Raw genomic sequence first — 57,671 nt, 5'->3', positions numbered from 1 at the left:
GGCTGAGCGTGGAATTCCCTTTAGGTAGTAAGCGGCTTGTGACCTAAATTCCCTTGGCCCCATCTTTTCGCCCTTAACCTTCACTAAGCGGTGTAAGTGTTCCTTAGCCACAGTAATCTTTTCGGCTGGACTTGGTTCCGCAATAATTTCCCCATTTTCTAAGTAGTTAACCGTTTGTTTTACAATCCACGGGTTACCTAAAGCAGCCCGACCAATCATAACCGCATCTGCCCCGACTTCATCAAGCATTTTCTTAGCTTCTTCAGGGGTGGTGACATCACCATTACCAATGAACGGAATCTCAGTTAGGCTGTTAGCCACCTTGTGGAGTAAGTCCCAGTCGGCATGGCCACTGTAAAGTTGCTTTCTAGTCCGACCATGCATTGCTAAGGCGGCCGCACCGCCTTCTTGAGCTGCCAGCGCGTTTTCTACCGCCAAGATATGGTCTTCATCCCAACCGGTCCGCATCTTAACCGTAACCGGCTTATCGATGCTAGAAGTTACAGCCTTAACCATTTCGTAGACCTTATCAGGGTCTAATAGCCAGTGAGCCCCGGCATCAGTCTTAGTTACCTTAGGCACAGGACAACCCATGTTGATGTCGATAATGTCTGTGCTGGTATTTTCTGCCACAAATTTAGCGGCTTCCACTAAGGTTTCCTTGCTGCCCCCAAAAATTTGAACACTGACCGGGTGTTCAGTTGGATCAACAAATAACATCCCCAGAGTCTTTTTATTTCTAAATTGAATCCCCTTATCGGAAATCATTTCACATACCACTAAGCCAGCGCCAAATTCCTTACAAATCAACCGGAACGCAACGTTGGTTACCCCTGCCATTGGTGCAACTACTACCTGGTTAGGGATAACAATGTCACCTATCTTCCATTCCATTTTCATTTTCACCTCATACTAAATATTACTAAGTCTGACTTTTGCTTACTCGTTGCATGATACCATTTTTTTCTGAAAATGAAAACCGTTATGCCCGGGCTTCTTTCATAATTCGCTTCAAGTCGGCTTCGCTGTAATCATACTCAGCCCCACAAAAATGGCAAACTGCTTGGGCCCCATGGTCCTTAGCAATCATGTCGTCAATATCCGCTTGGGGCAAGCTAGCCAAAGCTTCCGCAAATCGTTCCTTAGAACAGTCACACTTAAAGGCTACGGGTTGTCTTTCTAAAAATTCAACTTCGGTATCAGGGAAAATGGTTTCTAAAATCGCTTCTGGCGTCTTACCTTGCCGCATCATTTCAGAAACTAGCGGAAGCTTTGCTAAGCGTTGTTCAAGCTTAGTTAAAATTTCATCACTTGCCCCTGGAAGGACTTGAATCATAAACCCACCTGCGGTCTCGATACTGTTATCGTCATTAACAAAAACAGACAAGCCGACTGCCGAAGGAATTTGTTCTGACTTAGCCAGGTAATAAGTAAAGTCTTCACCCAATTCCCCTGAAATCAAAGGAACTTGGCCGGTGAAAGGTTCCTTTAAGCCTAGATCCTTAGTCACAGCTAAGAACCCCTCCGTTCCAACCGCACCCTTAACGTCAATTTTATGGTTAGGATTTAAAGGCAAGTGGACATGTGGGTGTTGCAGGTAGCCTTTGACTTCCCCCTTTGAATTAGCATCAATCACGATTCCGCCCACCGGCCCATTGCCGTTAATTTTGACGGTCATCTTTTCGTCGCCTTTCATTGAGGCGGTGGCTAAAAGCAACGTTCCCACCAAACTTCTCCCTAAGGCAGCAGAAGCGGCACTCCAAGTGTCATGTCTTTTTTGGGCTTCGCGCACAACTTCGGTTGCATCAACCGCATAGGCCCGCAATGCCCCTTTATATACTAATGATTTCACCATGTAATCTGTCATTTAGATCTTCCTTTCCAAAAAAAGTGAGACGAGAAAATCGCAATCAACGGACTGCCTTTTTCTGTCCCACTTAGTAGCTCTTATTTTTGTTTATCCTCTGAATCCGACTCGCTAGTCTTTGACTTAGGATAGTAAACCGTCGTCTTAAGACTGTCGTCTTCAGCAGCCTTTTCACTTGGATAAAGCTCAGCTGTATCCTTTGTGTCTTTATCGGCTAAAGCTTGTTTCTTCAAAGCTTCTTTTCGCTCTAAGGCTTCCTTAGATTCTTCGAAGGTCGCAGCCTTTTCACTTGGAAATTCATCACTTGCTTTGACCGGCATCTTACCAGTCTTGTACAAACTCAAGATTTGCTTTTCATCAAGTGTTTCGTATTCTAACAAGGCTTGTGCAATAATCTTGTGTTCTTTTCTATGTGCTTCGATGATTTCCTTAGCCTTTTGCATCCCTTCTTCAGAAATCCGCTTAACCTCTTGGTCAATCAGATTTGAAGTTTGCCCTGAGTAAGGGGCGGCTCCACCCATTTCACCAGGCATGATGTTGGCACTACCTTCATATTGAACCGGTCCTAACTTAGAACTCATCCCATATTGGGTAACCATTGCCCGGGCTAACTGAGTGGCTTGTTGGAAGTCGTTAGAAGCCCCGGAAGACTTTTGCCCGAAGATAATTTCTTCTGCAGCACGGCCCCCCATCAGCCCAGCAATTTGATCTTCCATGTTCTTCTTAGAAAGAAGCATTTGGTCTTCTTTTGGCAGCATAATTGCGTAACCACCAGCACGACCCCGCGGAACAATCGTTACCTTGTGAACAACCCGGGCATCGTTTAAGACTAAGCCAACGATGGTGTGCCCAGCTTCGTGGTAAGCAACCGTTTCGCGTTCTTGCTTAGAGATGACCCGATCGCGCTTAGCTGGCCCAGCAATTACCCGGTCTTCAGCTTCGTCGATATCAGACGCGTCAATTTTCTTCTTGTCACGCCGAGCTGCTAGTAAGGCCGCTTCGTTAAGCAAGTTTTCCAAGTCAGCCCCCACAAAACCAGGCGTTTGCTTGGCAATCATCTTCAAATCAACGTCGCCAGCTAACGGCTTATTTCTAGCGTGGACCTTCAAGATTGCTTCTCTGCCCTTAACGTCAGGACGACCAACTAAAATCTTACGGTCAAACCGGCCCGGCCGAAGCAAGGCTGGGTCCAAGACATCAGACCGGTTAGTAGCAGCCATAACGATGACTCCTTCATCGCCTTCGAACCCGTCCATTTCAACCAGCATTTGGTTTAAGGTTTGTTCACGTTCATCGTGACCGCCCCCCATACCGTTACCACGCCGGCGACCAACGGCATCAATTTCATCGATAAAGATGATTGATGGCGCGTTTTTCTTAGCATTTTCAAACAAGTCACGAACCCGGCTGGCCCCGACCCCGACGAACATTTCAACAAAGTCGGACCCAGAAATTGAGAAGAACGGTACCCCAGCTTCACCGGCTACGGCCTTAGCGAGCAAGGTTTTACCAGTTCCGGGAGGGCCTTCAAGTAAGACCCCGGATGGAATCCGTGCCCCCAAAGCTAAGAATTTCCGTGGATCACGTAAGAATTCAACGACTTCCACTAACTCTTGCTTTTCTTCTTCGGCACCAGCAACGTCAGAGAAGCGAACCTTGTTATTCTTCTTGTCGACCGGCTTAGCCTTCGACTTACCAAAGTTCATCACCCGACCATTGCCACCGCCTTGACCAGCTTGGCCCATCATAATATAGAAGAAGATTACGATAAAGACCAAGGGCAACAGTGAAATTAGCAGTTGAATCCACACGCTACTGGATTCTTCTTCTTTGGTGTTATTTTTAACGTTATTCTTGGCAGCATAATTTTCAATCGTCTTAATGACAGTATCATTCGTTAAAACATTTGTTGTGAAGGTAGTCACCTTAGCACTTGGAGCAGATAAGCCTGCTAACCCGGCTGGTGCCTTAGCCTTCTTAGCTTTGCGATAGGTACCTGTGATTTTGTAGGTACTGCCAGAAGGTTGAATCGTGAAATCCTTAACGTTATCTTTGCGCAGCTCAGTTACGAACTGACTCGATTGAATTTGTTGGGAATTAGTGCTTTCCTTACTACCAAAGAAGTAGTAAAGCATCCCCATAAATCCAAGGAAAATCACGATGTAAAATAGACTATTTCTTAATAGCCCATTTTTCTTATTGTTCATAAGTTTCCTCCTAACCTAATAGTTACTGTAAGTAATCATAGCATATTTGACTTTTATTAACCAATAATTAGCCAGCTTCTTAATCATTATTTTCATAAACTGCTGGTTTTAAAATGCCCACGTATGGTAGGTTACGGTACTTACCCATGTAATCAAGGCCATACCCCACTACGAATTCATTTGGAACTTCAAAACCAACGTAATCAGGACTAACCCCTTTTACCCGGCGTTCTGGTTTATCAAGTAAAGTACAAATCTTAACAGAAGCAGCATTACGGTGTTCTAATAGGTCAACCAATCTTTCCAAAGTCCGCCCAGTATCAATAATGTCTTCAATAATCAAAACGTGACGGTCTTTAACAGATGTATCTAGGTCCTTAATAATTTTAACTTCACCTGATGACTCAGTCGCATCACCGTAACTAGAAACATCCATGAAATCCAATTCACAGTAGGTCTTAATTTCACGGGCAATGTCTGCCATAAATAAAATGGCTCCCTTTAAAACACAAATTACGATGGGATTTTTACCTTCGTAATCCTTCGTGATTTCTTGCCCCAACTTTTCTGCGACAGCCTTGATGTCTTCTTGGCTATATAACACTTCTTTGATATCGTTATTCATAATGCATCCTCTTTCTGAATTAACTTCTATGTACTACTATGTATTGAATTTTAGCATTTACAGCGCCCCGTGACAAATCAGATTTTTTTAAACCTAAAACCCAATAAACATTTTGGCCCTGATCAGCCACCAACCAGCTGGTCTTTCTTTGGGCTAGCGGTACTTTGTTATCAATCATTATTTTCTTAACTTTTTGGCGACCATGTGTAGTCACCAATTTATCCCCACTAAGCCGGTGCCGTAAAACTAGGCCACCCGCGGGTAGTTCGCTTAGCTCTAGGCAATCATCCCCGGATCTAGCCTGGTAATCTTCAAAGCTAACTAACCCCACCTTTCCTGCTGCCCCGAGGTCAATCCACTCATTAAGCTCCAAGTTATAACTCACCGCACGCGCTTGACTTTTGGGGCAAACACTTTCAAAACCAAACCGCTCATAACTTTTTAGGAGGTAATACTCCTTATTCAACTTAAGTTTTAAATTAGGCTTTCGGTCATCGAGTAAGCCGGCCCGCAACTCTTCTGGCAACTGGGTCCTTAGCTCGACTCCTTGCTCCATTAGCAAGTGCTGTAAGCATAGCACTTGTAACTTGGGCGAGTAAGTTTGAAAGACCTTTAGGTTATAACTACCATCGGCTGCTTTCATCTTGGCAATATTAGTGGCCGCTAGTTCATCCCCCAATGCCAGCAAATCGCTTAGCTGGGTCCGATAAGCTGCGATGTGGTCTAGGACTTGCGGGTTTTCCGCCTTCAACAAGGGCAAGAGGTGGTGGCGGATTCGATTGCGTTGGTAGTCATCGCTAGCGTTAGTCTCGTCTTCAAAGTAGGTCAAATTATTAGCCTGCGCATAGTCTGCCAGTTCCTGCTTGGTAAATCCTAGTAGCGGGCGAACTAATTCTTTTCCCGCCCCAAAGTTACGCTGAGGCGCGATTGCAGTTAACTGCGCTAGTTGTCCACCCCTAATCAGCTTCATCAAAAAGGTTTCCGCCTGGTCGTCTGCATGATGGGCGGTCAGTAAGGTCGTTAGCTGCTCGGTTGCCATCACCCGCTTAAAAAAGTCATAGCGCATCTTTCTAGCAGCAGCCTCTACCCCCTTAGCCGGGTGCGCGGCTAGGGGCCAAGTGTACATTCTTAAAGGAAGTTGGCTTTTATGACAATAGTCCTTAATAAAGGCCGTTTCAACTTTGCTTGCCGGGCGTAACTGGTGGTCCACGTAAGCCACATATATTTGCAGGTTAAACCGTCTTTGACTTTTGAGCAATAAATCTAGCAAGACCATCGAATCACAACCGGTAGAGACCGCCACCAGTACCTTTTTCCCAGCCAAGCCTAATTTAGCTAGTTGAGCTTGAAATTTTCTTAACATCATCATCATCCTAATCAAAAAGGAACCAGATTACTCCAGTTCCCCTTTCAATTCTATTTAACTACGGCGGCCACCACGACCACCACGTTTACCTTCGGTATTACGTTTTAAAGAAGTAAGGCGATCTTCACTTTCCTTTAAGAAGCCAGCTAATAAGGAGTCAAAATCTTTTTTCTTACCATCATTATTACGTTTGGAATTGTTAAATGAGTGCCGCTTGTCATCGCGATTTCGATTATGTTCATGGTGGAAGCGGCCATTGTTATTATCGCCTTCATGCTTCTTATAAGGCTTATGTTCCTTTGCACTTGGTTTTTTAGCCATTGCTTTTCTAATTGATAAAGCAATCTTACCATCATCACCAACTGAAAGAATCTTAACTTGTACCTCATCACCCACGGCTAAAACATCATGAATGTCTTTTACAAAACCGTCAGAAACCTCACTAATATGAACTAATCCGGTTTGTTTATCTCCTAGATCAACAAATGCTCCAAAATTAGTAATCCCAGAGATTTTTCCAGTAACCTTAGTTCCTACTTCTACTGACATAAAAAAGTTTTTCCTCCTCAAAATTGTCTACAAAAACAGTATAACACGACCAATTAAAGAATTATACTAAGAACTACCGTTAGCCTAAATTTTTTAGTCCTTAGCATCATCGGGTAAGATGTAAATCGTTTCACCATCTTTGGAGTAAAAATATTGAGACCGAATAATCTTTTGCACGTAGTCAGTATCCTTTAACTGCTCCACTTCTCGCTTGAGCCGGTCGTTTTTAGCCTGCGTCCGCTTGAGTTCGCGCTTAGCCACTACCGTTTCTTGCTTAAGCGCCTTAATTTGCAGGTAGGCTTGGGCCACCCTAATTACGCCATAAGTAAATAGCAGCCCCATTGTCGCCATGCAGATAAGATGCAAAAGGCTACGTTGCTGTTGCCGCTTTTGACGCTTGGCTTGCAACCGGGCTTCTTTTTGCTTAGCTTGAAAATATTCATTATTTAAAACTCTAATCTGCTTTCTTTTGGGCTCCATTTTACTTATCCCTCATCTCATTATTTACAGACGATAATCTTCTTTATATTCCTCGCTGACTAATTCATACATGCTGGCAGCTTCATTTTTCTTAGTTGTTTCCTTTAACTCTAGTACCTTAATCTTGCTGGTTTTGTTTCCAAATTTAATGGTCAATACATCACCTACACTGACAGTGCTTGAAGATTTAGCCACCTTATCATTAATCAAAATTCGACCTTGATCTGCAATTTCTTTAGCCACTGTCCGCCGCTTAATCACCCGCGACACTTTCAAAAACTTGTCTAGTCTCATTTTAACTTAAACCCTTTCTATTTGTAAATTTATTAGTCAAACGTAACAATTTCTTTCCCCCAGGAATTGCCAGCCATTCACGAATACTAAATAACCTCAACCACAAGGCTAGTCCAATAAAAACGAGCACCCCAATCCCAACGCTAATCAAAGCTACTAACAACAAGGCCAACCGCCCACCAGGAAGTAAGAAGGTACCAACCTTAGCCACCACAGCGGCAACTCCTCCCATAATCCCAGTTACAAGCCCTAGTTTTAAGAGGTAATTATCACCACTTAACAGCCCCTTTAAGAGGGAAGGCAGGCTGCCAGCAATTAACGCTTGAGCAACTATTAACGCAAGGACGGTCGCTATACTTGCTCCCGCAATCCCCAGGCGCTCAATTAAATAACTGTTGATTAAAGCTTTTACCACAATTGCGGCCAGCAAGGCTATTACCGTCATTTGATATTGGTTTAAACTCTGTAATAGCGAATTATAGTTACTAATTAGGGTCATCATAAAAACACTTACCACGTAAATACTGATTGTTTTACTTAAGCTAGCATCCCCAAATAAAACCGTGTTAATCTCAGGCATCAAAGCAATCAACCCCACCGTAGCCGCCGCTCCCAAGCCAACACTGATTCTTAATAGCGCCTTGGCTGTCTTGCGAAATTCATTTAAATGCCGCTTTTGCAAGGCTTCGGTCAGCGAGGGCAGTAAGGTCGATGAAAAACTGACGGCAACCACAATTCCTAGTTGAACTAAGGGTTGCGAGCGATCGTAGGTTCCCTTAATTTCCTTGGCTAACTCTGAGCTAAAACCCTTGACTTCTAAGGCCTGTTTAACGGTAAATGAATCTACCAACTGTAATAACACCATCAACGAAGCAAAAAGACAGATAATCAACCCTTCGCTTAGCAGACGTCTGATTAAAGTCTGCATGCTTAGCTTACTAGTAGCAAATGGTTGACTTAAAAAGGAACCTAAGTAAAATTTGCTAAAGCTTAAGCTAGCACAAAGGGCCCCGATAGTGGCACCTGCCATCGCCCAGGCCCCCATCTCATAGTAGGTCCAGCCCCGCTTGGTAAACAGGTAGGCGGCTAACAAAATCACCGCCACCCGGACTAACTGCTCACTAACTTGGGAGATGGCCGTAGGAACCATATTAAAGGTCCCTTGATAATAGCCCCTTCCTACCGCCAAAAGCGGCATGAATAAAAACATGAAGCTGACGCTTTTAATCAGCAACTCTAACTGCCCATCCCCCATCGAATTGGCAATTAACCTGCTAGTCAGTTGGAGAAAAATAAATATTCCCCCAGCAAAAAAACTCAAGATAACAAAGAGGCGGCGGGCTAAATTAACTTTGGCTAGCTGCCCTTCTTGCTCTGCAATTAACTTAGAGATAAAGACCGGAAACCCACTTAAGGCAAAGGTCATTCCAATCCCATATAAGGGGTAGACTTGTTGGTAAACATAAAAACCCGTATTGCCAACAATATTTTCAAAGGGTACCCGGTAAAAGGCACTCAGAATCTTCGCGATTAACGAAGCCAGTGATAAAATCAACGCCCCCTTTAAGAGGGTTTTGGTCGCATTTTTTGTCTGCATTCCTTATCCTTTCTTAGCCTGTAATTCTTTTCCTAATAGCTGGGCCAACTCCTTTAGCTGACTTAACTCTTGGGCGGTATCCACCGTTGGTTGTAAGACCCACTCGATTTGCACTTGCTCTTTTTTAGGCACTAACTTTGTCACCAGCTTAGTTTGAGCTAGCACCTTCAAGAGGGCTTGAGCCGGTACTTGCTTTACGAATTTTTCTGCTAAGAGCACGGTCACTTTATTGCCTATCTGCTTGATTTTTTCAATTAAGGCTAAATCGGCATACATCTTTAAAAGGCCAATCTCTAGGAGGTTAGCTACTTCTTGTGGATAATCCCCGAAACGGTCAATTAAATCAGTCTGAACCTCCCGGTACTGCTCGAGATTTTCAAACTGGCCAATGCGTTTATAGATTTCAATCTTTTGGCGGGCATCTTCAATATACTCTGTTGGCAGGTAGGCCTCGATTTCTAGGTTAATTTCAGCATCGGTTTTAGCCTGCACCTTTTTCCCCTGCTTCTTAGCAATCGCCGTATTTAACATTTGAGTATAAAGGTCATAACCGACTGAGTCAATAAAGCCATGTTGTTGCTTACCTAAAATATTACCGGCACCACGAATGGCTAAGTCTCGCATCGCAATCTTAAAACCTGAACCAAGCTCCGTGAAATCTTTAATAGCCTCTAGTCTTTTTTCACCGGTTTCGGTCAAAACCTTATCCGGTTGGTACATAAAGTAAGCATAAGCAATCCTGTTAGACCGTCCCACGCGCCCGCGTAACTGGTATAGCTGAGCCAGCCCCATCTTGTCTGCATTTTCAACAAATAAGGTATTGGCATTAGGAATATCAACCCCGGTTTCAATGATGGTCGTAGTTACTAAAACATCATATTCACCCGCAATAAAGTCCATTAACACCCGCTCTAGTTGACTCTCAGTCATTTGGCCGTGAATGTAGGCCACCCGGGCATCTGCAACTAGCGCCCGGATTTCATTAGCCACACTTTCAATATCTTCTACCCGGTTATGAAGGTAAAAGACCTGGCCCCCCCGGGCTAATTCGCGTTTGATGCCGTCGATAATTACCCCAAAATTTTGTTCCAAGACGTAGGTTTGAATTGGGTAACGGTTGAGCGGCGCTGTTTCTATCACGGATAAGTCCCGCACGCCTAACATCGATAAGTTTAAGGTCCGTGGGATTGGCGTTGCCGTTAGGGTCAAGACGTCCACGCTAGCCTTGAGTTCCTTTAAGCGCTCCTTGTGTTTAACCCCAAAGCGTTGTTCTTCGTCGATAATCAGCAGGCCTAAATCGGCAAACTTCACGTCCTTTGATAAGAGCCGGTGGGTGCCGACAATAATATCAATTAATCCTAGCCGCAAGTCCTGGAGGGTTTGCTTAACTTCGGTTGGGCTACTAAAACGTGATAAAATGCCAACGCTAACAGGAAAACCATCAAAGCGGTTAAGAATCGTTTCATAGTGCTGTTGGACTAAGACCGTTGTCGGCGCTAAAAAGGCGACCTGCTTACCATCTTGAATCGCCTTAAAAGCAGCCCGTAAGGCGACCTCCGTTTTGCCAAAGCCTACGTCCCCAATTAGTAACCGGTCCATCGGCTTAGTCATTTCCATGTCACGTTTTATTTCTTGGCTACTGCGGAGCTGGTCGGGAGTTTCCGTATACGGAAAGGCATCTTCAAATTCCTTTTGGTAACTGTCATCCTTACTAAAGGCATAGCCTTGCTCAGATTCACGCTTAGCATATAGTTCTACCAACTCATCCGCAATGTCTTCAATCTTTCTTGCCACCCGATTCTTAGTTTTGCGCCACTTATCAGAAGTTAAACTAGCAATTTGCGGTTGCTTAGCCTCCGAGGAAACGTACTTTTGAATCCGGTCAATTTGGCTAACGGGGATAAATAATTTGGCATCATCCTTATAAAGCAAGGTCATGTAATCCTGGTGGCGGCCACTAACTTCAATGGTCTCCATTCCCAAATACTTACCAATCCCGTGATTAACGTGTACGACGTAATCACCAACTTTGAGGTCCGTGTAACTCTTTAAGCGTTGTTCATTAGACATGGTCTGCCGGCGAGCTTGGTGACGATTAACCTTGGCAAATAACTCATGTTCGGTCAAAACGATTAGGTTAGCTTCTGTCAGCTCAAAGCCCGACCTAAAGCCACCTAAAACCAGTTGCAAGTTACCCTTTTGAAGCTGACTGGGCTCACTAAGTAAGACCTGGATATCGAAGTCTGTCAACGTTTGTTCAACCTTGTGCAAACGCTCATTACTCGTGACCAAAATTACCACCGTTTGTTTTTGCTTACGCCAGCGCTCACTTTCCGTTTTCAAAAGCGGCATCTGGCCAAAGAATTGTTGGACCGCCCGACTCTTTATGGCGAGCTTATTACTAAAGCGTAAGCCCCCCATCCCCTTAGCAAATGGCGCTAAGAAGATGCTGCCCGTCCGCTGATTGTTCTTTAATAGCTCGGCGCTATCAAAGCCTAGCTGCAAGTTGGGCAACAGTTCACCGCTTGCTAACTTTGTAACTTGCCAATTTTGGTCATCGTTAATTAGTTTTTGGTTCTTGTCTACAATGCGACTGTAATCATCAACAATCACTAGCCCGGCTAAGCTTAGGTAATCTAAGAGGGTAACCGCCTCGGGGTAAAGGTAAGCGCCCCAGGGTAAGTCTGTTTCCGTCAAAGCCCCGGCCTGCCAGGCAGTGGCTTTTTGAGCAACCGTTGCTTGAAGGGCCTGCCGTTGCTTAGCATCACTTAGTTCCGGACCTAGCTTTTCAAAATCCGCCGCCAATTTAACTCCGGCAGCCTTTAGGTCATCTTTAGCCACCAAGAAGTCACTAGCTGGCGCCAGGCTAACTTCCTCTAGGTTAGCAATACTTCTTTGGCTCGCTACATCAAAGGTTCGCAGCGAATCTATCTCCGTGTCAAAAAAATCAATGCGGACTGCCTCTAACCCAGCAACCGGGTAAACGTCGACAATTTCACCCCGAATGGCAAAGTCCCCCGGCCGTTCCACTAATTTTTGGCGCCGGTAGCCCATGGCCGTCAACTTTTGCCCCAAGGCATCTAAGTCAAGTTGGCTTCCCACCGTTAATTTCAATTGCAAACTCCGCCAATAATCGACTGCAGGTAGCTTTCGTCTTAAGCCACTGACAGAAGTCAAAATCAGCTTGGCTTGTCCACTAGCCAGGGCGTTTAGAGCTTGAACCCGTTGACTTTTAAATTCAGGGGAGCTGGTTGCCATTTCAGCCGCTAATACCTCTTCAACCGGAAAAGTGTATAAAGTTCCTGGCTCCACCTGGTTTTTAAGGTCATCTTCTAGTTCCTGCATTCTGTACAGGTCGCTAGTTACTATTAACAACGGTCGCTTTAGCTCTTGAAAAAGCGTCTGCAAAAATAGCGTCTTGGCTGAACCAACCAGGCCTGTCACTAAATTACGGCGCTTATTTTCATTTAACTGCTTTAACCAGTCTGTAACCTTGGTTTCTTCAAGAAGAATTTCACTTAAGTCCATTACTGCCCCCTATTTATGGTTATACTTGTTCATAGTCTTCATAAAGTCGTCGCTAGCTAACCAATAGTCTAAGGCTGCCACCACCTCATTGGCGGTTACATCGATTGTTTGTCTTTGTTCAGCAGTAAACTTAGACAAAACCCAGTCAACTACAGCCATTTTTTGCGGATGGCCAATCCCCACCCGGACCCGCTTAAATTCTTGCGTGCGTAAGTGGTGAATTAAACTCTTGATTCCGTTATGGCCCCCAGCGGAACCCTTTTGGCGCAAGCGTAACTTGCCAACCTCTAGGTCCATATCATCATGGATGACTGCGATGTCTTCGCTAGCAATATTATAATAAGTTGCTAACGGCCCCACCGCCCGGCCGGATTCATTCATGTAAGTAGTAGGTTTAACTAACAGAACTTTTTCACCATTAATAAAAACACTGGCGATTAGAGCATTAAAATCTTCCTTATCAAAGCTAACTTGGTGTTCTTTGGCAAACTGATCTAAAACCATAAACCCTACATTGTGACGTGTTTCATCATATTTTCTTCCAATATTCCCTAGTCCGACAATCATTTTCATATTTTTAAATATCCTTTCATGTCCCATTTAACTTAAGCATGGCAAATTAGAGGATAAGGTAAGCTACCTAATCCTCTTTAACTAACAGCGCCATCTCAACGCTAGTATTTTTCCATTAGTATACCATACTTTCTGAAAAAAACTTTCTTTTAGTTTGTGACTAATTCCTCATTTAGCGGATAAAAGATTAGAAAGTAAGGGTTTTCATAGATGTAAAATTAGTGAAAACTCATACAACATTTTTAAAAAGCATGGTATAATATATTTGTATCAATAAGTTTCTTATGAAAGGATGAGTGACTGTGTCAAAAACACAAAATCATCAAAAAGTTATTTTAGTCGGCGATGGCGCTGTTGGTTCTAGCTATGCATACGCAATGGCTTTACAAGGGATTGCCGAAGAATTCGGTATCGTGGATGTTGTTAAGGATCGCACAGAAGGTGACGCATTAGACTTAGCTGATGCTACTGCTTTAACATATCCAAAGAAGATTTACTCAGCTGAATACTCAGACTGCAAGGATGCAGACTTAGTTGTTATCACAGCTGGTGCCCCACAAAAGCCAGGCGAAACTCGTCTTGACCTTGTTAACAAGAACTTGAAGATCCTTTCTTCAATCGTTAAGCCAATCGTTGAATCTGGTTTCGACGGCATCTTCTTAGTTGCTGCTAACCCAGTTGATATCTTGACTTACGCTACTTGGAAGTTATCTGGCTTCCCTAAGAACAAGGTTATCGGTTCTGGTACTTCCCTAGATACTTCACGTTTACGTGTTGCTTTAGGTGAATTAGTTGGTATCCGCGACCCACGTTCAGTTCACGCTTACATCATGGGTGAACACGGTGACTCAGAATTTGCTGCTTACTCAGCTGCAACTATCGGTGGTCTTCCTGTCTTAGATTGGGCAGAAAAGAACGGTGTTACTAAGGAACAATTAGCTAAACTTGAAGATGACGTTCGTAACAAAGCTTACACTATCATCAACAAGAAAGGCGCTACTTTCTACGGTGTTGCTACAGCCTTAGCTCGTATCTCTCGCGCTATCTTACGTGACGAAGATGCTGTTTTACCTGTATCAGCATACATGGAAGGTCAATACGGCTTAAATGACATCTACATTGGTACTCCTGCCGTTGTTAACGGCTCCGGTCTTGCTTCAATCTTAGAAGTTCCTCTTAACGAAGAAGAACACGCTAAGATGACCGCTTCTGCTAAGACTTTGAAAGAAGTTCTTACAAACGGTTTGAAGACTTTAGAAGAAGGTAAGTAATTTAACTTCTTTTCCCCCTGCGGAATTTCCGTGGGGGGTTTTTCTTTACCCGCGAAAATGCTAAAATGAATTAAGAATTACTTAGAAAATATTTAGCTTAGGAGTTATTGCTATGTTACTTAAAACCTTGGTTAAACCCAAACAAGTCTTAACAACAGTTCGCGAGGATGTTACTTTGGCTGAGGCGCTTGAAACCTTAGAAACCTCCGGCTACCGCTGTGTACCGGTCCTTGATACCACCGGCAAAATTTTCCGGGGTAACATCTATAAGATGCACATTTACCGCCATAAATCACGTGGCGGTGACATGAACTTACCCGTCACTCATTTATTAAAAAATGCCACTAAGTTCATCACTGTTAACTCAGCTTTCTTTAATGTCTTCTTCTCCATCCGCGACCTACCTTTCATCGCGGTTCTTGATGAAAACAACTACTTCTACGGGATTTTAACCCATAACCACCTCTTAGAAATGCTTTCCCAATCTTGGAACTTCAACGTTGGTAGTTACGTCTTAACGGTTGTTTCTGCTGGAGAACGGGGAGATCTCGTTGACATGGCTAAGGTTATCACTAAGTATACCTCTATTGCCAGCTGCATTACCTTGGACGTTCAACAAGGCGAGCTAGTGCACCGAACTTTATTTACCCTCCCTGCCGATGTTAGCCACGAAAAATTGGAACGAATTGTTGCTAGTTTAGAACGGAAGAATTTCCGCGTTTCTGAAATCGAAGATTTGCAAGCATAATTTTTTCAAAAAAGCTCTTGACAAAATGAGTTTTTGATTGTAAATTACTGAGTATAGATTAAATATTAAAGAACGCAATGAGAAAGAAGAGTAACTTTTAAAGGCCTCAAGCGAATTCCGGTTGGTGTGAGGGAATAGGTGCTTTAAAAGCGAAAATCCCTTTCGAGCGCTGTACCCAACAATTATTAGTAGGTACACTGGGAACACCCATTATCGTGTTAGCGTATCGCCCCACTAAGGCTGGGGCCGCACGTGAAAGGCAATTGCAGCGATGTAATTGTAAAACCAAGGTGGTACCGCGCACTGGCGCCCTTGAACTAGAGCATTCTAGTTTGAGGGCGCCTTTTTCTTTTCCACACAATCCCGGGACGTGTGGGAGCTGATATTTATTCTGTAATACTAAGATTAAAATTTAAGGTGGGTTTTTAATCATGCTTAATAAGTTGAAAGAGAAGAAATTAACTAAAAAAGATTATTTCGTCGTCAGTTCCTTGCTATTTGGGCTCTTCTTTGGGGCCGGAAACCTAATTTTTCCCCTCCACTTGGGCCAACTAGCCGGCCATAACTGGGGCCCAGCTGTTTTAGGCTTCCTGGTTACCGGGGTCTTATTACCATTACTATCCGTTCTTGCAATTTCTATCACCCGCTCAGAAGGTGTGTATGATATCGGTCGTCCCTTAGGACCTGCGTTTGCCTTAGTCTTTATGGTTTTAATTCACGCAACTATCGGTCCTTTCTTCGGTACCCCTAGAACTGCTACTGTTTCCTTTGCGGTTGGTTTAGCGCCCTTATTACCCGCAGGTTCTACTAAGGTGGCATTATTTGTTTTCTCAGCTTGCTTCTTTCTAGTAGCCTACTTATTCTCACGTAAAGAAAACAAGATTGTTTCTAACGTCGGTAAACTTTTGAACCCAGTCTTCTTGGCATTGTTAGCTTTGGTTTTCTTCGTGGCCTTCTTACATCCACTTGGTTCTTTAAGTACTGCTACTCCTACTAAGGAATACTTAGGCCGAACTTCTTTCATCCATGGTTTTCTAGAAGGCTATAACACCATGGACGCCTTAGCCGGCTTAGCCTTTGGGGTGACCGTCGTTACCGCTATCCGTTCTATGGGAGTTAAGCGCGAAACTAAGGTAGCTGCCGTTACCGCTAAAGCTGGGGTCTTTGGTATGGGGGCCGTTGCTTTGATTTACTTACTCCTAACTTTACTCGGGGTACAATCATTAGGTAAATTCAAGCTTTCCGCCGATGGTGGGGTAGCCTTTTCACAAATCGTTAATCAATATGCCGGTGTCGCTGGTCAAGCTATCTTAGCCGCCTTAATCACCGTTACTTGTTTAACAACTGCTATCGGGTTAGTAGCCGCCTTTGCCCAAGACTTCCACAAACACTTCCCAAAGGTTAGCTACCACACTTGGTTAGTCTTATCATGTGCTTCCTCATTCTTCTTTGCTAACTTCGGCTTAGAAACAATTCTAGCTTGGTCATTACCATTCTTGATGTTCCTTTACCCATTAGCAATGGTCTTAATCTTACTATCCGTTTTCTCACCACTCTTTAAACGCGATAGTTACGTTTACTTCTTCGTAGTTTTATTTACAGTAGTCCCTGCTTTCTTTGACATGGTAGCCACTTTCCCAGCCGTTATCAGCCAAAGCAATTTTGGTAAAGCAGTCTACGCCTTCCAACACCACTACTTACCTCTAGCTGATTACAGCCTTTCCTGGTTAGTTCCTGCCTTGGTCGGCCTAGCCCTTGGGTTAGCTGTTCACTTCTACAAGGAAGTCTTTGTCAAAACGCAAGCTAGTGAAATGGACTAACAATTGGATTAGTAAAAAATCTTTACAGCTTGGCCTTACTTGCCAGCTGCAAAGCTTTTTTGCTGTTTAACCAATCTCTTCGACCCGGTCTAAATTTTTCCAGCCATAACGCCAGATAGAAATAATTACCGAGGCTAGCGTCACTAGCTCGTCAAAAATTCCGGCCCACGACCCCACTAGGAAGTCGTAACCAATCTTTAGGGGGGAATTAATCGCTAATCCAACTAACCTAATCTTTTGAGAATTATAAGTATATTCTCCGATGGTAGTGGCGATGTTAGCGACTATTGGTAAAAGTGACCACCAGTTACTCCAAGTCAAGTACAGGGTCACCAGTTGCAAACAGCAAATTACCCCACACATTTGCCGGCTGTGTAAAAACCGACTCCGACTGCTTAAACAATAGGAGCGGACCACGTTTAAAATGTAACTTGTTCCCCCGGTCAAAGCCCCTAGTAAAAACATATGAGTCATATAACAGAGATAAGATGCTAACTGCATCCGAAAAAGGTTGCGGTTATTGCGACATTGGTAGGATAAAAAGAAGATAATCGTCCCTAAAAAGCAAACCGCTTAAACTAAAATAAAATGTACCACAACAACTACTCCTAAGCTAACTTTCTAGATTTTAATTATACCCCAACAACCAAAAGCAAATCTTTGGGTATTCCCCCTTCAAATTATGACTACCTTGCAAACAAAAAGGTTACCAAGTAGCGCCCGATAACCTTAATTATTTATGTATCGCAATCAGGCCAAAGCTAATTCTTAAGGCCTCATTGACTTTTTTCATTGTTTCTTGATCTGTATGTGCGATTTTTTCTCGTAACCGTTGCTTATCTATCGTTCTTACTTGTTCCAATAGGATGACAGAATCCTTTTCTAAGCCATTTTTTTGCGCCTTTAGCCCCACGTGCGTCGGCATTTTTGGTTTGGAAATCCTGGAAGTAATTGCAGAGACAATCACCGTTGGGCTGAAATGGTTGCCGATATTATTTTGAATAATCAATACCGGTCTCATCCCGCCTTGTTCTGATCCTACTACTGGCGATAGGTCAGCAAAAAAAATATCACCACGCTTGACCTCAGCTACCATTAGATTCCTCTTTTCTATTACCTTACTAATTCGTCTAATTCATCACAATCACAACTTAAAAATTCAGTACAAATTTCTTGGTTTAACTTGGCCATTTCACCATAACCTGTGATTAGTAAGTCCAATTTTTCATAACGTGACTCAATATATTTCAAGGCCTTATCATCTAGCGACTGCGCACTAATCCCATAGAATTCACAGTATTCTGATAGCTTAGTATCGTCAAATAGCCGTCTGCTTTGTACCTGCTCCATCATAAGCGCCCCTTTACTTTCCTACTATTACAATAAATATACCATATTAAGTCATTTTTGTAAGCCCTAGCTTTACTCGCGATAAATCCTAGGAAGACGCTCACCCAAGCAACAGGTAATTTCGTAGTGAATAGTGTGGGCATAGTCGGCCACGTCTTGGGCAGTAATTTCTTCAGACCCGTCTTTCCCAATCAAAGTTACCTTCGTTCCTAAGGCTAAGTTAGCAGGTAATTTGACCATGAATTGGTCCATGCAAACCCGGCCCACGATGGGACAGTATTGACCTGCGATTAAAACCGCAAAGCCCTGCATCCGTCTTAACCAACCATCGGCGTATCCCAAAGGCACCGTGCCAATCCATTCATCTTCACTAGCAGTATAGGTCGAACCATAGCCAATCGATTCACCCTTGGCTACCTGTTTAACGTGGACCAACTCACTAACCAAGCTTAGTGCTGGCTTTAAAGGCCGGGGTAATTCTAGCTCACGGCCAGACGGATTTAAACCGTACATACTAATACCATAACGAATTACGTTGCCACCGCAATCATGATGCCATAAGGCTGCAGCCGAATTGGCGACGTGGACATAGGGTGGAAGTTGCTCCAAGCTACCAGTAAGTTCCTTAAATTTAGCTAACTGCTGGTGATAATAGCTGGTATCTTTGCTATCAGCCTGAGCAAAGTGGGTGAAAATCCCCTCAAAAACAAAGGCTTGGGGGTTGGCATTTAGATAAGCGACCGCCTCCTTTAGGGTGGCTACATCTTTAAAACCAATCCGCCCCATCCCGGTATCAAGTGCGAGGTGGACCCTTAATTTAAGCTTAGCCTTAAGTAATTCGGGTTGGGCAGCTTGTAAAAAGTCCAGGCTGCTAACGGCTACGGACAAATTATAACTAGCCATATAAGTAGCCTCACTAGCCGGATTGACCCCCAAAATCAAGATTGGTTCCTGCTCAAAACCAGCTTGGCGCAAGGCCACCCCCTCATCAATTACGGCCACACAAAAGCCATCTGCCCCGGCTTGACTGGCCGCCTGAGCTACCTCAACCAACCCGTGCCCGTAAGCATTAGCCTTAACCACGGCAAATAATTTTTGGTCTGCTTCTAATTGTCGCTTTTCTTGAGCAACATTTTCCTTAATTGCACCTAAGTCAACAATGACCTTTGTATTGCGGTGTTTTCCCACAACCATCTTTCCATCTTCTCTCATCAAAGTCTATTTAAAGTAGCTTTTCAAGCGTTCAAAGCCCCCAAGTTTTTCAAGGATTACGCTCGTAACCACCACTTCATTATCATGTGTAATTGATAAATGGACCCTCAGCTTATTTTGAAGTGGGTGTTTTACAATCACTGGTCGGCCCTGCTTATTATTCAATATCTCTAAGTCGCTAAACCCAACCTGGGAACCAATCCCACTCCCGACGGCTTTAGAATAGGCTTCCTTTGCCGAAAAACGGCCCGCTAAAAACTCAACCTGCCGTTTAGGACTTAGGGTCTCAAAAACAGCCAATTCACCCTCGGTAAGCACCTTGGCTGCAAACTTAGGGTTCTTTTGATAAGCAGCCTTTATTCTTTTTAGACTAGCAATGTCTATTCCCTGACCATATATCATTACCCATCCTCACTTTCTCTCTCATTTTAGCAAAGAACCGCCAATAAATCAGCAAGTTTAAAAAATGTTTACAAGCTAAAAGTAAAAAAAATCTGCTTTCTCCCACGAGAAAGACAGATTTTTTCAGCGTTTATTTTTAGCGGATGGTAAACTTCCGCTTTTTAGTCCGGTGCTTAAATTGATCACGGTCCCGGTCACGCTCTGACCTTCTCCGTTCATCATAGCGCTTGTTTTTAGGACGCCAATTCTTATTGCTCCGCCGGAAGTTACCGGTATGGTTCCCCTTCTTGCGTCGTGGTAACGGCCGTTCTGGCGTAATCTTAACTGGAACTTGACTAGCATCATCCTTAGTCATGTTGTTAAGCAAAGCGGCTACTAAGTCAACCGCATCGTATTGCTCTAATAATTCTTTGGCTTGAGCTTCGTATTTGGCGGTCGTTGTCTTAGCAACTAATTCTTTGATGTCGACTAAAGCAGAAGAAATTTGCCCCTCAAAGGCTTCCGCTTCTGTTGGTGGCTTCATTGGTTCCATCCGCTTCTTAGTCAATTTCTCAATAACCCGTAAATAGTCCATTTCATTTGGGGTCACAAAGGTTACAGACGTTCCATGGTGGCCCGCCCGGCCAGTCCGACCAATACGGTGGACATAACTTTCTGGATCTTGGGGAATATCGTAGTTATAAACGTGGGTTACCCCAGAAATATCTAGCCCCCGGGCTGCCACGTCGGTCGCCACTAAGATATCAAGCTGGCCCGCCTTAAATTTCCGCAAGATATTCATCCGCCGTTGTTGCGTCAAATCCCCATGAATCCCGGCGGCATTATAGCCCCTTGCTTCTAAGCCCTTAGACAACTCATCTACCCGGCGCTTAGTCCGGACAAAGACAATCGTCAACTCTGGGGCTTGCACGTCCATAATCCTAGTCATGATGTCAAACTTTTCAAAATCCTTAGCCCGGACAAAGTATTGGTCGACTAAATCAGTCGTTAATTCCTTGGCCTTGATTTTGACAACCTGTGGTTCCATCATGAACTTTTCGCCGATGTTTAAGATAGCCTTAGGCATCGTTGCTGAGAACAAGAGTGTTTGCCGGTTAGGCGGAATTGATTCAATAATTGACTCGATATCATCTAAGAAGCCCATGTCTAACATTTCATCGGCTTCGTCTAAAATCAAGCTATTAACCAAGCTAAGGTCAACGGTTTTACGGTTAATGTGGTCTAGTAGGCGACCCGGCGTCCCAACCAAAATTTGAGGGGTATTATGCTTTAACTGGTGGATTTGCCGCCGAATATCGGCCCCACCATAAACGGCCAATACCTTTACCTTCTTATCCTTACCCAAGCGGTACAATTCTTCTTGCGTTTGAATTGCTAACTCACGGGTTGGTGAAATAATTACGGCCTGGATAATATTTTTCTTGGGATTGACGTGTTGTAACACTGGCAACCCAAACGCCGCTGTCTTTCCAGTCCCTGTTTGTGCCTGCCCAATCACGTCTACCCCTGCTAATACCAAGGGAATTGTTGCTTCTTGAATGGGGGTTGCTTCCTCAAAGCCACTTCGTTCAATCGCTGTTAATAAATCTTTTTCCAGACCAAGTTCACTAAATTTCAAAAAATTTTTCCTCCTAATGTGCCTAGCTTACGCTATTAGCGCATATGTGTAACATCCACTGTACTCGCAAGGCAGGCTGAAAAATTTTTCTGACTGTCTTGCAATCCGACTAACTTAAAAATATTAAGTAACTTATTAAGAATAGCATTAATTCTTAAATTAAGCAAATTACTTTTGCAATGCGGCTAAAACCTCTTCAAGATGAATCCCGTGACTGCCCTTGACTACCACGATATCTTCCGGTTGGATACTTGCCTTTAGGTCGGCTACTAACTGTGCTTTTGCATCCGTATCATAGTGATGGACCTTATCAGCAGGATACTTTTCATCTAATACTTGGGCTAACTTCGCCATGATTGGGCCACAAAGATAGACTTCCGCAATTTCTTCTGGTTGAATTTCAGCAGCTAAGCCCGTGTGCATAATCTCAGCCTGGTCGCCTAACTCTAGCATATCCCCTAAGACCGCAATCCGCTTGCCAGCAGTTTCTACCTTAGTAAAGGCTTGGAGCACCTGTTTAACAGCCGTTGGGTTAGAGTTATAAACGTCACTTAAAATCCGTTCACCCTTTGCACCTTTAACCCACTCTGTCCTGTTGGCAGTTAAATCAAAGGCGGCCAAAGCCTTTCTCATCGCTTCTACAGGGACATGGAATAAATTACCAACCGCAAGTGCAGCTAAGGCATTATTAACGTTGTAAGCCCCAATCATTGGAATCGTGAAGTTTTCTTCAGGCCAGGATACTACCCTAAAACCAGTTTGGGTATCATCACTCACAATATTAGTCGCTTGTAAATCATTGTTGTCGTTGCGGCCAAAGGTTACCGTTAACTGCTTTAAGTCCTCTGCCCGTGTCCGCAACAATGGTTCATCGCCATTGTAGACCAGGGTTCCATCCTCTTTGAGCCCGTGGGTAATCTCCATCTTAGCGTCCGCAATCTTGTCTCTGCTTCCGAAAAATTCAATGTGGGCTTCCCCAATCATCGTAATCACAGCCACATCAGGCGCAGCCAGGCGACTTAGGTGATCTAATTCACCAAAGTGGTCCATCCCCATTTCAACAACTAAAACTTCCGTGTTAGGTTCCATCCCCAAAATCGTCATCGGTACCCCGATTTGATTGTTAAAGTTTGCATGGGTTTTTTGTACGTTAAACTGGCTACCCAAAATAGCGGCCACCATGTCTTTAGTAGTAGTTTTACCATTGCTTCCTGTAATAGCCACTACCTTAGGGTTAATCTTATCCAAGTAATATCTACCTAAAGTTTGCAAGGCCTCCAAGGTATCGGCTACCACCAATTGAGGTAAGTCCACTTGCCCCAAATCATGATCAGCCTGCCACAAAGTAGCCACTGCCCCGTGCTCTATTGCACTTTGAATAAAATTATGGCCGTCATTACCAGCTACTAGAGGAATAAATAGGGCGCCAGCTTCTAACGTACGACTGTCAAAGCTGACACTGGTTATACAGATATCTTCATAGCCCGCCTTCACTTCAGCCCCTAAAGCCCGGGCGATTTCTGCCAACTGCATTTTCATGAAATATTTCTTCCTTTCCTGCTCTGCAAAATTTCACTCTCACCCATTGTACCATACTTGTCTGACTTTCTATTTTTAAAAGTCCTAGTTAGATAAATAAAAGAACCGCACCTAGCCTCGTTACCGGTTGGCTAAGTACGGTTCCCTTTAGTCTTACATATTTCTCAAACGTTCAATCCGCTTTTCAATTGGAGGGTGGGTGTCGAAAAGATGCGTCCACGATCCGTCCTTAAAGGGATTGGCAATGTACATTGAAGCACTACTTGGGTCGGCTGCTTGCATTGGTTCGCTTGAACTAATCTTTTGCAAGGCCGAAATCAAGCCGAGTGGGTTGCGCGTTAACTCCACGGCAGAAGCGTCCGCCAAGTATTCACGGTTACGTGATAAAGCCATTTGGGCCATGCTAGCAGCCAACGGGCCGAGGATAATTGCCAAAATTGAGACCACCATCATGATGAGGTCTAGGGCACTTGATCCTTCGCGGTCATCATCCCTCCGGCCACCACCCCAGAAAAAGGAGTGGCTGGCAAAGTTGACCAGCATCGAAATAGCCGCTGCTAAAGCTAAGGCCGTAGTTTGTAACCTAATATCGTAATTTCTAATGTGCGAAACTTCGTGGGCCATAACCCCTTCGAGTTCCTCCCGGTTTAACCTAGTTAAAATTCCGCTGGTAGCAGCTACCGCAGCGTGTTCTGGATTAGGACCAGTCGCAAAGGCGTTAGGGCTAGGGTCATCGATGATAAAAACCCGGGGCATAGGAATCTGCCCAACCAGCGCCATATCTTCAACCACGTGCCATAACTCGGGGGCTTGGTCTGGGCTAGTGATTTCGTGGGCATTATTCATGCTCATCACCACATCGGTCGACTGGGAAAGCATTAATAACATGTAAACCAACCCAATCACGATGGCCATAATTAAGCCGGCGGTCGAACTATTAAAGAAGACGTAGCCCACGGCCGAACCGATTAAAGCCACCAAGAGCATGAAGCCAACCATTACCACCACGGTCATCCGCTTATTTTTGGCAATTTGTTGATATAACATTTACAAAACCTCACTTACCATTAAAAGGATACCTTAGGAGCTTCCTTTTCTTCGGTTGGTACTTCAAGGTAGTCGACCTTAGTAAAGTGGTGAATCTTAGCAACCATATTTGATGGGAAGGTTAGTAGGCGTTGATTGAAGTTAGCTGCAGAACTGTTGAACAGTTGCCGTGAGTAAGCAATCTTATTTTCAGTATTGGTTAATTCTTCCATCAACTTGGTGAATTCTTGGTTAGCTTTCAAATCTGGGTAAGCTTCTGCCAAGGCAAAGATTGATTTTAAGGTGTCTGTTAATTGGTTTGAGACTTCCATCTTTTGCGCGTGTGCATCAGCTGGTAATTCGGTTAGTTGATTTCTAAGGTTAATTACCTGAGCAAGGGTTTCTTTTTCGTGTTTAGCGTAACCCTTAGTAGTTTCGACTAAGTTAGGAATCAAATCATTCCGGCGTTTTAATTGCACGTCAATTTGACTCCATGATTCTTCAGTGTTAACCTTGGCTTTTTGCAAACCATTGTACATTGAGATGTAAATCAAAGCCAAGATTACTAAGACAACAATTACAATCAGTAGTGTCATTAAATTTCCTCCTCAAAAGCTTTATTTTCATTATACCAAAATTTTACTTTCAGTTATTAATTTATCAGCTGGTTCGCCTTTAATTTAAACTTAAATTAAAAAAAGGAACCCAGTTTTACCTAGGTCCCCTCTGGGCATTTATTCAAATGGGCTGCCGTACTCCACAATACTAACAGCCAGACACGCTACAATCCGGTAGCATCTGTGTCCCCTTTCGATTCTTACCACTAGCCGCTTTAGCGGAACAATCAATGATTGCCTGGTTTTCCTCGACTCATCGCATGCCACTTATTATAGGCTAGTTTTCCTTGATTTGCAAGGACTTATCCATCCGGTGATGTGCAATCCCTGCATCTAAAAAGCCCGCACCTACGACTTGGTAACCTAATTTAGTATAAAAACCTTGCGCACTATCTTGAGCCCCTAAGGTTAAATACGCTACCTTACTTTGGCGGGCATCCTCTTCAATCTTACTTAACAGGTGCTTAGCTAGGCCTAACTTGCGGTAAGACTTCAAGGTAGCCACCCGCTGAATGTGCCAGCCTGCCTGTTCCGGGCTTATTCGAGCAGTTGTCGCCGGTTTACCTTGATAGTAAAGGACATAATGCGTTGGCCCCAACTCACCATCAAGCTCCAGGGCCATGTCGACTCCTTGCTCCTTTACAAAGACCTCTTTTCTAATCATGAGCGCGTCTTGGTAAATCTGACTAGCTAAGTCCTTGGTTGCCTTAATTTCTATTTCCAAAGTCTTCACTTCCTGCCTATAATTAACTTAATGCTATTTTACTGGAGATTATTATAATGATAAAGAAATTTACTTACAAACTATTTTTGACTCTAGCTACCAGCCTGCTTTTGCTAACTAGTCTCTGCCTAACTTCCCCCCTAACCACCCGCAATCATTTACACAAGCAACTCGTAGCTCAGCCCACCTTATATTTTCACGGCTGGGCTGGTAGTGCCAACTCAACTAACCATTTAATTGCGGCAGCGGCTGCCTTGCCCCAGGCTAAAAAGGTGCTTACGATTACGGTCACTGAAAGTGGCCAGCTAGCTATTAATGGCTCCTGGCAGGATAATGTAAAGTACCCGCTAATCCAAGTGCTTTTTGCCAATAACCAGGCTGAAATCCCCCAACAAGCCCGCTGGATTGACAAAGTCGTTACCTCTAACTTGACAGGTAACCCAGCAATCAGTTCCAACAAGCCCGCTGGATTGACAAAGTCGTTACCTACCTTCAAACTAACTACCACATTCAAAGTTTCAACATTGTTACCCATTCGATGGCGGGACCGGCTACCTTTTATTGGGCCATTACTTCCTACCGTCCTACTTATCCACAGTTTAATAAATTTGTCGCCATCGCTGGTCCCTTTGATGGGGTTATCCACATCGATGATGTTCCTAACCAAAATTATTTCCAAGCAGACGGCTTACCCGCTTACCAAAATGCCGCCTTTAAAAATTACTACCGCCAGCGGCAGGCTTTCCCGAAAAACACCCAGGTCCTAAACATCTACGGTAACCTAGCCGATGGTAGCAATTCCGATTCCTTAGTCACCAACGTGTCTGCTAGATCCCTAGGTTCCCTAGTGAAAGGCCAGGTTGCTTCCTACCAAGAAATCACCATTACCGGTCCTTCCGCCCAACACTCTAGGCTTCATAATAATGACCAGGTTAATCACGCTGTGGATAATTTCTTATTCAAATAAAAATTTTTGCACTTTTGAAAAAAGCGACCTATAATGAACTTGTGGAGTTATCCACACTAGATGTGGAACTTTGCGGAAAGAGGCGAAGGATTATGGCACAAAAATTAAGTAAAGAAGAACGCAAAGCTATGGCCCGTAAGGCGATGGAAAAGCGTGCAAAACAACCTAAGCCAGCTGCTGGCTCTGGTTTCGCTAAGCTTGATGCTGATGCCAAAAACCTACGTTAATTAACGCAGGCCGCAGATTAGGAGCTGGATTTTTCCAACCCCTATTTTTTTAGCCTTTCAAGATAGCGCTTGCATAGAAATAAGGTGAGCTTATGGCTTACATTGAAGTTAAAAATAATACCAAAACCTATCAACTCGCTAACTCAACCATCCATGCCAATAAAGATATTAGTTTTAGCATCAACAAGGGGGAGCTAGTCGTCATCTTAGGCGCCTCCGGTGCGGGTAAGTCCACCCTGCTCAACATTTTGGGCGGCATGGATACCAACACTAGCGGCCAGGTCATCATTGATGGGCAAGACATTTCAGACTACAACCGCCGCCAGCTTACAACTTATAGGCGAAATGACGTCGGCTTCGTTTTTCAATTCTACAACCTGGTTCCTAACCTCACTGCCAAGGAAAACGTGGAACTGGCTAGTGAAATTGTTAGTAACGCCCTGGGTGCCAGCCAAGCCTTAAAAGCAGTTGGGCTAGCTAGCAGGCAGGATAATTTTCCCGCCCAGTTATCTGGTGGGGAACAACAACGGGTCGCGATTGCCCGCGCCCTGGCTAAAAAGCCCAAGCTACTTTTATGTGACGAACCGACCGGTGCTTTAGACTATCACACCGGTAAGCAGGTTTTGCAAATCTTACAAGATATGAGCCAACAACACGGCTCGACCGTCTTAATTGTAACTCACAATGCGGCTTTGGCACCGATTGCTAATCAAGTCATCCATATCCACGACGGCCAGGTTAAAAAAATCGAACATAACCGCCAGCCAGCACCGATTGCTGACATTGAATGGTAGGTGAGTTTTATGTTCAAAAAACTCTTTGGCAGGACGCCTTTCAGGCTATTACACATTCTTTTGGACGCTTCGTTGCCATTTTCTTGCTGATGGCTTTAAGCGCCTTTACACTAATTGGCCTTAAAATGACCGGCCCCGATATGCGCCAAGCCGCTAGTGATTTTTATCAACGACATCAGCTTGCCGATACTAGCCTTACCTCTAATTACGGTCTCGATAACAGCGACGAACAGGTTTTAAAAGCTGACTCCGATATTAAAAGCTATGAGCTTGGTTATTTTCAAGATGCAGTTTTAACTAAACACCAGCAAGCCATCCGCTTATTTTCAAAACCAACTAAACTGTCAACTTATGCGCTAGTTGCCGGTAAGCTCCCGCATAAGGATAGCGAGTTAGCCCTTGATTACCTCCTGGCAAAAAAATATCACTTAGGCCAAGAAATAACGGTCAAACAAAAGGGTCAACTCAAGTACCGCCACTTTCGGCTAGTGGGCTTTGTCCGCTCCAGTGAGTACTTAGATAAAAATGACTTCGGTCAAACCACGGTTGGCTCAGGCTCACTTGCGGGGTATGGAATCGTTGCTAAATCTGCCTTTAAAGCCAATCCTTATACGATTGCACGGGTCAGCTACAAACAAACGGCCAACCTATCGCCTTACAGTAAGCAGTACGCAGATAAGGTGGCCCTTTATCAACGGCGCTTAAAGAAGCGCCTGACTAATAACGGGCAAGAAAAATACCAGGTCCTTAAAAACCAACTGGCTGACTCACAAACCCAGCTAGCCCAAAAGCAGGCCCAGGTTCAACAGTTGCAGATGGTAAATCCAACCCAAGCTAAGCTCCTGCAAGCCCAACTTGAAAAGACCCAAGCAAGGTTAATCCATAAGAAACAAGCTTTAACTAAGCTGGGGCTTCCTACCTATACCCTCCATGAACGTGATTATAACCCAGGCTACACCCTCTTTCGCTCAAACTCAGAACGAGTCGATATTTTAGCCAATATTTTTCCCCTGCTCTTATTTGCCATCGCGGCCCTGGTTAGTCTGACAACCATGATGCGCTTTGTCGAAGAAGAACGAATTAATATTGGAACTTTAAAGGCCCTTGGTTATAGTAACCTTGATGTAAGTAAGAAGTTTCTCCTCTACAGCTTGGTAGCTAGCGGCCTAGGTGTCGCCTTGGGGGCCAGTCTTGGTTTTAGACTACTGCCTCAACTCATTTTTAAAGCCTATACCACTAACCTAACTTTGAGTCAGACCAAGCTGCTCTTTTCTTGGACTTACCTCTTGGTGACTTTACTAGTAGCTATCTCTTGCACTACGGTGGCTGCATTAGTTGCACTGCGTAAGACTCTATCTGAAAAGCCAGCTCAACTACTCTTACCTAAACCTCCTAAAAAAGGCGCTAAAATCTTACTGGAACGCTTTAAATTTCTTTGGAGACACATGTCGTTTACGCAAAAGGTTACCGCCCGCAATCTCTTTCGCTATAAGAGCCGGATGTTTATGACCATCTTCGGGGTGGCAGGTTGCACTGGCCTGCTGGTTATGGGCTTAGGAATTAGTGATTCACTTAGGGGAATCACTAACATTCAGTTCCATGACTTAATTAAATATGATTTAGTCTTAAGTCAAAAAGATTATCCGACACACAGTGCTAAGCAAAAACTGGCTGCCAAATTGGACGGCTCGGCTGTAAGCCAATCCGCGGCCGTTAACTACCAGTTACTGACTAAAAAAGCAGGCGCTGATCAAAGTGTCCAATCAATTAGCATGATTGCCCCTCATTCCAAAAAATTAAGTTCACTGGTAACCTTACGTAACCGGACTAACCAACAACAACTGACTTTAAGGGCTGATAGCGTGATTATTTCTGAGAAGTTAGCCAACCTACTCAAGGCCAAAGTCGGTTCAACTATCAGTTTAAAGGATACTTCTGACCAGGTGCGGACCTTCAAGGTTACCGGCATTACCGAAATGTACACGGGCCACTACCTCTTTGTCGGCAAAAAAGCTTATCAAACGGCCTTTAAAAAAGCTTGGACCAATAACGCCTACCTAGTTAAGCTTAAGGACTCCGGTTACCAAAATGTTAATCACCAAGCAAGAAAGTTTATGGAAACTAAGGCTTTAACAACCGTCGTCCAAAACACCAATAATCGCCGAACCATCAACAACGTTATCGCGGGATTAGGCAATGTTATTTTTATTTTAATTGGAATGGCAACCACCTTAGCCTTGGTGGTCATTTACAGCCTAACCAACATCAATGTTTCTGAACGGGTGCGGGAGCTATCAACCATCAAGGTGCTAGGCTTTTACGACCGTGAAACTACGATGTATATTTATCGTGAGACCATCATTCTCTCCCTAATTGGGATTGGTTTTGGCTACCTGTTAGGGGCTTACCTTCACCACTACCAGCTTACCGCCTGCCAACGCTATGTTTGACCCTAATTTAAAGCTGATTAACTTCTTAATCTCGGCTTTGATTCCTGGAGGCATCACCTTGGTTTTAGCCTTCATCATGCACTACAAGATTAAGGCCGTTGACATGTTAGCTGCTTTGAAATCAGTTGATTAGCTAATAAAAAGGTATTTTGTGAAAGCAAGTCGCATTCACAAAATACCTTTTTTAGTGCTTATTTTAACTTCTTTGCTAAGTCCTTGATATAACTTGTCAATTCACCTTTAACTTCGGGGTGTTTAAGCCCAAATTCAATCGAAGTCTTAAGGTAGCCAAACTTGTAACCCACATCATAGCGGTCGCCCTTAAATTCGTGAGCAAATACGCGTTGAATCTTATTGAGGCGGTCAATCGCATCTGTAAGTTGAATTTCGTTACCTGCCCCTGGTTTTTGAGTTTCGAGCATTTCAAAAATTTCTGGGGTCAAGAGGTAACGCCCAATGATGGCCAAGTCAGAAGGAGCCTTTTCAACGGCTGGCTTTTCCACAAACCGCTTAACATCGTATAATCCTGGCATGGTTTGAGCAGCTGGGTCAATCACCCCATACTTATTAACCTCTTCATGAGGAACTTTCATTACCGCCAAAGTTGAGGCGTGGGTTTGTTCGTAACGATCCATTAATTGTCTTGTCAATGGTTCTTTATCTTCCATAATATCGTCGCCAAGCATAACTACGAATGGTTCGTCACCAACGAAATCCTTGGCCATTAAAACGGCGTCCCCTAACCCACGTGGGTGTGATTGGCGGATAAAGTAAAGATTAATATCAGTCGTTTGTTCAACTAATTGTAAGAGGTCCTTTTTACCCTTTTCCTTTAAATTTTGTTCCAACTCTGGGACAGAATCGAAGTGGTCTTCAATCGGCCGCTTTCCTTTCCCGGTTACCACTAAGATGTCTTCAATTCCAGACTTCTTAGCTTCTTCAATAATGTATTGAATAGTTGGTTTATCAATAATTGGAAACATTTCCTTAGCTAAGGCCTTGGTTGCTGGTAGAAACCGGGTTCCAAGTCCCGCCGCAGGAATAACAGCTTTTCTTACTTTCATTTAAAAAACTCCTTACTGTTACTAAGCAATGGTAGCGTTAGCAACTAACATCTAGGGTTAATTATAACAGTCCTAAGCAATTTTACAAGCTCTTTAAGGATTTACCGATTTTTCCTTAAAACCAAATCCTACTTTAATAGGTAAGGGGCATCCATTTCTGGGTCTTGGGAAGTCAAAATCTTAGGACCATCCTTAGTAATAGCGATGGTGTGTTCAAATTGGCAAGAAAGGCTGCCGTCAGCAGTCCGGGCCGTCCAGCCGTTAGGGTCGTCCATTTCAGCCTCCCAAGTCCCCATATTAATCATTGGTTCGATGGTAATCGTCATCCCTTCACGCAAACGTAGACCATGACCTGCTTCACCATAGTGAGGAACGTTAGGACTTTCGTGCATCGTTGGTCCAATCCCATGACCGACAAATTCACGTACGTCGCCGTAACCCATCTCATCTTCGGTATAGTGTTGGATTGCCGCCCCAATATCACCAAGACGGTTGCCAACCTGGGCTTGGTCAATTCCTAAGTACAAGGCTTTCTTAGTTACAGCCATCAACTTATCAACTTCTGGGGTTGATTTACCAACAACGTATGACCAGCAAGAGTCACTCATTGCCCCCTTGTAGTTAACCACCGTATCGACCTTAACCAAGTCGCCGTCCTTTAAAATCAGATCCTTGCGGGGAAAGCCGTGGCAAATTTCATCATTGACGCTGACACAGGTTGCGTATTTATAGCCTTCAAAGCCAATTTGTTCTGGAATCGCGCCGTGGCTTTCAATATAGTTCTTACAAAATTCTTCAATCTTCCAGCTAGAAATTCCTGGTTTAATAATATCTCTTAGGGCAACATGCATTCCTGCAATAATTGCCCCTGATTTAGCCATATCTTCGATTTCTCGTGGTGACTTAATGGTAATCATAATTAATGCCTCCAAAAAAATTTTACCTACCCATTATAGCACGGAAACTAATTCTTGCTGTAATTATGTTTTCAGCTTGCTAAATCTGCTATAATGAGGCAGAAAGACTTTTTGAAAGAAGGTTATTTTATGGCAACTGCCAAAGTTATTTTTGCAACCATTACTGGTAACAACGAAGATATCGCTGATATTATTGCAGAAGAATTAGAAAATAAGGGTCTAGACGTCGAAGTCGAAGAAATTTCTCAGGCTGACCCTGCTGAGTTAGAAGCCGTTGACCTTTGCGTCATCTGCCCTTACACCTACGACGAAGGCTCACTTCCTGACGAGGGGATGGACTTTTACGATGAATTAGCCGACGTCGACCTTAGCGGTAAAGTCTATGGGGTCGCAGGATCTGGCGATACCTTCTACGGTGAGTACTTCTGTACCGCCGTTGACCTGTTCGGGGAAGCCTTAGCCAAGGCCGGCGCTAGCAAAGGGGCCGACAACGTTAAGATTAACCTCGCCCCTGACGAAGATGAAGATATCGCCCGCTTAGAAGAATTTGCCGACCAATTAGTTAAGGCTTTAGGGGAGTAGTCTGTGATTAAAGAGTTATTGCTTAAGTATAAAGCCGTCATCGCCTACCTCTTTTTTGGGGGCTTGACCACAATCATCAACATCGTCGTTTTCCAGGTTTGTTCCGTAAACTTAGGCATGTACTACCAGCTAGCTAACTTCTTGGCTTGGTTACTGTCAGTGCTTTTTGCCTTTATTACCAACAAGTTATGGGTGTTTGAATCAAAGTTTACCACCGTCAAGTCTTTCTTGATTGAAATGTGGTGGTTCTTCTTCTACCGCATCATCTCTCTAGGCTTTGATGCCGGCATCATGTTTATCGGGATCTCCCTGCTTCATGCTAACGGCCTGTTAACCAAGTTAGTCGACCAAGTGGTGATTGTCTTATTAAACTACTTCTTTAGTAAGTTCTTAATTTTTAAGAAACGTTAGGTTAATATTAAATAACCTCCCTAAGTAAGCACAAAGATTGATTTTAGGGTAAAATAATCTTTGTGCAAATCTGTGAGGGAGGTTTTTTTGTGCAATTTTCATTTAAGCGGAAAAATCCGCGCCTATATTTAAGCTATAGTTTGGCCTTTTTAGGGCTAGCTTCACTCATTTACGGTCTATACCTAATTACCGGCCACCAACTGGTTTGGTACATTGACGCGGCTAACCAACACCTACCAATTTTAGAAAGTTACCGCCAAACACTACTTGACTTTATTCACCATCCGAGTGCGGGCTTTCCAACTTGGTCTCCCAAAATGGGACTAGGTGCGGACACCTTTTCCGTTTACTCATACTACGTAATCGGTGATATTTTTGATTACCTAACCTTGTTAGTGCCCGCTAGCAAAGTGGTCTTAGCCTACCAAGTGCTGATTATTTTACGAATGTATTGTGCCGGCTTAGCCTTTTGTTTTTTTGCTAGCCACTTTAACTTTAAAAATAGCACAATTGTCGCCGGCGCGGCGGTCTACCTTTTCAACGCCTTTTTGCTATATGCTAACGTAGCCCACCCCTTCTTCATCATGCCCTTTATCATCTTTCCCTTGGTGATTTGGGCCCTAGAACGGGTGTTAATGCAAAAAAGCGCCTGGCCACTACTGCTTAGCTTTACCTGGATGCTGGCCAATAACTTTTACTTTGCCTTTATGCTAGGAATTGGCGCCATTATCTACCTCCTCTTGCGCCTAGCCTTTACCTATAAAAACAAGCTTAATTATCTAAAAACTTTCGGCAAATTAGCCTGGGCGAGCCTGATTAGCCTTTTACTAGCGGCGGCGCTTCTATTACCTGAATTTTTTGCAGTTACTAGCTCCACCCGGGCCGGCAGTGCCTTTGCCAACGGGCTTAAAGTTTACCCCCTATATTATTATCTAACCTTACCGGGTCAACTAATTAATGGAGCCAACCGTGACTTTTACTTTTGGTCTGCCCTAGGCTTTGCTAGCATCAGTTTTTATGCCCTCGTTTACGTCTTTAGCTACCGCAAAAAATACCCGGTCTTAACAGCTAGCTTTAGTCTGGGCTTTGTCATGTTTCTAATTCCAGCCGTGGGAGCCTTATTTAACGGCGGGATGTCCCCATCCAACCGCTGGTCACTAATGCTGTGCCTGCCGATGGCCTTAGCGGTCTGCTTCTTATTAGAAGCTTTGCCTAAGTTAGACTACCGGCTCCTAAAACGGTTTGTATGGGCCGCCCTTATTTACAGCATCTACCTTGGCGGGTATTACTTCTTTGATAGTGATAAACGGATTTTCTTCCCGCTACTGTTCTTGTACGCAAGTCTAGGAATCATCAGTTGGTTTTACTTTAAACCAGCCCGGTTTTCACAGCAGCTTCTCAGTGGGCTAATCTTACTTAACGTCTTAGCCAACGCCCTTTATTTCGAAGCGCCTTATGCGGGTAACTATTCTAATGAGCTCCTGCCTAAAAACGCCTACCAAAAGGTGCAAGCAAATAGTTACTTTGGCCTGGACCAAGATTTAAATGACCCTCTAACCTACCGGGTCTCAACCATCAGCAATAATTACTTCTTTGGCAGTAATTTTGATTTATACAACGCCTTAAACGGTAGGTTAGCCCTCCTTAATTCATATTACTCCCTGCAAAATAATTACCTGGGAAATTTTATGAACGACCTCCAAAATACTCAGTACGAGGCTACTAGACCAATCGGGCAAGTAGCCGACCGGACCGTGTTAAATAACTTCTTCGGGGTCCGCTACCTCTTTAGCCAAATTAATCAGCCTAACGCTAACAAGCTGCCAGCCGGCTATCAATTGGATAAGCTGACCCCAAAGGTTACCGACCCTAACCACAATAGTAAAAACGATACCCAGGCTAGACGTTACGTGACTAATAACAACTTTCCTCTGGTTTACTGGCAAGATCAAGCCTTTAGTCTCAAGCAATACCGGCAATTTAGTCCCAGTCAAAAAGAACGTGCCCTTGCCAGTGGAGTCGTCGTTGCCAACTCACACCTGGCCGGCTTAAAGTCAGCTTCGACTAAGCAACTATCCAGCCAGGTGTTAGAAGTACCTTACCAGTTGATTTCTAGTCGGGGTAACCTCGTCTCCAGCCAAGACCTCCTCAAACAAGATGCTAATGAGAGTTACCAACTGGTGTTAAACATTCAGTCGGCTGATAAGCAGGTCCAAAAAAAGTTGGATCAACTTTATGCTAACAGTGAGCTCCACTTAGAAATCACCGATATTTCTTATCAACCCTTTAGCCTCAAAGAACAAGTTAAGTTAGAACAACGCAACAATAATAACGACTTAACCCGGGGAATAATTGGGACTAACTCGGCTTTAACCAAGTACAAGTACTTCCGTTACCACATCTTGAAGGGGTCACCCGATGAAAGCTTCGCCCTCAATATCACCTCGAATTTAGGTACCGAAAAAATTAGCCAACCAACCCAAGCAGCTACTTCTTTCTACAAGGTGGTTAAAAATGGGACGGTAAACGTCGGTTACTTCACCAAGTTACCGACTAGTCTAACTTTAACGCCCTCTAAATTGGGCCACTACCACTTTAAATTGAAGGTAGTCGCCTTGCCACTACAAGGTCAGTACCTAAAAGAGGTCAGCCGTATTCAAAAACACGGTCTGCAAAACTTAACCTTTACCACTACCGGCTTTAAAGGCCAAATCACTACCAAGCAAACCGGGATTTTAACTTCCAGCATCCCATACTCTAAGGGTTGGTCTGCCAAGGTTGATGGTCATAAAGCCAAGGTTATTCGAACTAATACCGCTTTTTTAGGACTCAAATTACCTAAAGGACACCACCAAATCACCTTCACTTACCAAATTCCTGGTCTAGCTTTAGGCAAGAAGCTTAGTTTAATTGGCTTAATCCTACTTGGGTTAAGCCTCGTTATCAGCCTAATTAAAAGGCGCATTAGGCATAACTAAATAAGGCCGCTGAGTTCAAACGAGCTCAGCGGTCTTATTTTTATTAACTATTTAAGTAACCAAAAATATGCTAAAACTAAAATCCCTAAGATGATGCGATACCAACCGAAGATCTTAAAGTCGTGCTTCTTGATATACTGCATCAAGAACTTGATTACAACGATTGAGGATACGAAGGCTGTAATTAAACCAACCACCATAATCCACATTTCCATGGAACTAAAGACAAGCCCAAACTTAGCCAACTTGAAAACTGCGGCCCCGAACATAACCGGAATGGCTAAGAAGAAGGTAAATTCAGCCGCTACCGTCCGGGAAACCCCTAAAAGTAAAGCCCCTAAAATAGTTGCCCCTGAACGAGATGTCCCGGGAAATACTGCCGCAATCAATTGGAAGAAGCCAATCATTAAGACGGTATAATACGATAATTCTGCAATCGAGTTAATCTTAGGCCGACTCCCCTTGTGAATTGTTTCAATCCAAATGAAGGCCACCCCGAAGATAATCAAAGCTAAGGCAACGCAGACAGGATTATAAAACAACTTTTCAAAGGTATCGTTAAACTTAACCCCAATAATTCCGGCTGGCAAGCAGGCGATAAAGATTTTCACCCACATGATGAAGGTTTCTTTATCAATAAAGCGCCATAACCCTTGGGGGGCACCGATTCCATTTGCCTTGGCTAGCCTAAACGGCCAGATCCTGTGCCAATAGATTACCACTACGGCCATAATCGCCCCGAGTTGGATTACCACTTCAAACATACTATAAAAATCTTTGCTAACATCTAACTTGACGAATTCATCAAGTAAAATCATGTGCCCTGTACTTGAGATTGGAAGCCACTCTGTAATTCCTTCAACAATCCCGAATAAAAAGGCCTTAAATAGTTCTACCATGAGTCTATGTAAATCCTTTCTCTAGCTATAATTTACTAACCTACTCATTATAGGCTATCTTAGAACTTGCAAGCAAGATGCTTTTAAGGACACGCGGCTTCTTAATAAAATTTCAATAAAAAAAGCCAGCCTCACCAGCTGACTTCAAACTTCTATGCTTGGTACATATAAGCCCTCGTTTTCGGTAAATTCTTACCGCTTGGTCCCTTAGAAATTAGGTACTGGATACAGTCAATATTACCTGATTCAAACGAAGCCGCACAGGCTTGCAGGTACAGGTCCCACATCCTAATAAAGCGCTCGTCGTGCATTTTTCTAACCGCAGGTAAGACCTGGTTAAAGTTTTGGTCCCAAATTTCCAAGGTCTTTTGGTAATGCCGGCGTAAGGTCTCTAAATCAGCCACCTGCATCCCGGCATCAACAATGTGACCTAAGTTTTCTAACAAACCTGGAATATAACCACCTGGGAAGATATACTTATCAATCCAGCCATTGTAAGCCCCACCTTGTTGCCGGGTAATTCCGTGGATTAAAGCCACCCCGTCATTAGCTAGGTACTTAGCAATTGTTTGGAAATATTCGCCCAAATTTTCTTGACCAACGTGTTCAAACATCCCCACGCTGGTAATATAATCAAAGGGCTCATGCTGAATCTCCCGGTAATCTTCCAAGATAACTTCGGCTTGTTGTTCAAGTCCGAGGTCTTTAATCCGGGCCCTGACAAACTTAGCCTGTTCTTCACTTAAAGTAATCCCGACTACCTTTAGATTATACTTCTTAGCAGCAGTCAGCATTAACGTTCCCCAACCACAGCCAATATCTAACAAGGTCTTGCCTGGCTTAGGGTCTAATTTTTTCAAGATATGTTCGACCTTATTTCTTTGGGCTTGCTCCAAACTATCAGTTTCATTTTCGAAGTAGGCACAAGAATAGGTCATCGTTTTATCTAGCCACAGTGAATAGAAATCATTGCCCAAATCATAGTGACTTTGAACATCTTCTTTACTGTGACTCTTAGTGTGTGATTGCTTTGGTAAAAACTTCTTAAATTTATTATTGTTTAGAAAGCTGTCCGCGTTAGCATAAGCCGAGGTAATTAATTTTTGAAGCGAACCTTCAACTTCAATCTTGCCATCCATATAAGCCTCGCCCAAGGCAATTGACGCATTTTCAGTTAAGGCTTTTAACGAGATTTTCTCGTTAATCTTTATTTTCACCTCTGGTTTTAACCCACCGTACTGCTCAACTTTTCCGTTAGGGTATGTCACCTCAACCGGAATATTAAAAGAATGTTTCAGTAGTTGTTTAAAAAGCATATTATCTAGCACCATTCTTCTCATCCTCTCTAGCTAACAATAAACACTCTTATTTTAGCACTTTTCCTCAGCGCCCGTAAGCAATAAGCTTATTCTTTGTAAATAAATTCAGATATTTCAAAATGGAACCGGTTCAATAAACATTTCTTTTCTTAGCTACTGGTTGGCTTAAGGCTTCCACTACCTGGCTAGCGTCTAAGTCTACAAAAAATAACTCTCCCCGCGAGCGAGAAACCGCCGTATATAGCAAGCTATCGTTAGCGGCCTCCAGTACGTAAACCCGCCTAGAGCCGCTGCCTTGGGCCTTGTGAATCGTCAAAGCGTAGGCTAAAAATAAGTCCCGGTTAGCAACGTACAAGGGTAGCTCATACTCGTTACTTGCCGTTTTGACCTTAATTTTAGGCTCCTTATCTTCCAAGTGCAGCTCGGTTACAATCCCAAACTCACTGTTGGTATAACCATACCGTTGCTTTTCATCGTCATTTTGGTAAAAGACCACCTGCGCTCCCTCAAAAAAGCCTCCGTGTCCATAGTCATTCTTAAAGAAAAACGGGGTCTTGGCCTGCCCATCTTTGGTTAAAACCCGGTAGTATTGCTGGTTAATTTTACCCACCGTCAAATTCCGGTGTGCCAAAATCATGCAGTCCTCTAAGGCTGGGTGAAAATACTTATAGTTAAGCATATCCCGCTTAGCGCCTGTAAACTTACCGGCTTTCTTAGTCACCAGCTGTAAGTTTTTCGCCCGAATCGCTGCGATTAAAGCGGCTGTCTGCTTATTTTGGCACCGGAGGTTGGTTTTAAATTCGTAATAACTACCTTCCTGCTTTATTAACCTCATCAAATCACCACAAACATTGAGGGCATCTAAATCCTGGCTGACTGGTGGCAATTGCTGATCATCTCCGGCGAGTAAATAGCGGTAGCCCGGCCCTAATTTATCAAACAACTGCGCTAACATTTGGGTAGTTACCATTGAAATTTCATCAATTAAAATTACTTTGATTCCTGTTAAGACCAGCTCGGGCTCGGCTTCCAGTTTAAACAAGAGGTGTTGGACAGTATCATTTTGACTAAAGCCATGGTCCACCAAATTCAACCGGGCTTTGTGGGTAGGTGCTAGCGCCAAAACAGCGTTAGGGTCCAGTAACTTGCTGAGGGTATAGGTTTTGCCACTGCCACCTACCCCTAATAGCGAAATCACCTGCTGGTCATTTTTCTTTAACCAGTTAATAAAGCGCGCCTGTTCTTGGCTAGACCGAAATTGCTCCTGGAGCTTCCTGTAAGGAAAAGCCACCTTACTTTTTGCTTTGAGTGCCCGTCTGAGCTGGCGTTCAAAGCGACACTTGCTTGCAAGGTGGATGGTCTTACCACATTCCTTAGCACAGATAAAGCCAAATTCTTTTAGCAAATCTAAATCACTTAACTGTTCCTTAGCGCTTACGGGTAAAGTTTCCCCCGCCTCTTTTAGGCTAACTAGCCCCTGACAACTCTGCAAGTGTTCAGCCGCGACCCAGTCAAGTAAGTCATTTGCCTCTAGGTACTTAGCCACTATTTCCAGCGAAAAACCGGGCACTAGCAACAGGGAAAACACCCGCGACTTCTCCCACTTAAATTTGAAGTACTTGTCGTCTTCTAGGTAATCATTAAAGGCTGACCGGTAATACAGACTAGGTAGATAGGGTAAGTAGTCCTTATATAGGGTCCGGCCGTCCGTTAGCCTGCAGGTTAGATAGCCCGGGATGTCCGTTTTTTGTGGGTAGGTTACAGTTAATTGAAGTGTTTTCAACTCCTGAAAGCGAGCTAACAATTTAGGAGGCAGTCCGTGAATAAAAAACTTAGCCCCTTTAAAGCCGGCTTGCTTACAACTAGCAATCGGTGTCCCCTTTTTACTCAGTTTTTGGTAAGTAAAGGCCATGGTTGTCGGCTCGGAGGCTGCTTGTGTCAGCTGCTTTTGTAGTTTCGCTAGACTAGTCGCCTTTAAACCATACTTTTCAGCCTGGGCTAGATAGTGCTGGGCTTTTAAATACTGCTTTTCTTTACAAGCTAGTAAGCAAAGGTATTTAAAGGCCGGGCCAATATTTTTACGCGCCCGCCCGTCTAAATGCAATTTCAGATAGTGCTTTACTTCCTTATTTTTCCCCTGCAAATAAGCACACTTGCCTAAAAAATAGCAGACCGACTTATATTTGGGATTCAGCGCAAATATTTCCCGGAAAATAGTCTGCGCCGCTTTAACCTTCCCCGCCGCTAGCAACTGGCGAGCTTGTTGATACTTTGCGTCCATTTTGCACCTTCTTAAGTTACTTTACTAATTCTTAGAGTTTTTGTAAGTGCATTCAACTACGAAATCATGTTATAATTATGCTAACTTAAAATAAGTTCGTAATTAAAATTAAGGGGAGATGCCTGTGGTTAAAAGTTTCGTTCGTTTCTTATGGTTAGTCTTAGCCATTGTCAGTTTTGTCGGCGGGATTGTCGGGTTATTGCTACCCGTTATTCCCCAAATTCCGTTTTTCATCCTCTGTCTCTTTAGTCTGTCTAAGTTTTCTCCCCGGTTTCATAGTTGGTTGCAACAGACCAAATTATACCAAAAATACTTTTTGGGCTTCAAAAGAAAACTCCACTCCCAGGCAGATAATTTAAAGGAAAAAGAAGGCTCAATTAAGGCCCGGATCCTCACCTTCTTTTTCCAAGGTGAAATCGAGAAATAACAATAGGCTCCTAGAAAAGTTACATAGCTTTTCTAGGAGCCATTTTGTTATTCTTGCCCTAAGGCGGCTTTAAGCGCTTGGGCTAAGGCACTTTCTTGGTCTTCGTCTTTTTGGTTGACCTTTTGGAGCAAGCGGCGCTCTTCGCGCTTGGTCATTTTCTTAGAACCACGCTTACCACCACCCATTTTTTCGGTGGTACCATCGTATTTACAACGGAAGTAGTCGCCGTTTTTTCCGGCGACAATTAACATTTTACGGTGGCATTGTGGGCAGCGGTGGTTAGATACTTTGGCTTCGGCCCGACGCCGGTACGAACACTCAGGGTTGGTGCAAATTAATACTTTACCATCCCGACCATTGCGTTCCCGCAAGAAGCTACCGCACTCAGGACACTTCTTTTGGGTGAGGCTGAAGTCTTGGTACTTAGCCTGACTGTTTTTGACCTCTGACACTAAACGTTTGGTGTCGGCTTCGATTTCCTTTAAGAACTGCTTACTTGCATACTTGCCCTTGGCAATCGCTTCTAGCTGACTTTCCCACTTAGCGGTCAATTCAGGGCTGACTAGCTCTGGGTTAACTAGTTTTAAGAGCTGCTTGCCCTTAGGGGTTACCCGCAGGTGATTACCAGTCCGTTCCATCAGTTCAGTCTTGACTAGCTTTTCGATAATCTCAGCTCGCGTTGCCGGAGTGCCAAGACCATATTTTTCCATTTGGGCTAACAAGGTCCCTTCGGTTAAAGGACTTGGCGGGGTCGTAAGGGCTGCTTCCACCTTAAAATTAGGGGCAACTGCCTGCCCTGCTTTGAGGTTAGTGGTTACTTGCTTAGTTTGCCCTTGCTTCTTCCAGCCCGCTTCAATTACCCGCTCTTCTTTAAAATTAAACAAGGCCTGCCCGAATTTAACGGTAATTTTTGCTTGTTCAACCTTGTGGGCCGGGGCAAATAATCCTAAGAACCTTTCAACGATTAAGCCGTAAATCCGGTGTTCATCGTTAGAAAACTTAGCGTAGTTAGGCCGTTGCTCGGTTGGAATTAAAGCGTAGTGATCTGTTACCTTACTATCGTTAAAGACTTTACCTTGTACAACCTTAACTTGGCCTTTGGCATAGTCTTTAGCTTCAGGAAACATTTCGCTGACCGCTTGCAAGCGTTCCTTTAGGCTAGCTTTGATGTCAGAACTCAGATACTTACTATCGGTCCGGGGGTAAGACACCACCTTGTGGGTTTCGTATAGACTTTGCACTAAGCTTAGGGTCTTCTTAGCCGAATAACCGTAGCGACTATTAGCCTCCCGTTGCAATTCGGTTAAATCGTAAGGTAATGGAGCCGGTTCAACTTTGACTTTAGTCTTAATTTCACTGACTTTGCCAGGCGTTTTCCTTAACTTAGCGACTAGTTCTTGGGCTTGTTCGCTAGTCTTTAGTGCCTGGGGATTTTTTTGAACCAGCTTGGCCTTGATTCCATTAAGCTCCAAACTAACTTGGTAGTACTTTTGGGGAACAAAGCTACTAATGGCGGCTTCTTTTTTTCCGACTAAAGCTAGAGTAGGAGTCTGTACCCGGCCAGCGGATAAATTATCTTGATATTTCACTGTTAGCGCCCGGGTTACGTTTAACCCGACTAACCAATCGGCCTTAGCCCGGGCTAGGGCTGAATAGTAAAGGTTATCGTACTGCTTAGCCGGCTTAAGGTTGGCAAACCCTTCCTTGACTGCCTTGGTTGTTTGCGAGGAAATCCACAGCCGTTTAACCGGCTTGTTGAAGCGAACATACTCTAAAATCCAGCGAGCAACTAACTCCCCTTCCCGACCAGCGTCGGTAGCAATGACCGCTTCTGCGATATCCTTTCTTTTAACTAACTGGCCGATTGCCTTTAGTTGGGGCCGGGTCTTAGGTAGGGGCTTAGTGCCAATGTACTTAGGAATCATTGGTAGGGTTTCCAACTCCCACTTTTGCCACTTCTTATCTAAATCTTCAGGCATCTTAAGGGTCATTAGGTGTCCTAGCGCCCAGGTTACCACCACTTTAGGCCCTTCAAAGTAATGCTTATTTTTCTGATTGGCACCTAAGATTTGGGCTAAATCTCGAGCTACACTCGGCTTTTCTGCTAAAATTAATTGTTTCACATCAACGTTCCTTCCTTTTTCTTATACCCTAAATTTTAACACAAAAGTTGCTTGTAGTAGTAAACTAGGCTCAGGAGGTTTTTTTATGACTGTTGATATTAACTACGTTCAAAATTTGACCAAGGATGGGCAGGTTTATAATGACCTTGACCCTAAGGTGGTTGCTGCTAGGAATCACGCCTTAAAAACCGTGCGGGCGTACAATAATAAGGTTTATCACCAAAACGACTACGACTACCAACTGCTTAGGCCCCTGTTTAAGCAGTTAGGTTCCGCTCCTTATATCGAACCTAACTTTTACTGCGAGTTTGGCTTTAACTTAAGCATCGGCGATAATTTCTTCGCTAACCACGACGTGGTCTTGATGGACTGTGCCCCCATTACCATCGGTAACGACGTCAACATCGCCCCTAAGGTCGGCATCTACACGGTTAACCACGTCGAAGATCCAGTCGCTAGGGCCCACCACCAAATCTATGCCCGCCCCGTTGTGATTGAAGATGGGGTCTGGATTGGCGCCGGCGTTAACATCGTCGGGGGCGTTACCATCGGCCAAAATGCGATTATCGGCGCTGGGAGCGTAGTGACCCAAAATATCCCCGCCAACGTGATTGCGGCCGGCAACCCCGCTAAAGTTATTCGCCCCCTAAAAAACCACTAAAATAAATGCCACTTGCAAACTAAAACTTCGCAAGTGGCATCTTTTAATTAAAATATTCTTCTGGAATAAAGATTTCGCCCAAAGTGGCAGCCATAATGGCTTTAATAGAATGGAGTCTATTTTCACCTTCAACAAAGACCCGTGAATTTGGCCCTAAAAAAACCTCATCGGTGATTTCTAACTCACTGAGTCCATATTCTGCTGCGAGCTCCTTGCCTAAGGTTGTTTCTTGATCGTGAAAGGCCGGCAGGCAGTGCATGATAATCGTTTCTTTCTTACCCGTTTGCGCTAACAAGGCTTGGTTCACCTGGTATGGCAATAAGGCCTCAATTCGTTTATGAATATCCACCTTTTCCCCCATTGAAATCCAAATGTCGGTGTAAATAGCATCTGCCCCGTTAACGGCCTGCTTAGGGTCAGTGGTTATTAGCAACTCAGCCTCTGATTCAGCCGCTAACTCTTGCGCTATTGCCAACACCTCAGCTTTGGGTTGCAGGTCTTTAGGAGCCGCTAGGTGAAAATTAACCCCTAAAATGGCGGCCGTCACTAACAGACTATGGGCCATATTGTTGCGTCCATCCCCAACATAGCAGAGGGTTAAGTTAGCTAAACTTCCAAACTCTTCTTTCAGGGTCATAAAGTCAGCAATCATCTGGGTAGGGTGCCATTCATCGGTTAACCCATTCCAAACTGGCACGCCGCTGTACTTGGCTAGCTGTTCAACGCTGTCTTGCTTAAAGCCCCGAAATTCAATTCCATCAAACATCGAGCCTAAAATTTTAGCCGTATCAGCCAGTGATTCCTTATTACCTAACTGAATGTCGTTTTGACCTAAAAATTCAGGGTGTGCTCCCAGGTCATTAGCCGCCACGGTAAAAGCAGACCGCGTTCTCGTCGAGGTTTTTTCAAAGAGCAAGGCAATATTTTTACCTGCCAAATATTGATGCGGAATATGCTTTTTCTTCAAGTCCTTTAAATGCAAGCTAAAGTCAATTAAAAAATTCAACTCCTTGGCGCTGTAATCCAGCTCTTTTAACCAGGATTTACCGTAAAAATGATTTTCCATCAACTACACCCCCACTAAGATATCTTCTGCTAAGACCGCCTTGATTTCTTCAATTCCTGCCAGTAACTCTGAGGCTGGCATTGTCAACGGAGGCAACAGGCGCAAAGTATTGTCCCGGGCTGCTAAGGTCAAAACCCCGGCTGCCTGTAGTTTTTCAATCACTGCTGCCACCTTAACTTCTGAACTTAAGTGAATTCCTATCATTAATCCCAACCCAGTTACACCGGTAACACACTCTAAAGCCGTTAAGTCTTCCAAGTAATGCCAAGCAAACTCTGCCTTAGCTGCCACTGCTTCCAAAAACTCTGAATCCATCGTTGCTAAAACTTCCTTGGCAGCTGCCATCGCTAGTGGGTTGCCGGCAAAGGTCGACCCGTGACTACCAGGGCCAAAATACTTGCCTAAGGACTTTTTACCAACCATTGCCCCCACTGGAATTCCGTTGGCTAACCCCTTAGCTAAAGTAAAGATGTCTGGCTTTAAACCATAGTTTTCAAAGGCATACAGCTTGCCCGTCCGGCCCATCCCAGTTTGAACCTCGTCTATGATTAGTAAGGCGCCAACTTGCTGACACTTAGCCGCTAGTGTCTTTAACCAACTAGCGTCAGCCGCATAAACGCCCCCTTCACCTTGGACGACCTCTACAATAACCGCCGCTAAGTCGGAACTAACCTGCTCTAAAGCTTGGTCGTCGTTATACTCAGCAAAACTCACCCCCGCTAACATTGGGGTAAAGCCAACTTTGATTTGGTCATTACCCGTTACTGACAACGAACCGTAAGTCCGGCCATGAAAGGAATGGTTGAAGGCTAAAATCTTTTCTCTGCCGGTTGCCTTTCTAGCTAACTTCAAGGCTGCTTCGTTAGCCTCCGTCCCCGAATTACAAAAACTTACCAGGTAATCTTCCCCGTTAACAATTCCCTGGGCGACTTGGTCTTGCAGACTACTCTCATACAAATTCGACGTATGCCAAACCTTAGTCAACTGCTCTGCGACAGCTTGATTCAACTTAGGTTGGTTATAACCTAGGTTGCAAACCCCAATGCCGCTGGTTAAATCTAGGTACTGTTTGCCTTGATCATCCGTTAGTTCCCAATCGCTTCCTGCTACGATTTCAAAGGGAAATCTCTTGTAGGTTGGAAATACATAGTCCATTATTATCATTCCTCGCTTTCAATTTGGGTGCCTTGTTTTGCTAAACTATTGGTAATAAAAACTTGACTAATACCACTGCGCTGGGCCGTCAACGCGGCCTTGACCTTAGGAAACATCCCGCTGGTAATAATTCCTTCCTGGGCTAACTTGGCCGCCCTACTTTCACTTAGCTTGGCTACTAACTTACCGTTTGCTAGTACGCCCGCTACATCCGTTAGCAAATATAATTTCTCTGCCTTGAGCTTACTTGCCACTGCTAACGCGGCCTGATCAGCGTTAACATTTAACCACTCCCCGCTCTCCGTTAAAGCTAAGGGGGCTAGCACGCCAATTTTAGTCTTTAATTCTGCCATTAATGCTGCCTGGTTAACGTAAGTAATAGCTCCCACCTGACCATATTTGGCCTTATCTAGGTAACGCCCCTTTAACAGGTAATTACTAGCTGCATTTAGGCCCTGCACGTTAAGGTGGTGGTCACTTAACTTCTGTAATAATAGCGGCTGGGTCTGCCCCAATAAGACCAACTTAGTGAGCGCTAGCGTTTGTTCATCGGTTACCCTAACTCCGTCCGTCTTTGTAACAGGAACGTTTAACTTTTGGCACAACTTGGAAATCATCGGCCCACCCCCATGAACCAACAAAATCTGTTTCCCCGCTTGGCGCCAAGCTGCTAACTGCTCAAAAAATTCGCTAGTCAACTGGTCCAAGGCGTTGCCCCCGACTTTGATTACAATTAAATCTTTCATTTAATTCCCCCCTAACTCCGATAGGATGCGTTAATTTGCACGTACTTATAGGTTAAGTCACAGCCCCAGGCGCGCCCGCAAGCTTGCCCTGTATGTAAATCGACTTCAATTAAAATCTGATCTTGGCCTAAACTGGCTTGAAGACCTTCTTCATCGTAAGCCTGTTTTTGGCTCGCCTTTAAAATTGCCACCTGGTTGATGGCTAAATCCAGCTTAGTTACGGCGATGCTAACGTCAGTCTGACCAAGGGCACTAATGATCCGGCCCCAGTTGACATCTTGGCCAAATAAGGCCGCCTTAACTAGGTTAGATCCAACAACGGCTTTGGCAGCCACATTGGCATCCCTTTTACTCGCTGCCCCTTTAACCAACACCTCTACCAGCTTACTTGCCCCCTCACCATCACGGGCAATTTCCTTGGCTAGGTACTCTAACACGGCCTGGAAGACTTGCTTAAATTCTTGGTAATCCTGACTATCCTTAGTTAAGCTCTCGGAGTCAGCAACTGCTAATCCATTAGCCATCGTTACCACCATATCGTTCGTGGAAGTATCGCCGTCGACCGTAATTTGATTAAAGCTAGTTGCTACCTGGTCGCTGAGTAATTCTTGCAACAACTTGCCGTCTACCTTAGCGTCGGTCACCACAAAACCTAGCATAGTGGCCATCTTAGGGTGAATCATCCCCGACCCCTTGCAAAAACCAGTCATAACACACTTTTGGCCGGCTTGTTCGAATTCAAAGCTAATTGTTTTGGGGTGGGTATCGGTGGTTAGGATTGCTTCCGTAATCTTGTGGTTAGCTGTCAATTTCAAGGCGTTAATCCCCGCCTTTAACTTAGCCATCGGTAAAAATTCGCCGATTACTCCGGTCGAAGCAACCCCCACTAACTTAGGACTTATCCCCAGTTTAGCGGCAACTAGCTCTTGTTCCGTTTGGGCGTCCACTTCACCCTGGGCCCCCGTAAAGGAGTTAGCCACGGCACTATTGACAACTAGTGCTTGAAGCTGGTGGCCTTGTTCAATCGTTTGCTTAGTTAAGGCCGTTGGTGCAGCACAGAATTGATTAGTTGTATACACCCCGGCCGCACTGGCTGGCACTTGTGAGCAAAGCCAACCCAAATCTAACTTTTTCTTTCTGAGTCCACTGTGAAGTCCGTCTGCATAAAAACCCTTAGGCCAAGTAAATTCAATCTCTTTCATCTTCAAAATCCTCCCTATGGCCAAGCAGGAATAGCTGGTAACCCTAACGTTTCTTCAAAACCGAATAACTTGTTAAAGTTTTGTACCGCCTGCCCGCTGGCGCCTTTCAATAAATTATCAATCACGCTTACCACTAACACCGTGTTAGTCACCGGATTATAACTTAAACCAATGTCACAGTAGTTAGACTGAATTACATCCCTAATCGCTGGTAGGTCACTCCCGCTAAAACGTACCCACTTCTTGTCGTGATAATACTTGGTAAACACCGCCTCCAAGTCAGCTTGCGCAAAGCCTGGTTTCACCTTAGCGTAGGCACTAACCATAATTCCGCGTGTGATGGGGATTAAGGTCGTCGTAAATTGGATTGCTTCTAACTTGTCATTCCATGTTTGTAACTCTTGCACTATTTCAGGAATATGTTGGTGACAGTTAACCTTGTAAGCCTGAGCATTTTCGTTGATGTAAGCATAGTGGCTAGTTTCAGTTAATTTCTTCCCCGCACCAGCTAAGCCCGACTTAGCGTCCACGATGATTGAATCCAGCTGAAGCAAATCTTCTTTCACCAAGGGAGCTAAGGCTAAGAGGGTTGCCGTCGCATAACAACCCGGGTTAGCAATATAAGTTCCCACCGGTTCAAACTCGGCCAAACCATAGGTGGCCTGCGCTAAGAGCTTGGTAGCAGCCGCCGGTTTTTGATACCACTTTTCATAACTAGCCGCCTTTTTCAAGCGCAAATCCCCAGATAAATCAATCACGGGAAACTTAGCTTCCATAAAGACTGACGCCAACTGGCTACTGACTCCCGCCGGCGTGGCTAAAAATAAAACATCATTTTCCGCCATAATTGCTTGCGGGTCATATTCCTGCAAATATTCAGGTTGATTTTTAAAGGCCGTGACCGCTTCAGCTAGAGAGCGTCGTGGCTTACGGCTATAAAGATTCACCTTATCAACCTTTGGATGTTCTTTCAATAATTTGTATAAAGCACTACCGCTATAACCGCTAACACCTAAAATAGCTGCATTCATTCCAGTCACTCCATTCACTATAATTGAATAAAAATTAAATTATGTTCATAACTATATACCCCCGCAACTAAAAATTCAAGTCTTTTTTAAATTTTTATTCAATAATGTTACAAATAAACAATTTTTATTCATTTTTAACGGATATATTCACTTATAATGTGAATATTAACTTTTTGAATTGAAATAACTTTTCTTAAATTTAGTGCTATACTAGAGATAGGCGGTTATAACTTAGAAAGATTATAAACATTAACGAATAACTCTGATTTAACAAGATTTATCCTTGACACCACTCTAAATAAGCTATAATATTTATTTGATTAGAAAAATTATAAATAGAAGGTGAAGATATTGAAAAAGATGAGTTTAGCACAGAAAGTTAACGTCATGCGGGCCGCCGTTATGGGGGCCAACGACGGCATCTTATCCGTCGCCGGAATCGTTATTGGTGTCGCCGGGGCTTCCACCAGCAACTTCGCAATTTTCATTTCCGGGATTGCCGGGATGCTAGCCGGGACGGTTTCCATGGCGATGGGGGAATATGTTTCCGTTAACAGTCAAAAAGATTTTCAAAAAAAAGCAATTATTCAACAACAAGCTGCCTTAGCAACTAATTATGACCACGAATATGACTTTGTTTTGCAAAAATACCTAGCTCATGGAATTGCACCACGGTTAGCCAAAAGGGCTACTGAAGAAATGATGTCTAAAGACCCTTTAACAACTACCGTCCGTGAACGCTTTGGTTTTAACCCGCAAGAGTTTACCTCACCCTATGAGGCAGCCTTAGCTTCGATGATTTCTTTCCCAACCGGGTCGATTTTGCCTTTAGCCGCCATTACCCTATTTCCAGAACAAATTAAGGTCCCTGCTACCTTCTTAGCGGTGATTATCGCCTTGGCCTGCACGGGTTATCTAGCCACTCTCTTAAGTAAGGCCGACCGGTTCCACGGGGTTTTACGAAATGTTATCTCCGGTTGCATCACTATGCTGGTCACCTTCGGGATTGGTTACTTGATTGGAAATTACTAGAAAGGACCTGGTTTAAATGATGAAAAGTCTCAGCTTACCTAACTTTACTAAGAAGAAGTCCAAAGCTTCGGTCAATGAAAAATTAAACGTTCTCCGGGCCGGCGTTTTGGGCTCTAATGACGGAATTTTAACGGTAGTCGGCGTCCTCTTTAGTGTCGCCGTCGCTACCCCTAACCGCTTCACGATTTTTATCGCCGGTTTAGCCGACCTAGTTGCCTGTGCTTTTTCCATGGCTTCTGGTGAATACGCCTCTGTTAGCACCCAAAAAGATACGGAGGTTGAAACCGTCAAGGCAGAGCAAGCCTTGCTAAAAAATGATTTTGCTTCTGAGTTAAAGGTAGTTCAAGACTACTATGTTTCCCAAGGGGTTAGCGTTCAAACCGCCCAAGAGATCGCCCAGGACTTACTGGCCAAAAAACCACTTGCTACCGTTTTAGAAGTGAAATACGACTTAAAATTAGATGATTATCAGTCACCTTGGTCCGCTGCCTTTTCTTCTCTGATTTCTGCCAGCCTCGGAGGGATTTTGCCTTTAGCCGCTATGAGTCTTAGCCCCGCGGCTTATATGTGGCCCGCTACTATTTTAGCCGTCTGCATTTCCGTTTCTTTAACCGGTTTTCTTAGCGCCAAGCTAGGTGACGGCCTCGTCAAAATTGCTATCATTAGAAACCTACTGGTGGGAATCATTACCATGATTATCCACTATAGTTTAGGGATTTTACTCTAAAATAAAAGGCTTATACTAACCAGTTTGGTTAACATAGGCCCTTTATTTTTTTAATTTAAAGTCGTGCCCGTTCATAAGAAGCGTTATAGGCTTGGTAGTCATGATCATGTAAAGCCGTTGCCGCTTTCATCACCCAGTTAGGATTTCGTAACAAGGCCCGCGCCTGTAAAATGAGGTCGACTTGTTTAGTCTGAACCAGGTATTCACATAAGCCGGGGTTATCCAACAAACCTACCGCTGCCACGGATAAATCACTAGCAGCCTTCAAAGCACTGGCAAACTGTACTTGGTAACCGTCATAGAGCGGAATGTTAGGTTTAACATCCAACAGGCCCCCAGTTGAGACATCCAAACAGTCAAGCCCGGCTGCTTGCAACCAGCCCGCCACTTGTTTCCAATCGGCCATGGTATTCTCTGCTCCCGGCGCATAATCAGTTGCCGAAATTCTTAACCATAATGAGCCGGTAAATTCCGCCCGGACAGCCCGGACAATTTCGTCGACCAGGCGATAACGCTTGGCCAAAGTCCCACCGTATTCATCGTTTCTCTGGTTTGTTTTAGGTGAGAGGAACTGATTTAATAAGTAGCCATGGGCCCCGTGAATTTCAATCACATCAACCCCGGCTGCCTGGGCCCGCTTAGCAGCAGCGACAAAGGCTTCCTTGACCTCAGCGATTTCTGCTAAGCTCATCTCCTTAGGCTGCCCGTAGGTATCATTGTAAGCTATGGCACTAGGGGCCCACTTAAGCTTAGCGTCCTCTGCTTTGCGGCCGGCGTGGTTTAATTGGACCCCCACCTTAGTTCCTAATCCGTGCAAGTAGCTGACTAACTGACTGAATTTTTCTGCTTGCTGATTGTTCCACAAACCTAAGTCATTTTTAGTAATTCGTCCATCTGGCAAAACCGCCGTCGACTCAGTAATAATTAAACTGACCCCGCCAAGCGCACGCGCCCCATAATGGGCAAAATGAAAGTCAGTGGCAATTCCATCTTCTTTAGCCACTTCGTACATACACATTGGCGACATTACCACTCGATTTTTAAGGTCTAAGCCCGCCACTTGGGCCGGTTTCAATAGTTCTGACATTAACTTCACCTCGCATTAATAATTTTACTTACTAATTGTAAACTTATTCGCAATTAATGACAAATATTTTCCCTTGCTTCAAAAATGCTATAATGTAATTAACTTTTACGAGAGGTTTTTTTAATGAATAATTACTTAATTTCCATTACTGATAAAAATAAAAATGATGCCGGTCCAAAAGCCAAGCGGGATATCGAACATTTTCTCGCCGGTAAATTTCACTCTGTTACCCTAAAATATGATCTAAAAAAAGGCTGGAAGTCGCGCTTACAAAAGCTCTATTTAGCCCACGTTAAGGTGCCAGCTTTCTTTAAAAACCACCCCGACATTGACAACCTGGTTTTACAATACCCCTTGTATTCCACCTACTTGTTAGACGTCATATTAACTAACTTAAAAAAATACACCCAGGCTAAACTTTACCTGGTGATTCATGACCTAGAGTCGCTTAGGCTGTTCAAAGATAAGCCTAACTATGTCCAAAGCGAAATTAACTTCCTTAACCAGGCTGACGGCCTAATCGTCCATAACCACAAGATGATTGCCTGGCTGCAAGCTAATGGCTGTACTAGCAAACTAATCGACCTTGAGATTTTTGACTATGATAACCCGCAGCCACTACTGACTACTGATTACTATGATGCCAGCGTTTGCTTTGCGGGTAATCTGGCTAAGGCCGACTTTCTTACCAAATTAAACTTAACCAAGCACCAGCTGATTTTATTTGGACCCAATCCAAGTAACAACTACCCGCAAAACATCGCCTACCAAGGACAAAAAACGCCCGAGGAACTACCTAAGTTTTTGCAGCAGTCATTTGGCTTGGTTTGGGATGGCGATTCTCTAAGTTCATGTACCGGCACTTTTGGAGAATACATGAAGTACAATAACCCCCACAAAGTCTCGCTTTATCTTAGCTCTGGACTGCCTGTTATTATTTGGAAGGAGGCGGCCCTAGCAGATTTTGTTGAAAAACACCATGTTGGTTTAACAATTGCTGACCTCAATGACTTAGACGACCTGTTGGACCGCTTAACCCCCGCTGACTATGCTTTAATTCGCCAAAACGTAGCCGCCGTTGCTAATAAGATGCGCCAAGGCTACTACATTAAGCGAGCCCTAAAGCAGTTAAAACTCTAGACTAAAACCCCGCCTAACTACTAAGAGCCAGGCGGGGCTTAGTTTTTATTTAGTTTTCTTTTCTGCTTGCCGGTAAATTAACCAGGCTAACCCACCAAAGAAGATTGGGCCGATAATGGTCCAAAAACCAGTGACGTAATCCCCATCAAGGAATGGTTGCACACAAGTAAAGATGATTCCAAATAAAATGATTAAGAAGGAAATCAACGTAATCACTTGGGTCCAACCATGCTTTTTATAAACTTCAAACGGTTGGTCGAAGGCCTTCTTCTTAAAGATTGGAAAGGCCCTCACTAAAAACAGGTATGGAAATGAAGTTGAAACGTTGGACATGTCAGTTAGGATGGTATAGAAAGTCTTGGCTTGCCCACCCCCAAAGGAGATGAGGAAGATTAAAATACATACCAGTAAGGCTTGCATCCACATGGCAAATTCCGGAATCCCGTGCTTGTTTAGCTTAGTCATCTTTTCTGGCCACAAATGCTTGGATCCTAAGATAAATGACTTAATTGGTGAGTAAATCAAAATAAAGAAGGAGCCAACGTAAGCTAAGAACATCCCGAGTCCGACGAACCGAATGAAGATATTTCCAATCAAAGCTGAGGTTCTTGCCTTCAAGCCTAAAGTTTGTCCCAGGTAAACACCTAAATGTTGCATCATTACGTAGGTGATATTACCGAGGTTGACGCTATCGCCTGATAAGTCACGTTGCCAGTTAGTACTTACCCCCCAAAGTAAGATCATCAAGGAATAAGCGGCTGCAATCAAGAGGGAGGAAATTAATAAGCCCTTAGGGAAGGTCTTTTCTGGTTGGTCGATGCTATCGATCATCCCCCCAAGTGATTCTAGGCCGGCATAAGCAAAGATGGCATAGACCACAAACGACATTGTTGCCACCGGACTTTGGAAGGCTGGGTTAGGCGCCTTAACTAAAGAGTGGACTGTCAATGCTTCTTGCATCTGCCCGTGACTAGCAACAAAGGCGATGCCGGTTGCCACTAAAAAGACGACCACCATGGCACTGACAAAGGTCCCCCCGATGCTGGAAACCTTCGAAATCACACTCACACCCCGGCTAGCACAAAAAGTAACCAAGAGCATCCAAAAGATTCCCAATAAACCAATAACTTGGGTAGCGTTAAAGGGGCCAAATGCCCAGGTTTGAGTTAAATCTTTACCAAAGAGCATGGCTGAAAAGGGAATGTAGACCTTAGAGGAAATACTAAGTAGCCAGATAATCCAACTGGATAACCAGATAAAAGTCCCAATGAAGGCCCACTTTTCACCTAAAGTGTGGGTTAACCAACTATAAATTCCGCCTTCTTCTTCCTTGAAGGTTGCCCCATACTCAGCTAGCATCATAGCTACTGGTAAGAAGAAAAAGATGGCTGCAAAAATATACCAAATAATACTTGCATATCCCATTTGCAAAAAAGCAACCGGCATATTAGCAAAACCAAAAATGCTTGAAAAAATCATCATGATTAAGCTAAAAAGGCCAATCTTTTTATTTTTATCCATATTAAAAAATCTCCTTTGAGAAAATAACATTAGCCATTTTATCATACTAATCTTAAAATCTCCTTGGAGAATATAAGAATTTTTATTAATATCTAAAGCTTTATTATGAATATTTATTAATAATCTTTCACAAATAAAAATAAGGACAAAACGCAACCTGTCCCTATTTTTATTATTCTATTTCTTGTAATGCCGTAGCAATTGGTTGATTACCTGCAACTACAGGAATTATACGTCCATATGTCGCCACTTTATTCACAACTGTCGCTAGTACGGCTGCAACATCAGCAATTGAAATTTGCCCTGGTTCTTCTGCCATTTTAACTAGCCCAGTTCCAGGAGTAGTTACTAGGCTACCAGGTTGCACAATCGTATAATCCAATTTGTTTTGATTTATTAAATAGTTATCAGCAAAGAATTTAGCAATGTAATAATCCGTTAAGGTTTCCGGCCACTTTTCTGGCTTCAAAGAATATAAGGCACTCAACATCACAAAACGTTTAATTCCTACTTGTTGGGCGGCTTGCATTAACTTTACTGCCCCATAGGCATCTGTTTGCAACAAATCTTTGCCACGTGAACCAGCTGCAAAAATAATTGCCTCCACACCTTGAATTTCTTTAGCTAACTTATCCACAGGAGCATGTAAATCTAACGCTACTGCTGTCACATACGGTAGCTTTTCCACAGCTTCTGGTCTTCTAGCTGCTGCTAATACTTCTGTCTTTTCAGCTGAAAAAATCTTTAACACTTCTTTAGCAACACGTCCAGTGCTACCAACTACTAAAACTGCCATTTCAATCACCTCACCCCCATAATACCATACCCTTTAAATATCGTAAGCTAAAATGACTTTTAAAGCACCGCAAAGATTCTTAATAACTCAGTAGTAAGTTGCTTAAAAATACTATCATCTCTACCTTTACTTTGGCTAAGATAAATTGTACGCATTGGTGGTGTTGGTAATATATGAGCAGTAGGAATTTGTTTAGCAAATTCTTTCCATGAAACCTTAGGAATAAAGCATACCCCTACCCCTTGTAACGCTAAGGATCTTAATGTTGCTGGATCATCTGTTTCATATCGATAATCTAATTGAATTGCCTTTTCGTAAAAAAAGTCATCTAGATATTTTCGCAAAGGAGTGGAAGTATCTAACGCTATTAAATCTAACCTTTGCAATTCTTCTAATTGAACATTACCAGCTAATTTGTATCCCCCTAATAAAATCTCTTCTGTAAAGAGTGGAATATTTGTTCGTTGCTTATATTTATGTGTCGAAATAATAAAATCAAATTGTTCTAAATCTGTTGTTGGTTGGATGTGCTGGCTCAAGTTCAAACGAACGTTAGGTAAACGTTGACTAATCTGGTTTACAATTTGTGAAATAAGTGGTGACGACACCAAAAAAAGAATCGAAATTGGCTTATCTGCTAAATAGTCACTATTTGATTTTAAAATAGATACACCTTTATCAAGTAATTTTATTCCATCAGCTACATAGCTATAGAAAACTTTCCCTTGTTTAGTAAGCGCCAGTTTTTTCCCATTTCTATCAAAAAGTTTAACGTCTAATTCAACTTCAAGTTGCTTAATTGTCTTACTGATTGCTGATTGGCTAATAAAATTATTTTGCGCGGCCTGCGTCATTGACCCCGCTTCCACCGTATCAATAAAATACCTTAATTGAGTAAGATTCATATCTTTTTCCCCCAGATATACTGATCACTTTAAATAATCCTCATCATTAAACCACAAAATAGAGTCGCAATCAAAATATCGGCCGTTCCCCCTAAACTATACTGTTTTTCACTAAAAAGCTGGTCTAAATCTTTTAAATACTTTCTGCCCGCATCTTTTTTAGCACCGCCTTTAGCAAAATAAATTTCACTTTGCTTTTGCATCCAAATTAAGATTTGTGGGTTATCAGCACGTTTTACTAGGTTGGAATCAGCCACTTTACTAGCTAAAAACATTAGTGTATCTAAAATCCGCTCTTGTTTTGTGCCAGTAGTCATTTCTAAAAATGCTACTCCCTTAGCTACAGTTGGATATCCCTGCATGGCTTCACCCCTAATTCCTGTATGCCCATACTTTAGATATTGCTTTTCACCAGCAGTTAGCCCCTTTTTAGTAGCCAAATTTCGAAAATCATTCTTCAATAAATTAGGTAGCATTTGTTGGATAATTTTCTGAATCTTTATCATTGAAAACTCTGTTTGTGTTTGCTTTAAATAAGCAGTTGCAGCCACAAAAATTCCTAAAGAAAAAATCGCTCCCTTGTGGGTATTAACCCCACCCGTTTCTGTTAACATCACTTTTTCTGCGCGAATACCTCGACTACGGAGTTCCTCAAATAAAGCAGGTAATCTACCCCAAAAATTAATCCCCACATCAAAACATTCTTCGAAATAAGGTCTCAAAACTAGGCTTGAATCAATAAAAGTATAAATATCCATATCTTGGTGTGCACCATGCGTTACCGGATCTACCAATCCCGGTTTAATTGGCGTCGCAACTTCATAAAAAAGTGCTTTTTGAGCATTTAGTAATATTTCATCTTTATTCATCATCTAATCCCTTATTATTCAAATTCATCCCATGGATTTAAGCTAAGATAAGGCCCGTGATTACTTTTAATTAATATCTTTCTCCCCCTATTTTGTACATACTCTTCTAAAGAAAAACCAGCCGTTCCCCTTATAATCTGCACATCTGCATGTATGCCAAAGGAATTCAAATCTCTGAGTAAAGATGTTGCAGCAACCCGGCTTAATTTTTCCTGCTTTAGTGCTATTAAGTCAATATCGCTATTAGTTGTAACAGTCGGAATTTGGGTTACTAATTCATAAGCAGCACTACCTGAAATTCCCCAATTTAAACCGTGCTTACCTAGATATTCTCTAACTTGTGCCAGTATTTGCCAATATCTTGTATTGGTATTCTTTGGAAATTCCATCTGTAAAACATCTGTCGACTTAAGCAAGCACTTGACATTTTGTGACCTAATAAAAGTACCAAACTTCTGCGCCTTTGTCTTTCCCCGAATGCCCACTGGTATTTTATTCTCACTTTCTCCCCTTCTTATAACAGCAACTGCTTTTTTATTGACTATCTTTTCAACCCAAGCTGGCAATGGCCCGTCACATTCTAAAGCAGTACTATTATCGAATAAAACAAAATCGTGGATGTTATAGGTTACCATTGTTCTTTAACCAATCGACGGACTTTATTAGTTGCTTTACGTCCCATTTTTTGTGCAATTGAATTTTCATAGCGAAAATGTAGTGTGCTATCCCTCTTAGCCTCTGCAATTGCTTGTTCTAGTAAGTCTTTTATTATTTTAATTTTTTCTGGACTTACATCCTTGCATTTAACATTATCTACTAATTTATATCTGAAACTTGAAAGCAAAAAAGAGCATAAAAATTCTCTATTCTCTTGATATAAG

The 57,671-nt window shown here is 43.5% G+C and carries 53 protein-coding genes, 3 pseudogenes and 1 other annotated feature (1 of these 57 running past the window's edge); of the genes and pseudogenes, 17 read left to right on the top strand and 39 right to left on the bottom strand.

Annotation, left to right across the window (positions count from 1 at the left end):
• The 11 genes from dusB to pth all read right to left on the bottom strand — a co-directional run.
• Positions 1-894: the 5' portion of a tRNA dihydrouridine synthase DusB gene (gene dusB, locus FC14_RS00985; protein ID WP_056975824.1), read on the bottom strand. It extends 99 nt beyond the left edge of the window; the window shows 894 of its 993 coding nt (coding positions 1-894); it begins with the start codon at positions 892-894; its stop codon lies beyond the left edge, outside the window.
• Between the two features lie 88 nt (positions 895-982).
• Positions 983-1,867, bottom strand: a complete 885-nt coding sequence (gene hslO, locus FC14_RS00980) for an Hsp33 family molecular chaperone HslO (protein ID WP_056975821.1) — start codon at positions 1,865-1,867, stop codon at positions 983-985.
• Positions 1,868-1,947: 80 nt separating this feature from the next.
• Complete coding sequence (gene ftsH / locus FC14_RS00975) at positions 1,948-4,074, bottom strand: ATP-dependent zinc metalloprotease FtsH (protein WP_056975819.1); 2,127 nt, start codon at positions 4,072-4,074, stop codon at positions 1,948-1,950.
• 79 nt (positions 4,075-4,153) lie between these two features.
• Positions 4,154-4,699, bottom strand: coding sequence for a hypoxanthine phosphoribosyltransferase (gene hpt / locus FC14_RS00970; protein WP_056975817.1), 546 nt, complete (start codon positions 4,697-4,699; stop codon positions 4,154-4,156).
• A gap of 19 nt (positions 4,700-4,718) precedes the next feature.
• Positions 4,719-6,062 carry a tRNA lysidine(34) synthetase TilS gene (gene tilS, locus FC14_RS00965; RefSeq protein ID WP_162258653.1) on the bottom strand — a complete coding sequence of 448 codons (1,344 nt, stop codon included), beginning with the start codon at positions 6,060-6,062 and terminating at the stop codon, positions 4,719-4,721.
• A 57-nt stretch (positions 6,063-6,119) separates the two neighbouring features.
• On the bottom strand, positions 6,120-6,614 hold the full coding sequence (locus FC14_RS00960) for a S1 domain-containing RNA-binding protein (RefSeq protein WP_056975813.1): 495 nt from the start codon (positions 6,612-6,614) through the stop codon (positions 6,120-6,122).
• Between the two features lie 93 nt (positions 6,615-6,707).
• A complete protein-coding gene (locus FC14_RS00955; RefSeq protein ID WP_056975811.1) occupies positions 6,708-7,094 on the bottom strand; it encodes an FtsB family cell division protein in 387 nt (128 codons plus the stop codon).
• A gap of 24 nt (positions 7,095-7,118) precedes the next feature.
• Complete coding sequence (locus FC14_RS00950) at positions 7,119-7,388, bottom strand: RNA-binding S4 domain-containing protein (protein WP_056975809.1); 270 nt, start codon at positions 7,386-7,388, stop codon at positions 7,119-7,121.
• A gap of 1 nt (position 7,389) precedes the next feature.
• Positions 7,390-8,985 (bottom strand): putative polysaccharide biosynthesis protein, encoded by a 1,596-nt coding sequence (locus tag FC14_RS00945; RefSeq protein WP_056975807.1) that lies wholly within the window; start codon positions 8,983-8,985, stop codon positions 7,390-7,392.
• A 3-nt stretch (positions 8,986-8,988) separates the two neighbouring features.
• A complete protein-coding gene (gene mfd / locus FC14_RS00940; RefSeq protein WP_056975805.1) occupies positions 8,989-12,513 on the bottom strand; it encodes a transcription-repair coupling factor in 3,525 nt (1,174 codons plus the stop codon).
• Positions 12,514-12,522: 9 nt separating this feature from the next.
• The gene (gene pth / locus FC14_RS00935) at positions 12,523-13,086 is read right to left on the bottom strand and encodes an aminoacyl-tRNA hydrolase (RefSeq protein WP_056975803.1); all 564 of its coding nucleotides are present in this window, start codon (positions 13,084-13,086) and stop codon (positions 12,523-12,525) included.
• A gap of 302 nt (positions 13,087-13,388) precedes the next feature.
• Between pth and FC14_RS00930 the strand changes: the two genes are divergently transcribed.
• The 3 genes from FC14_RS00930 to brnQ all read left to right on the top strand — a co-directional run bounded on the left by FC14_RS00930 (position 13,389) and on the right by brnQ (position 16,925).
• Positions 13,389-14,357, top strand: coding sequence for an L-lactate dehydrogenase (locus FC14_RS00930; RefSeq protein ID WP_050611040.1), 969 nt, complete (start codon positions 13,389-13,391; stop codon positions 14,355-14,357).
• A 112-nt stretch (positions 14,358-14,469) separates the two neighbouring features.
• Positions 14,470-15,105, top strand: a complete 636-nt coding sequence (gene cbpA, locus FC14_RS00925) for a cyclic di-AMP binding protein CbpA (RefSeq protein WP_056975801.1) — start codon at positions 14,470-14,472, stop codon at positions 15,103-15,105.
• Between the two features lie 68 nt (positions 15,106-15,173).
• Positions 15,174-15,422 (top strand) — a binding site (T-box leader).
• A gap of 114 nt (positions 15,423-15,536) precedes the next feature.
• Positions 15,537-16,925 (top strand): branched-chain amino acid transport system II carrier protein, encoded by a 1,389-nt coding sequence (brnQ, locus tag FC14_RS00920; RefSeq protein ID WP_056975799.1) that lies wholly within the window; start codon positions 15,537-15,539, stop codon positions 16,923-16,925.
• 66 nt (positions 16,926-16,991) lie between these two features.
• Here brnQ and FC14_RS00915 read toward each other — a convergent pair.
• From FC14_RS00915 to FC14_RS00870, 10 genes and pseudogenes are all read right to left on the bottom strand, one after another.
• Positions 16,992-17,483 (bottom strand): annotated as a pseudogene (locus FC14_RS00915) (YgjV family protein); the annotation flags it as partial.
• 175 nt (positions 17,484-17,658) lie between these two features.
• Positions 17,659-18,021, bottom strand: a complete 363-nt coding sequence (locus tag FC14_RS00910) for a type II toxin-antitoxin system PemK/MazF family toxin (RefSeq protein ID WP_056975797.1) — start codon at positions 18,019-18,021, stop codon at positions 17,659-17,661.
• Positions 18,022-18,038: 17 nt separating this feature from the next.
• Positions 18,039-18,275 carry a hypothetical protein gene (locus FC14_RS00905; protein ID WP_056975795.1) on the bottom strand — a complete coding sequence of 79 codons (237 nt, stop codon included), beginning with the start codon at positions 18,273-18,275 and terminating at the stop codon, positions 18,039-18,041.
• Positions 18,276-18,347: 72 nt separating this feature from the next.
• Positions 18,348-19,469 (bottom strand): alanine racemase, encoded by a 1,122-nt coding sequence (gene alr, locus FC14_RS00900; protein ID WP_056975793.1) that lies wholly within the window; start codon positions 19,467-19,469, stop codon positions 18,348-18,350.
• 24 nt (positions 19,470-19,493) lie between these two features.
• Positions 19,494-19,889, bottom strand: a complete 396-nt coding sequence (gene acpS / locus FC14_RS00895; RefSeq protein ID WP_056975791.1) for a holo-ACP synthase — start codon at positions 19,887-19,889, stop codon at positions 19,494-19,496.
• Positions 19,890-20,025: 136 nt separating this feature from the next.
• On the bottom strand, positions 20,026-21,507 hold the full coding sequence (gene cshA / locus FC14_RS00890) for a degradosome RNA helicase CshA (protein ID WP_056975790.1): 1,482 nt from the start codon (positions 21,505-21,507) through the stop codon (positions 20,026-20,028).
• Between the two features lie 168 nt (positions 21,508-21,675).
• On the bottom strand, positions 21,676-23,046 hold the full coding sequence (locus FC14_RS00885) for a UDP-N-acetylmuramoyl-tripeptide--D-alanyl-D-alanine ligase (protein ID WP_056975788.1): 1,371 nt from the start codon (positions 23,044-23,046) through the stop codon (positions 21,676-21,678).
• Positions 23,047-23,199: 153 nt separating this feature from the next.
• A complete protein-coding gene (gene htpX, locus FC14_RS00880) occupies positions 23,200-24,093 on the bottom strand; it encodes a zinc metalloprotease HtpX (RefSeq protein WP_050611029.1) in 894 nt (297 codons plus the stop codon).
• A gap of 20 nt (positions 24,094-24,113) precedes the next feature.
• Complete coding sequence (locus FC14_RS00875; protein ID WP_050611028.1) at positions 24,114-24,668, bottom strand: LemA family protein; 555 nt, start codon at positions 24,666-24,668, stop codon at positions 24,114-24,116.
• A gap of 298 nt (positions 24,669-24,966) precedes the next feature.
• Positions 24,967-25,353, bottom strand: a complete 387-nt coding sequence (locus tag FC14_RS00870; RefSeq protein ID WP_056975832.1) for a GNAT family N-acetyltransferase — start codon at positions 25,351-25,353, stop codon at positions 24,967-24,969.
• A 116-nt stretch (positions 25,354-25,469) separates the two neighbouring features.
• Here FC14_RS00870 and FC14_RS11100 point away from each other — a divergent pair.
• The 6 genes and pseudogenes from FC14_RS11100 to FC14_RS11075 form a co-directional block, all read left to right on the top strand.
• Positions 25,470-25,775 (top strand): annotated as a pseudogene (locus FC14_RS11100) (alpha/beta hydrolase); the annotation flags it as partial.
• Positions 25,776-25,951: 176 nt separating this feature from the next.
• Entirely contained in the window at positions 25,952-26,380 is a 429-nt protein-coding gene (locus tag FC14_RS10835; RefSeq protein WP_056975784.1) for an alpha/beta hydrolase, read from the top strand.
• Positions 26,381-26,472: 92 nt separating this feature from the next.
• Positions 26,473-26,607: a hypothetical protein gene (locus FC14_RS11005; RefSeq protein WP_257791222.1), complete on the top strand. Its 135-nt coding sequence runs from the start codon at positions 26,473-26,475 to the stop codon at positions 26,605-26,607.
• Between the two features lie 92 nt (positions 26,608-26,699).
• Positions 26,700-27,401: an ABC transporter ATP-binding protein gene (locus tag FC14_RS00855; RefSeq protein WP_056975782.1), complete on the top strand. Its 702-nt coding sequence runs from the start codon at positions 26,700-26,702 to the stop codon at positions 27,399-27,401.
• Positions 27,395-29,851 carry an ABC transporter permease gene (locus tag FC14_RS00850; protein WP_338131943.1) on the top strand — a complete coding sequence of 819 codons (2,457 nt, stop codon included), beginning with the start codon at positions 27,395-27,397 and terminating at the stop codon, positions 29,849-29,851. Before FC14_RS00855 ends, FC14_RS00850 begins: the two co-directional genes overlap by 7 nt.
• Positions 29,844-29,984: a hypothetical protein gene (locus FC14_RS11075; protein ID WP_338131942.1), complete on the top strand. Its 141-nt coding sequence runs from the start codon at positions 29,844-29,846 to the stop codon at positions 29,982-29,984. Before FC14_RS00850 ends, FC14_RS11075 begins: the two co-directional genes overlap by 8 nt.
• Positions 29,985-30,042: 58 nt before the next feature.
• Here the strand turns inward: FC14_RS11075 and galU are convergent, their stop codons facing one another.
• Together galU and map are read right to left on the bottom strand one after the other, a co-directional pair.
• On the bottom strand, positions 30,043-30,915 hold the full coding sequence (gene galU / locus FC14_RS00845; protein WP_050611024.1) for a UTP--glucose-1-phosphate uridylyltransferase GalU: 873 nt from the start codon (positions 30,913-30,915) through the stop codon (positions 30,043-30,045).
• Between the two features lie 128 nt (positions 30,916-31,043).
• Positions 31,044-31,832, bottom strand: a complete 789-nt coding sequence (gene map / locus FC14_RS00840; RefSeq protein WP_056975780.1) for a type I methionyl aminopeptidase — start codon at positions 31,830-31,832, stop codon at positions 31,044-31,046.
• Positions 31,833-31,961: 129 nt separating this feature from the next.
• Here map and FC14_RS00835 point away from each other — a divergent pair, with 129 nt between their 5' ends.
• From FC14_RS00835 to FC14_RS00825, 3 genes are all read left to right on the top strand, one after another.
• Positions 31,962-32,414, top strand: coding sequence for a flavodoxin (locus FC14_RS00835; RefSeq protein WP_050611022.1), 453 nt, complete (start codon positions 31,962-31,964; stop codon positions 32,412-32,414).
• A gap of 3 nt (positions 32,415-32,417) precedes the next feature.
• Positions 32,418-32,825 (top strand): GtrA family protein, encoded by a 408-nt coding sequence (locus FC14_RS00830; RefSeq protein ID WP_056975778.1) that lies wholly within the window; start codon positions 32,418-32,420, stop codon positions 32,823-32,825.
• 89 nt (positions 32,826-32,914) lie between these two features.
• Positions 32,915-35,803, top strand: a complete 2,889-nt coding sequence (locus tag FC14_RS00825; RefSeq protein ID WP_056975776.1) for a YfhO family protein — start codon at positions 32,915-32,917, stop codon at positions 35,801-35,803.
• Positions 35,804-35,850: 47 nt separating this feature from the next.
• On the opposite strand, the gene FC14_RS00820 is transcribed toward FC14_RS00825, so the two are convergent.
• From FC14_RS00820 to FC14_RS00810, 3 genes are all read right to left on the bottom strand, one after another.
• Positions 35,851-36,702 carry an undecaprenyl-diphosphate phosphatase gene (locus FC14_RS00820; RefSeq protein ID WP_056975775.1) on the bottom strand — a complete coding sequence of 284 codons (852 nt, stop codon included), beginning with the start codon at positions 36,700-36,702 and terminating at the stop codon, positions 35,851-35,853.
• Between the two features lie 152 nt (positions 36,703-36,854).
• Entirely contained in the window at positions 36,855-38,030 is a 1,176-nt protein-coding gene (locus FC14_RS00815; protein ID WP_056975830.1) for an SAM-dependent methyltransferase, read from the bottom strand.
• Between the two features lie 121 nt (positions 38,031-38,151).
• Positions 38,152-40,302, bottom strand: coding sequence for an AAA family ATPase (locus tag FC14_RS00810; RefSeq protein WP_056975773.1), 2,151 nt, complete (start codon positions 40,300-40,302; stop codon positions 38,152-38,154).
• Between the two features lie 124 nt (positions 40,303-40,426).
• On the opposite strand from FC14_RS00810, the gene FC14_RS00805 reads away from it, so the two are divergent.
• Positions 40,427-40,729, top strand: coding sequence for a DUF454 family protein (locus FC14_RS00805; RefSeq protein ID WP_050611017.1), 303 nt, complete (start codon positions 40,427-40,429; stop codon positions 40,727-40,729).
• 47 nt (positions 40,730-40,776) lie between these two features.
• Here the strand turns inward: FC14_RS00805 and FC14_RS00800 are convergent, their stop codons facing one another.
• Positions 40,777-42,852, bottom strand: coding sequence for a DNA topoisomerase III (locus FC14_RS00800; protein ID WP_056975771.1), 2,076 nt, complete (start codon positions 42,850-42,852; stop codon positions 40,777-40,779).
• A gap of 85 nt (positions 42,853-42,937) precedes the next feature.
• Between FC14_RS00800 and FC14_RS00795 the strand changes: the two genes are divergently transcribed.
• A complete protein-coding gene (locus FC14_RS00795) occupies positions 42,938-43,513 on the top strand; it encodes a sugar O-acetyltransferase (RefSeq protein WP_056975769.1) in 576 nt (191 codons plus the stop codon).
• A 43-nt stretch (positions 43,514-43,556) separates the two neighbouring features.
• Here the strand turns inward: FC14_RS00795 and argF are convergent, their stop codons facing one another.
• Genes argF through argC form a run of 5 tightly spaced genes read right to left on the bottom strand, consistent with a single transcriptional unit; the run spans position 43,557 to position 48,713 of the window.
• Positions 43,557-44,579, bottom strand: a complete 1,023-nt coding sequence (gene argF / locus FC14_RS00790) for an ornithine carbamoyltransferase (protein ID WP_056975768.1) — start codon at positions 44,577-44,579, stop codon at positions 43,557-43,559.
• A gap of 3 nt (positions 44,580-44,582) precedes the next feature.
• On the bottom strand, positions 44,583-45,740 hold the full coding sequence (locus tag FC14_RS00785) for an acetylornithine transaminase (protein ID WP_191979949.1): 1,158 nt from the start codon (positions 45,738-45,740) through the stop codon (positions 44,583-44,585).
• Positions 45,740-46,480: an acetylglutamate kinase gene (argB, locus tag FC14_RS00780; protein ID WP_056975764.1), complete on the bottom strand. Its 741-nt coding sequence runs from the start codon at positions 46,478-46,480 to the stop codon at positions 45,740-45,742. The genes FC14_RS00785 and argB overlap by 1 nt, the downstream gene beginning before the upstream one ends.
• An 11-nt stretch (positions 46,481-46,491) precedes the next feature.
• Positions 46,492-47,682, bottom strand: coding sequence for a bifunctional glutamate N-acetyltransferase/amino-acid acetyltransferase ArgJ (gene argJ / locus FC14_RS00775; RefSeq protein WP_056975761.1), 1,191 nt, complete (start codon positions 47,680-47,682; stop codon positions 46,492-46,494).
• Positions 47,683-47,696: 14 nt separating this feature from the next.
• The gene (gene argC, locus FC14_RS00770; RefSeq protein WP_056975759.1) at positions 47,697-48,713 is read right to left on the bottom strand and encodes an N-acetyl-gamma-glutamyl-phosphate reductase; all 1,017 of its coding nucleotides are present in this window, start codon (positions 48,711-48,713) and stop codon (positions 47,697-47,699) included.
• A 348-nt stretch (positions 48,714-49,061) separates the two neighbouring features.
• On the opposite strand from argC, the gene FC14_RS00765 reads away from it, so the two are divergent.
• Both FC14_RS00765 and FC14_RS00760 read left to right on the top strand, forming a co-directional pair.
• Complete coding sequence (locus tag FC14_RS00765) at positions 49,062-49,745, top strand: VIT1/CCC1 transporter family protein (RefSeq protein ID WP_056975828.1); 684 nt, start codon at positions 49,062-49,064, stop codon at positions 49,743-49,745.
• Between the two features lie 19 nt (positions 49,746-49,764).
• Entirely contained in the window at positions 49,765-50,472 is a 708-nt protein-coding gene (locus FC14_RS00760) for a VIT1/CCC1 transporter family protein (RefSeq protein ID WP_056975826.1), read from the top strand.
• Between the two features lie 55 nt (positions 50,473-50,527).
• On the opposite strand, the gene FC14_RS00755 is transcribed toward FC14_RS00760, so the two are convergent.
• On the bottom strand, positions 50,528-51,559 hold the full coding sequence (locus tag FC14_RS00755) for an oxidoreductase (protein WP_056975757.1): 1,032 nt from the start codon (positions 51,557-51,559) through the stop codon (positions 50,528-50,530).
• 123 nt (positions 51,560-51,682) lie between these two features.
• On the opposite strand from FC14_RS00755, the gene FC14_RS00750 reads away from it, so the two are divergent.
• The gene (locus tag FC14_RS00750; protein WP_056975755.1) at positions 51,683-52,699 is read left to right on the top strand and encodes a glycosyltransferase; all 1,017 of its coding nucleotides are present in this window, start codon (positions 51,683-51,685) and stop codon (positions 52,697-52,699) included.
• A gap of 45 nt (positions 52,700-52,744) precedes the next feature.
• On the opposite strand, the gene yjeM is transcribed toward FC14_RS00750, so the two are convergent.
• From yjeM to FC14_RS10680, 6 genes and pseudogenes are all read right to left on the bottom strand, one after another.
• A complete protein-coding gene (gene yjeM, locus FC14_RS00745) occupies positions 52,745-54,220 on the bottom strand; it encodes a glutamate/gamma-aminobutyrate family transporter YjeM (RefSeq protein ID WP_056975753.1) in 1,476 nt (491 codons plus the stop codon).
• Positions 54,221-54,392: 172 nt separating this feature from the next.
• On the bottom strand, positions 54,393-55,016 hold the full coding sequence (locus FC14_RS00740) for an SDR family oxidoreductase (protein WP_056975751.1): 624 nt from the start codon (positions 55,014-55,016) through the stop codon (positions 54,393-54,395).
• A gap of 59 nt (positions 55,017-55,075) precedes the next feature.
• Complete coding sequence (locus FC14_RS00735; RefSeq protein ID WP_056975749.1) at positions 55,076-55,921, bottom strand: LysR family transcriptional regulator; 846 nt, start codon at positions 55,919-55,921, stop codon at positions 55,076-55,078.
• A 29-nt stretch (positions 55,922-55,950) separates the two neighbouring features.
• Positions 55,951-56,793 (bottom strand): triphosphoribosyl-dephospho-CoA synthase CitG, encoded by an 843-nt coding sequence (citG, locus tag FC14_RS00730; protein WP_056975747.1) that lies wholly within the window; start codon positions 56,791-56,793, stop codon positions 55,951-55,953.
• An 11-nt stretch (positions 56,794-56,804) separates the two neighbouring features.
• Positions 56,805-57,425, bottom strand: coding sequence for a malonate decarboxylase holo-ACP synthase (locus FC14_RS00725; protein ID WP_056975745.1), 621 nt, complete (start codon positions 57,423-57,425; stop codon positions 56,805-56,807).
• Positions 57,419-57,671 (bottom strand): annotated as a pseudogene (locus tag FC14_RS10680) (hypothetical protein); the annotation flags it as partial. The pseudogene FC14_RS10680 and the gene FC14_RS00725, both read right to left, overlap by 7 nt.

The organism is Ligilactobacillus agilis DSM 20509, assembly GCF_001436215.1.
Lineage (GTDB): Bacteria > Bacillota > Bacilli > Lactobacillales > Lactobacillaceae > Ligilactobacillus > Ligilactobacillus agilis.
The sequence above is the reverse complement of the archived record's forward strand: the minus strand, read 5'-3'. Positions and strand labels throughout refer to the sequence as shown.

Coding starts and splice junctions, on each gene's coding strand:
- hslO (WP_056975821.1), bottom strand. CDS start 1,867: ATGACAGATTACATGGTGAAATCATTAGTATATAAAGGGGCATTGCGG.
- ftsH (WP_056975819.1), bottom strand. CDS start 4,074: ATGAACAATAAGAAAAATGGGCTATTAAGAAATAGTCTATTTTACATC.
- hpt (WP_056975817.1), bottom strand. CDS start 4,699: ATGAATAACGATATCAAAGAAGTGTTATATAGCCAAGAAGACATCAAG.
- tilS (WP_162258653.1), bottom strand. CDS start 6,062: ATGTTAAGAAAATTTCAAGCTCAACTAGCTAAATTAGGCTTGGCTGGG.
- FC14_RS00960 (WP_056975813.1), bottom strand. CDS start 6,614: ATGTCAGTAGAAGTAGGAACTAAGGTTACTGGAAAAATCTCTGGGATT.
- FC14_RS00955 (WP_056975811.1), bottom strand. CDS start 7,094: ATGGAGCCCAAAAGAAAGCAGATTAGAGTTTTAAATAATGAATATTTT.
- FC14_RS00950 (WP_056975809.1), bottom strand. CDS start 7,388: ATGAGACTAGACAAGTTTTTGAAAGTGTCGCGGGTGATTAAGCGGCGG.
- FC14_RS00945 (WP_056975807.1), bottom strand. CDS start 8,985: ATGCAGACAAAAAATGCGACCAAAACCCTCTTAAAGGGGGCGTTGATT.
- mfd (WP_056975805.1), bottom strand. CDS start 12,513: ATGGACTTAAGTGAAATTCTTCTTGAAGAAACCAAGGTTACAGACTGG.
- pth (WP_056975803.1), bottom strand. CDS start 13,086: ATGAAAATGATTGTCGGACTAGGGAATATTGGAAGAAAATATGATGAA.
- cbpA (WP_056975801.1), top strand. CDS start 14,470: ATGTTACTTAAAACCTTGGTTAAACCCAAACAAGTCTTAACAACAGTT.
- brnQ (WP_056975799.1), top strand. CDS start 15,537: ATGCTTAATAAGTTGAAAGAGAAGAAATTAACTAAAAAAGATTATTTC.
- FC14_RS00910 (WP_056975797.1), bottom strand. CDS start 18,021: ATGGTAGCTGAGGTCAAGCGTGGTGATATTTTTTTTGCTGACCTATCG.
- FC14_RS00905 (WP_056975795.1), bottom strand. CDS start 18,275: ATGGAGCAGGTACAAAGCAGACGGCTATTTGACGATACTAAGCTATCA.
- alr (WP_056975793.1), bottom strand. CDS start 19,469: ATGGTTGTGGGAAAACACCGCAATACAAAGGTCATTGTTGACTTAGGT.
- acpS (WP_056975791.1), bottom strand. CDS start 19,889: ATGATATATGGTCAGGGAATAGACATTGCTAGTCTAAAAAGAATAAAG.
- FC14_RS00885 (WP_056975788.1), bottom strand. CDS start 23,046: ATGAAAATGCAGTTGGCAGAAATCGCCCGGGCTTTAGGGGCTGAAGTG.
- htpX (WP_050611029.1), bottom strand. CDS start 24,093: ATGTTATATCAACAAATTGCCAAAAATAAGCGGATGACCGTGGTGGTA.
- FC14_RS00875 (WP_050611028.1), bottom strand. CDS start 24,668: ATGACACTACTGATTGTAATTGTTGTCTTAGTAATCTTGGCTTTGATT.
- FC14_RS00870 (WP_056975832.1), bottom strand. CDS start 25,353: ATGATTAGAAAAGAGGTCTTTGTAAAGGAGCAAGGAGTCGACATGGCC.
- FC14_RS10835 (WP_056975784.1), top strand. CDS start 25,952: ATGGCGGGACCGGCTACCTTTTATTGGGCCATTACTTCCTACCGTCCT.
- FC14_RS11005 (WP_257791222.1), top strand. CDS start 26,473: ATGGCACAAAAATTAAGTAAAGAAGAACGCAAAGCTATGGCCCGTAAG.
- FC14_RS00855 (WP_056975782.1), top strand. CDS start 26,700: ATGGCTTACATTGAAGTTAAAAATAATACCAAAACCTATCAACTCGCT.
- FC14_RS00850 (WP_338131943.1), top strand. CDS start 27,395: ATGGTAGGTGAGTTTTATGTTCAAAAAACTCTTTGGCAGGACGCCTTT.
- FC14_RS11075 (WP_338131942.1), top strand. CDS start 29,844: ATGTTTGACCCTAATTTAAAGCTGATTAACTTCTTAATCTCGGCTTTG.
- galU (WP_050611024.1), bottom strand. CDS start 30,915: ATGAAAGTAAGAAAAGCTGTTATTCCTGCGGCGGGACTTGGAACCCGG.
- map (WP_056975780.1), bottom strand. CDS start 31,832: ATGATTACCATTAAGTCACCACGAGAAATCGAAGATATGGCTAAATCA.
- FC14_RS00835 (WP_050611022.1), top strand. CDS start 31,962: ATGGCAACTGCCAAAGTTATTTTTGCAACCATTACTGGTAACAACGAA.
- FC14_RS00820 (WP_056975775.1), bottom strand. CDS start 36,702: ATGGTAGAACTATTTAAGGCCTTTTTATTCGGGATTGTTGAAGGAATT.
- FC14_RS00810 (WP_056975773.1), bottom strand. CDS start 40,302: ATGGACGCAAAGTATCAACAAGCTCGCCAGTTGCTAGCGGCGGGGAAG.
- FC14_RS00795 (WP_056975769.1), top strand. CDS start 42,938: ATGACTGTTGATATTAACTACGTTCAAAATTTGACCAAGGATGGGCAG.
- argF (WP_056975768.1), bottom strand. CDS start 44,579: ATGGAAAATCATTTTTACGGTAAATCCTGGTTAAAAGAGCTGGATTAC.
- argB (WP_056975764.1), bottom strand. CDS start 46,480: ATGAAAGATTTAATTGTAATCAAAGTCGGGGGCAACGCCTTGGACCAG.
- argJ (WP_056975761.1), bottom strand. CDS start 47,682: ATGAAAGAGATTGAATTTACTTGGCCTAAGGGTTTTTATGCAGACGGA.
- argC (WP_056975759.1), bottom strand. CDS start 48,713: ATGAATGCAGCTATTTTAGGTGTTAGCGGTTATAGCGGTAGTGCTTTA.
- FC14_RS00760 (WP_056975826.1), top strand. CDS start 49,765: ATGAAAAGTCTCAGCTTACCTAACTTTACTAAGAAGAAGTCCAAAGCT.
- FC14_RS00755 (WP_056975757.1), bottom strand. CDS start 51,559: ATGTCAGAACTATTGAAACCGGCCCAAGTGGCGGGCTTAGACCTTAAA.
- FC14_RS00750 (WP_056975755.1), top strand. CDS start 51,683: ATGAATAATTACTTAATTTCCATTACTGATAAAAATAAAAATGATGCC.
- yjeM (WP_056975753.1), bottom strand. CDS start 54,220: ATGGATAAAAATAAAAAGATTGGCCTTTTTAGCTTAATCATGATGATT.
- FC14_RS00740 (WP_056975751.1), bottom strand. CDS start 55,016: ATGGCAGTTTTAGTAGTTGGTAGCACTGGACGTGTTGCTAAAGAAGTG.
- FC14_RS00735 (WP_056975749.1), bottom strand. CDS start 55,921: ATGAATCTTACTCAATTAAGGTATTTTATTGATACGGTGGAAGCGGGG.
- citG (WP_056975747.1), bottom strand. CDS start 56,793: ATGATGAATAAAGATGAAATATTACTAAATGCTCAAAAAGCACTTTTT.
- FC14_RS00725 (WP_056975745.1), bottom strand. CDS start 57,425: ATGGTAACCTATAACATCCACGATTTTGTTTTATTCGATAATAGTACT.